Genomic DNA, 57,671 nt, shown 5'->3' with positions numbered 1-57,671 from the left:
ACTTTTTTTTATCAGCTTCAAAATTGTGGCTTAATATCCGGTATTCTATGGTGTCGCCCTGCAAAATACGCCGCTCGTTTTTTATAGTGTCGATAAAGCCAGGCAGCGAATCAACGTCGAGGCTAACATAGTCCTCTTTTAGCGGCGTATAATAGCTGGCTTCGCTTTCACCGGTTTGAATGTAGCTTTGGATACCCTGCGTTTGTATTATTCCGAGCAGCTTTTCCTTTTGCTTACGCAGCTTACTGTCTGTGTAAACCCGGTTAACCTTTTTCAAAAGACCAGGCAACAACAGTACAAAGATGGTTACAATAACCAGCTTCGATATGGTGTTGAACAGCGTTAGTTTTGTTTTAAGCTTCATGTTTTGAAAAAGAGTCAAGAGACAAAATCAAGATAAAAGAAGCAATGTTTTCTGTCCCGGCTCTTGATTCCTGGTCTGCCCCTATCCGGCCATCCTGATCTTATACCCCAAACCGCGTACCGTTTCCAGCCAGTCGGGGGGAGCAAAGGCATTCAATTTCTTTCGTATGTTTTTAATGTGTGCGTCGATGTAGTTCGAGTCATAGTCGTCATTAACTATACTACCCCATATATGCTCACTCAGTTGCGACCTGGTGAGCGTACGGTTTTTGTGTAAAATCAGGTAAGCTATCAGGTCGAACTCCTTTTTGGTTATTGTATTGACCTCCGCGTTCTGATAGGTTATTACGCGCTCGGTAAGATTTATCGCGAAGCCACCCAATTCAACCAGGTTTTGATTAAGGCCGAAGCGCCTGCGGGTAATAGCCTGCATACGGCTTTGCAGCTCGAGTAGCGAAAAAGGTTTGGGCAGATAGTCATCTGCACCCAGATCGAGGCCCTTAATCCGGTCAAAAACTTCGGCTCGGGCAGTCAGTATGATGCATATCGCCTCGGGATTATTTTTCTTGGCTTCCTTAAGCAGGTCGAGCCCGTCATAATCGGGCAGACCGAGATCTATCAAAATAAAATCATACAGATTAACCGCAATTTTTTCAGACCCGCTGGTTCCGTCATAGCAAACTTCGCAGATGTAGTTATAATTGGTTAAAAAAATCTCCAGTTCTTCCGCCAGGGCCTTTTCGTCTTCAATTATCAATACATTCATGCGTCTAGAAAAATAAGTAGTAAAACGTTAAATTAAAAAACACCTCGTGCCTGTTTTTCAGCTCACCTTCAACATTTACCGGTATAGAGTATTTCCAAGCCGCCTCTATGGTGTAATGGGGCCTGTTATATGCTATGGGCAGTTTAACACTATAATTCAGCGCATTAAACCGGCCATTGTTGTAGGGGCGCAGCGGCGACCCCTCTGGCGGCAGCGCCCCTATCTCGGCCAGTTCGAAACGATTAGGATGGTCGCGCGAGTATTTCCCCACGAAATTCTGCGTACCGAATATGGCGCTTATGCCGGGGTTAAATGAAAGGTAGTCATCATCGGTAAATATCGTCCATTTAGGTTCGATATATTTGGAGGTGCTGAACGTCAGGAAAAAATCACTGGACTTGCCGAAAAGATAATCGGCGGTAACACTCGTCTTGGCGATTTTATAATCGAAGCTGTTTTTGAAATTGATATCATTTGACGAGGCGGACTTTATCACATCAGCTGCGGTTTTAGTAAAAAGGAAACGCGTATAGCTGATGGTACCCGAAACCATTTTGCCGTATTTGTAAAAATAGCCTCCCCCCAGGTCTACCTCATCTACCAGCGGGTCATAACCCAACACCTTTACCGCCGAACCATAAATAAAGAATCCAGTTTTTGTATTGTAAATCACATCGGTGCTCATAAACGGATACTTTACCGGCCCCGTACGCCCGAAGAACTGAACATCGCTACCATAGTTTATGCCCACAGATACCGACCGTTTTCTGAAGACCGTATCTGTATCGGGGTGGGCCTGCCGTACTCCGCCAATAAGCGGCAAGGGCGTAGCCACAGCGGCATTTGCAGCTATCCCGGTTGTAAAAAGTAGCAATACTAAATAGTATCTCATGTGTATGTATCAGCAATATATCGGTAATTTGTCAGTTTCCATTGTGCCTCGGTATTTCCGGTGGCCGCTCTACGCCCTCCGGCCGCCGCTGTCGTTTTGGCTTCGTCTTAGCCTGGGGTTCTGCAGGCTCTACTTTTTCGGGCTTGGGTTGCTTTTTTGCTTTGGCTACTTCCTTAATTTTCTTTTTGTCTTCCTGCTCCTGCTTCTTAATTTTTGTTGTATCAGACAATACCTTATCTACAGACAAACTTATCGTCAAATTATTACAAACAAAACTGAAATGGGTGCTTTTTATTTTGGCAGATGATAAAACAGGCGTAATTAATAATAAGACGACAATATACGCAAACCACTTTATCATTACAGGATAGAAAATATTAAAATTCTTTCAATAGCACGCAATTAAAATTACCAACCGGTTGGTTCAAAAGTCGGTCGTCCTAAATCAACTGTCGGCTATTAAGCTTATACTTATCAGGAAGTATATTAATTGAGGTTTATATAAAGCGCTAAAGTGTGTTTTATACACCAGCACGGCCTAAAAATACTTTTTATTCGCCCATTACAAAATGGAAAAATAAAAATTAATTGATACTAATACTTTTTGAAGTGTAAACCCGGTCGTGATCATCCACTATAACTGCGGCTACCTGGTTTAACTGATTTACCAGGTATAAGCCTGCATTGATACCCATAGACAGCACCGGGGAGGCCATTGCGTCAGCCATTTCGGCAGTCGTGCTTATAATACTCACACTCTTAATTTTGCTTACCGGGAAACCTTTTTTTGGCACAAATGTACCAAGCAGCTTTTTGTCAATCACAGTAGCATTATTTTCCGTGTTAACAGAGGTGGCCACGGCCATATTGCTGATAATCACATCTGCAAAGGGCTGGTCTTGTTGCGATTGGTCGGCCGCAGCTACAGTCCATGGCTCATCGCCGGGCTGTAAACCCCAGGTAAGCAAATCGCCTCCTGCATTTATTACACCGCTGTTTACACCTGCCAGCTGTAAAACATATTTTGCACGGTCGGCAGCATAGCCTTTGCCATTAGCCGCAAAGCTGATACGCATGCCGGCTTCTCTTAAAAATACAGTCTGCGCCCTGGCATCAACAACAATGTTTTCATAATTGGTATTGATAACCGTCTTCACTGCCGCGCCCGAAGTTTCAGCATAGTCGTTTCCTTCTGCGTAATAGGTAATATCGAAGGCGCCATGCGTAAGCGCTGATATTTGCAGTGAACGGTCAATAAGCCTGAAAATTTCGGGGTTCACCTTTACCGGCGCTATACCTGCGCTGCCGTTTATCTGGTTTATGCAGCTATCATCGCCAAAAGCACTTAAAAGTTTTTCAACGCGGCTTATTTCGGCTATCGCAGTTGCAAAGCAATCTTCGGCCCACAAATGGCTCTCACCAACAACGCTTATTTCGAACTGCGAACCCATCAAACGTACTGCACGCCTGAACACAATTGACTTAGGGGAAATGGTCTTTATAGCTAACATACGTTCTTCAAATTTAGATGACCTTTAAAGTCTTCCTTTTTTCGGCGACAGGGCTGAATTACAACCAAACGAGGCAGGGTATCGCCAAACTTATGCTGCTAAATTAGCCCGGCTTTATGAAAATGAGATGAAAAGGGGACTTAAGCCAGGAAAATAGCTTTTAAGACCAGGCTTTTACTATTCAACATTCCGCAGTTTTTGCGCCAGCCCGTCCTTGTAGGTCAGCCCTACCGGCAGATCGACGTCATTAATCCTAACAAAATTCCCTTCAAGATATTGAACATGAGACAGGTTAATGATGTATGAACGATGGATGCGCACAAAACTATTAGCAGGCAGCAGCGTCTCCAGCTTCGTCATGGTAAGGTAAGTAATATAAGTTTGATCAGCCGTGTAAACCTTAATGTAGTCTCCCAAGCCTTCCGCATAAACAATATTCCTATGGTTTATCTTTACCAGCCGCTTATCAACTTTTAAAAAAACATAATCATTTTCGTTTACCCTGGGGGGTGCTTCCTGCGGTTCTTCTTTTTTTGGCAGCACCTTTTGCACAGCTTTTATAAATCTTTCAAAAGTGATGGGCTTCAGCAAATAATCAACGGCCTCCAGCTCAAACGCCTCCACAGCGTGCTCCATGTAAGCGGTTGTAAAAATAACCTTAGGCGCATTTCTTACCGACTTTAAAAAATTGAGCCCGGTGATGCCTGGCATCTGTATATCCAGGAACATCAGATCGACATGCTGCTCATGCAGTACGCTGAAAGCCTGCACTGCGCCCGTGCAAACAGCAACGCAGGTTATGTTCGGAAGCTGGTCGATGTAGCCAACAAGCAGTTCGCGCGCCAGGGGCTCATCGTCAACAATTATGCAGCGTATCATGGCTTTGTTTGTATGATTAAAATTACGTTAAATGTATCGCCGGTATCGTCAATCTCTAAACTGTGACGCCCGGGATAAAGCAGTTCCAGCCGTTTACTTACATTTTTAAGCCCTATACCGCCGTCTTCGGATTTCGTTTTTCCGGCTGCAGGCTTAGGGTTCGACGTCTGGAACACCAGTTCATCCTCATCAATTACCATCGCCATTTTTACATACTTTCCGGGCAGGTCTTTTTGCAGCGCGTGTTTAAAGGTATTCTCAATAAGTGGCAAAAAAAGCAATGGCTCAATATTAATTAAAGATGGGTCGCCCTGCACTGCAAAATCTATCAGCTCCTGTTCATCGTGCCTGATCCGTTCGAGCTGCAAATAGCTTTTGATGAAGTTTATTTCCTTTTCAAGCGGCACCTTGTCACGTTCGCTTTCATAGAGCACATAGCGCATGATCGAGGACAGATCAGCGATCATTGCAGATGTTTTCTTTGATCCCCGCACGCTTAGCGCGTACAGGTTATTAAGTGTATTGAAAAAAAAATGCGGCTGCACCTGCGATTTCAGATGGTCCAGTTCGAGCTTTAGCTTGTCATTTTCAAGCTCATACAGGTCACGCTGGTTTTTTAGCAGGCGCAAAACTACATACAGAGAGGAATTAGCCAGCAACATTAAACAGGTATAGCCAACAGTTTGATAAAGCCTGAATGTGCTGAAGTCTTCGGGATGGGCCGACTGCAGGTTGGCCCGGTACTCAGCAGGGATAAATTGCAGATGGATTACTGCGATGGCCGATAGCCTTGAGTTAAATTCATAAATTAAGATGTATACCGGGAACAGCACCAGGAACAGCCAGTATCGCTTTTTGCCGAAAGTAACCGGCAGCAACCAGCGGTAAAATAGAATAACCGATGGAAAACTCAAGGCGGTAACGCAAATGAGCGACATTGTCCAGCTGAAATGCGAGAATATCTGCAGGCCGATGAACAGCGGGATAAGCACGCACACTATAAACAGGAATACCAATTCGGTAAGCCGTGCCTTTTGCTTGTAAGTGAGCGTGTTTAAACTGAATCCCATGACCCAAAGTACCTTAATCTTTTTGTGAAAGCACAAAATTTTTCGTCCAACTGGTGTATTTACGCGGTGAATGTTGAACCCCTCAATTTAGCCACAATAAAATACAGTCCGCCTAATAAATTATCGCCGGTTTACAGTGTACTGCAATTTTGCTGAATGAAAAAAATGCTGGTTTTAACCTTGACTGTTTTGGGCCTGTTAATGAACATCACTGCCCTGAAGGCTCAGAACAATAAACAAACGCAACATTTGGCCACCTTTGCCAAAATATGGGGGTTCCTGAAATACTACCATCCCGCAGCGGCCAACGGAACTACTGACTGGGATAAGGAGTTTTTCAGGATGGTTCCTTTAGTTAAATCGGCCGGCGGCGATAAGGGCTTTGACAAACTGCTGACCGATTGGTACAGTTCCCTGCCAAAAGCCGGGTTGTCGCCAGCTATTACCCAAATGCAAAGCGATACCATTTTGCGGATTTTTACCGAAAAAGATATCGCCAGGTTTGGCGTGTCTGCGCCGCTTAAAACCGAGCTGACTAAATTATACCTGCATCACATCCCCGACTCAAACAAGTTTATCGATAACCGCTATAACGGGCACAAGCTGGATTATATTTATCACAAAGAAAACCCATACGCCTTGCCGGCTTATCCTGACGAAGTTCACAGGCTGCTTGCGCTTGCCCGCTACTGGAATATCATCAACTACTTTTATCCGGACAAATACATCAATGCAAAAAATTGGGAAAGCGTACTGCCCGTGTTCATTCCTCAGTTTATTGCAGCAAGCGATAGCAATGAATACCGCAAAACTTTCCTGCGGTTGACCGCTCAAATAAATGACAGTCATTCATTTTTTACCCAAAAAGAATGGAACAATGCCCATCAAACATTAAACCTGCCCTTTACTACTGTTTATATAAACGGCAAATTCGTTATCGGCCGCAGCCGGTATGATTCGCTGATGAAAGAAATGGATTTCCGGATCGGCGATGAGATCGTCAGTATAAATAATAAACCGGTTGCCGAACGGGTGAAGGAGTTAAAACCGTACACTACGGGGACTAATGAACTTTCAATGTACCGAAATATAGCCAACACCCTGTTTAAAATTGATACTGTGCGCATACTGCGGTTAGGCATAAAACGGCACGGAAAAAACATCAACAAAACAGTAAAACTATTTACTGAAGGCGAGCTATGGAACTATCGCAAAAATCACCCTTTAAATCTTTGGGAAAATTTTGGCAACGGCGTATGGTACGTAAGGATCTGCGAGATCACCAAACCTGATACATTGAAAAGATTATTTACTGATCTGCAAAAAGCTAAAGTGGTGATATGGGAGATGCGCGCTTACCCGAACTTCAAGGTAATGCAACAGGTTAGCGCCGGTTTGTTCCCGGCTGTTAATCGCACCAATATTGACTATAACGGTATCCTGGAATTTCCCGGTTCATTTGCCAAACATACCTCCAATGGTTTCGACAAGACAAACAGCCTTAAATTGCCGCTTTATACGGGTAAAATGATTGTATTGGTAAATGAAGAAACACAAAGCCTGGCCGAAAGCGTCGCTGCCGAACTGCGTTCCAGGCCCAACACAATTGTTATGGGGAGGCAAACGGCCGGTACAACCGGGAATATTCTTTGGGTGGATTATCCCGGCGGCATAGAAGCGTCATTCACCGGCGTTGGCGTTGAAGGCGTAAACGACAGCTTTAGGGAGGGCCGCGGCGTTAAAATCGACAAAGAAATTAAATTGAAAGCGAAAGATCTGGACAAATACCCGGATTATATGCTGGAGATGGCCTACCGGGAGGCTGTTGGTTTGTTGTAATAGTTGCAGATGCTGTAGTAGTTATGTTGGTTAACATTTTTACAGCAAAAAGGTCCCGGCAACCGGGACCTTTTTTGTTAGCGTGCGAGGATAGCTTCGTATTCAACTCATCCAATCCTTACAACCTCTCCAACCAATACAACTAAATTAAAATATTTTAAAGCCTACGCTTAAAGCCCAAAGGTTCTGGCGCTGGCCAAAGTCGGAGTTAATTTTGGTTAAACCTCCTTCGTAGCGCAGGTCGGCAGTAATTGCCCCAATGTCCACACCCGCACCAGCCTGGAAGCCCAGGGTACTGCTTTTGTAATGACCGAAATCATTATAGGCATTCTCCAGGCTTTGCGAGAAATTTTTGCTGAGTACCGCTGTGTAAACGGGTCCGGCCATTATCCTGAAATTCAGGTTTTTTTCGCCGAAAGAATGGCCAACCAGTAACGGAACATTCAAATTAGTAAACTTCACATTGCCACTTACCGATACGTTATTATTGTTATTGCTCGAATGGAATTCGCCGCCGGTACTGCTTACATACAACTCCGGCTGCAAATAAAGTGCACTGCCGAAACGGGCAAACAAGCCGGCCTGGTAGCCTGTGCGTGTAGACGAGTTTAAATTATCGGTGTTAATTTTCGAAAAGTTAACACCACCCTTAATACCTAATGATGCTTGTGCGTTGGCGCCGATGCAGGCTGCTATCACTATCGCCGCACTTAATAAAATCTTTTTCATAAGTAATGTAAATTTAGTTTCTGTTTGCGGCCGCCCTGAGGGGTAACCGGCCACGTTGTTTATAATTAAGTTACCAAACGCTTAATCTGGTAATTAATTACATTGCCCTAACAATTGCCTTGCCAAAAAATTAATGGCGGGCACGTTGTATTTTTATATTTTTGTTGAAAATAAAATTTGAAATGGCCGAAATCAGTATCTCTAACAAAGAGTGGGAACGTGTAAAAATCAAAATACAGCGTAAATACAACCGCCTTACCGACGAGCAATTGCAATACAGCGAAGGACAAGAGGAAGCCCTGATAACAAAATTAATGGAATTGGTTAACCGCGACAGGAACTACGTACTATTTACCCTGAAAAAAGCGTTAGTGAATATCGACAATAACCGTTTGTAAAACAGCGGGATAATTAAAACTATCAGGCTTTTTTGTAGTTTTATATTTTTAACATTTTTAGGATGAACAAGGGTATTGTGAACAGGTATAAAAAACAGTTGCTTATTGGCGGGATACTGATAATAGCAGCGGGCGCATTTAGCTTTAAAGACGACCTTTTCCAGCTGTCGAAAAACCTGGATGTATTTGCATCTGTTTACAAAGAGGTTAACATCAATTATGTTGATGATATTAATTCAACAAAGATGATAAAGACCGGTGTCGACGCCATGCTCGACGGGCTGGACCCTTATACCGAATTCGTCCCGGAATCTGAAATTGAAGATTATAAGCTACACTACGTAAGTACGCAGTACGGCGGAATTGGCGCGGGCATATTTGTGCGCAATAATAAAGTTTATGTGTCGGATGTATTCCAGGGCTTTCCGGCCCAAAAAGCAGACATCAGGCCAGGCGACCAGATGTTGAAAATTAACGATGTTCCCCTCGACGGGAAAAATAACGACCAGGTAAGCCTGCTTCTTAAAGGCGCTAAAGGGGCCAACATTAAGCTGACCATGCAGCGTGAAGGCGATGCAAAACCCGCTGAAAAGACCCTTGTGCGCGACGAAATAAGACAGCCCAATGTATCTTATTCAGGCATGGTGGGTGGCAATATGGGCTATATTAAGCTTGATAAATTTCTTGAAAACTCTGCCGAAGAGGTAACTAATGCCCTTACAGCCATCGAAAAAAATAAGCCCAATGGTATCATCCTTGATTTGCGCTCAAACGGCGGGGGTATATTACAGGAAGCTGTAAAGATTGTTAACCTTTTTGTACCGAAAGATGTTGAGGTAGTTTCGCAAAAAGGAAAGATAAAGGAAAAGAATTTTACTTATAACACAGTAAGCGCACCGGTTGAACCCAATTTGCCGCTGGTAGTTTTGGTAAACAGCCACTCGGCGTCTGCATCTGAAATAGTTGCCGGCTCACTGCAGGACTTAGACCGTGCTATTATCATCGGTCAGCGCAGTTACGGTAAAGGCCTGGTTCAGCAAACGTTTAACCTGCCTTACAACAGCCTGGTGAAAATCACAATCGCCAAATATTTTGTTCCATCAGGCCGTTGCATACAGGAAATAGACTATACTCACCGAAAGGACGATGGCAGCGTAGTAAAGGTTGCCGATTCGCTGATCCACGAGTTTAAAACCAAAAATGGCCGCTCTGTTTATGACGGCAGCGGCATTTATCCCGATATATTTGTGAAGCAGGAGCGCTTTGCCAACGTTACCCAGGCTCTGGTAGGTAAATTGTTTATTTTTGATTACGCTAACCATTACCGCGATACTCACCCAACTATAGCTGCAAGCGGAAAATTTGCATTGACGGATGCTGATTATGCTGATTTTGTGAAGTTTTTGGATGGAAAGAACTATAGCTACACCACCACAACAGAGAAAGTGCTTGCCAGCCTGAAAAACGAAGCGACTAAAGAAAAACAGTTTAGCGAGATACAAACAGAATACGATGCGCTGAAAGCTAAAATGATGGCCAGCAAAAAGAACGATCTTCAATTACACAAGGACGAGATTAAGCAGGTTCTTGAAAATGAAATAGCTTCCCGCTATTACTTTGAAAAAGGCCGTTATGAAACTAATTTTAAATACGATAAAGAACTTGCCGAGGCTGTAAAGGTTATGCAGGACAAGGATAAGATTGCCCAGATACTTAAAGGCGAGGGGAACTATAAAACGATAGGTAAACCTGTACTCGCAATGGCTGCCAAAAAAGCCGCCGATACCGACAGCGACGATCAGTAATAAAATATTGTTTTAACCTTAATGGGGTTTACAGTGTAACCCCTGTGTAAACCCATACAGAAAACACTGATTACCAGCACATTGAAAATATTAAAATCAACAATAAGCTGATAATCAGTACTTTAAAATACGTTCGCGTGCGTTCGTGCGTGCGAAAACTGTGCCGTCCTGAAAAAAGTTTACACTTTTTAATGAATAATCCTGTGTTAGGTTTACAGTTTATCTTAGTCCTGTATAGGGTTTACACTATGAGTAAAGATAAAGAATAACTGTTATTGTTTGCTTGTCGTGTTGGAATGTGGGAAACTCGGTAGAGTTTTCCATATTTCAACACGTTTTTCTTTTTTTGCTTCTTTTTTTCTTTTTCTGGTCTCCTTTCTTTTTGTTAATAAACCGGGACAGCCCGCCTGTCTTTCTGCCCAGCTTTTCCAGCGGCGTTTGATTGGCCCGGCATGTGTATGCGCCATTTCCGGTGTCATCATGTCCAGGCTGGAATGTAGCCTGAAACGGTTATAAATGTCAATGGCTGTTACTACCGATTGATGCGCCCGGTTAAGGGTTGCATATGATGCTGTCAGCAGTTCCTGTTTAAGAATACCGTTTACCCTTTCTGCAATAGCGTTGTCCCTGGGGTCTCCGCTCTGGGTCATGCTAACACTAATGTTATTATCCTTTAACAGGGATATATAAGCGTCACAGCAGTATTGAGAACCACGGTCTGAATGATGGATAAGGGGCGCATTCCCTGCTCTGCTATCGAGTGCCATTTCCAATGCCCTCACCGGGCCTTCTGCCGATAAGTTATCACTTAAATGAAAGCCGACTATCTTGCGGCTGTAAGCATCGGTAATCAGGCTTAGATAGCAGAAATGGCCATTCTTGAGCCGGATATAGGTAATATCACTTACCCATAAGCTGTTTGCACGGCTTATTTTGACGTCTTTTACCAGGTCCGGGTAACGCCTCATCCAGTGATTCGAATCGGTGGTTCGCGGCCGGTTACACCTTCGCATTTTAACCAGCAGGTTGTTCTTCCGCAGCAAATTAAACAGCTGGTCCCGGCCTATGTAAAGCTCATGTTCCTGCATAAAAGGCAAGAGCATTTCATGTAGCTTACGCCCGCCTGAACGAGGCTGAAGCTTACGGTGAATAAGCACCTGGCTCAATAACAGGTCCTCTGCCAGGCCCTGTTTAAGCGATACACTTTGGTTTTTATAATACGCCTGTGGCGAATAACCAAGCAGTCTGCAAAGCCCGCGAAGACCTCGCCGGCTGCTTTGCATCTTCATTTGGACTGCCTGGTGCCAGACTTTTTTCTGATATCGACACCAAATTCTTTGCTGGCGATATCCAGCATCAACTCCTGTAATTCAATCTTTAAGCGGGCATCGCGCAGGGCTTTTTTTAGCTCATTAATGTCGTCCGGCAACGGCAATTCTTCTTTTACCGCCTGGGATGTTAACTGCGGCTTTTGTACATCTTTCTTTGTTTTTGACATCACAATACGGTGAATCTCGGTACGGTCCATTCCATACTTCTCCGCTAAATTACGATAACTTAGCCCCTCCAGTTCATGATCTTGTTTGATCAGCATTTTTAAATTTTCGTCCATCTCGTGTTTACTTAATGTGTAAACCTATTTCAGGACGAGACACGGAACACCTAATATTTTCAGCTCAAAGACTTTATATACTCATGAAATAAATGCAGTGCTTTCTTTTTATCTCCCGTTAAGTTAAAGTCCAGCTTGCGCATCAGGTAGTCTTCCAAATCAAAGTCGGGCCGGGCGGATAGGTCTTTTAATAAGTCGGCACGGTGTTCGAGACCATATTTTATTGCCTGATTAAACTCGTCCATAAAATCAGCAGGGACGGACTTATTGGCTACCCATGCGGCAAACACAAACGGCAAGCCGGTAAACTTGTTCCATTCTTCGGCCAGGTCATACACATACTTATATTGTTGTTTTTTACCGAAGGTACGGTCGCCTATCTGTACAAAAGCGGTAGTTGGCTCTGCTGTGACAGCGTAATCTGGTGCATTGAGTATGGGCTGGTAATCTGCCTTCCAGTAATTCTTCAATAAAACGCGGGCCAGGTTATTAGACGAACGCGACTCGGGATCAAGCTGCAATGTCCTGATATCCTCCGCGGCGCAGTTACTGAATATAAAAACAGAATTTACCGGTCCGGATGCGCCAATGCAATAATCAGACACAATTTCCCACTGCGGAAGGTCCAAAATTGCAGCAACCGGAATAAGACCGATATCCACTTTGTCATCGATTAATTTCTGTGCGCAATCTGCTGGCATATCCAGGCTCAAATCAATTTTATTGATGATATCACTGTGTTCTATGCCATACAAAAAAGGTTTGGTATTGGTGTAGCTTACTGCTGAGATCCTAATTTTGTTGTTCAAGGTAGTTCAAATATTTTTCAGGTGCCCGGCGTTGTTAAAGTCGATGATTTCAAACTTTTCGCCGTTGTAATAAACTTTATATAAAACCAGGTTTTGGTGGGGAAAGTTGTCCATTTCGGTCAGCGGGCGTTCCGTCAAAAGGCATAAGATCAAACGCAGGGCCCGGCCGTGCATACAAATCAGCACAGTCTCCTCTTCCGGACGGCTCATAATAATATTTAACGCTTCCTGCTGCCGCGCTTTTACCTCATTCGGACTTTCGCCGCCTTCAAATTTGGCATCCAGGTTACCATCCATCCAGTCGCGCATCAGGTGCAAAAAAGCCGCCTTGTTTTCTTCGGTGGCTTCCTGTCCCTCATGTATACCCCAGGCCAATTCATCCAGCCCTGACAATTTCTCGTAGGGTATGCCTAAATCGATGAATTGCTGAATGCTTTGCCGGGTACGTTTTAGTGACGAGATATAAATCTTATCGAACTTTACATTTTTATATGCTTCAAAAAACTGGCCGGCCTGTTTGCGGCCTTCGTCATTAAGATCAGTGTCCATGCCACGCCCCTGTACAATGCCCCGTTTATTTAACTCGGTCTGTCCATGGCGGACGATGTATAGCGTTTTATTCATTTCTTCTTTTTGTTCCCGGACGCTAGTGATTGCATCAATATAAGAATGACCAATAACTAATTTATCACCGGGAGCTTATAAAATTGCGGCTTGGGTTCTTCCGGGAATTCATGATTTGTATAATCAGTCACAATGTTATACAAAGTATCCCTCTCTATCGGCTCACGGCCAACATGCTTTATCAGCTCAACCAGCTCTTTAGTGCTCATACCTGGTTTTTGTTCCTCGGCGCCGGCCATCGAGTAAATCCTGGTGGTATCATCCAGTGTACCATCTATATCGTCCACGCCAAAATTCAGTGATAATTGTGCCGTTGTACGGCTGATCATTGCCCAATAAGCTTTTATGTGGTCGAAATTATCAAGATAAATACGGGCTATAGCATAATTTCGCAGATCCTCAACGACCGATGATTCCGGGATGTTAGACATCTGGTTATCCTTATTTCTAAACTTTAACGGAATAAAGGTCTGGAAGCCGCCGGTCCGATCCTGCAATTGCCGCAAGCGTTCCATGTGATCGACCCGGTGCCAGTATTTTTCAATATGACCGTATAACATGGTCGCATTTGAACGTGCGCCCAACTTATGCCATTCCTCGTGAATAGCGAGCCATTGGTCGGCCGTGCATTTATCTTTGGCAATCTGGTCGCGTATTTCAGGATGAAATATTTCCGCTCCGCCACCCGGGATTGATTCAAGGCCGGCATCCAGCATCATCTTCATGCCGGTAGCATAGTCAATTTTCGCTTTTTTAAATATATAATGATATTCGACCGGTGTTAATGCTTTTACGTGCAATTCAGGGCGATGCGCTTTTATCCTGCTGAACAATTCTGTATAAAACGGAACATCATACTGTGGCAATACGCCACCGACAATATGCACTTCTGTTACGGGCTCGTTATCATATTTTTTTACGATGTCCATCATCTCGTCCATCGTATACTCCCACCCCTCTGATCGCTGCTTAATTAAACGAGAGTAGGAACAAAATTTACAATCGTAAACGCAAAGGTTGGTAGGCTCAATATGGAAATTACGGTTAAAGTATGTTTTATTTCCGTGGCGCTTTTCCCGGATATAGTTGGCCAGCATACCCACGTAACCTAACTCCCCCTCTTCGTAAAGCAGAACGCCTTCCTCAAAAGTTATACGCTTGTTATCAAGTACCTTTTCTCCTATTTGCTTTAATCCGGCAGAGAGATGCGGATTCTGCAATAATGCACGCACATTAGCTTCAGCTTCCATTCAGTAACTTTTGAGCAAATGTAGAAAATGTTCGTGTAATCGGGGTGTAAATATAAATGAAGGCATAATTTTGCTCCTGTTGTTACTTTGCCTGCCTTGGTCTGTCATGACTACTCAAACAAACTTCCAAACTTATAAATTCATAAAGGGAGACAGCGGTAAATGGTATATAGATTTGCCTGATTGGACCGGTCAAAAGGCTGACCTTGAAATGGTTGGCGGCGCCGACACCATGCTTGATCATGTAGGCTCCGGAGCGCCTGAAGCAGAACTTATTTTATCAGAATTCCCGTTTGCAAATGCTGATGTACTAGAGTTAATACATGATTATTCACGGCAACCCGGAGGCGGCGGAATATATTTTTTAGGCAACTATAACGGTGAAATCTTAAATCAGGAGATTTGGTTGTGTGAAGTAACTGAATTTGTCTTCGGTAAACTTCCGCCGCAGATATATTTAAAAAAGGTGTAGTTGTTCAATGTTTAAACCGTTAAGTTTGCGCAAAACACTTCTCCATGAAACCCGAAACTATCGCCATACACGCCGGTAACCACGTTGATAATACATCAAAAGCGGTAATTCAGCCTATAGTATTATCAACCACTTTCGAGCGCGCTGAAGACGGCAGTTTTCCTGGCGGGCATATTTACAGCCGGTCCAGCAACCCCAACCGCGCCCTGCTGGAGAACGTTCTGGCAAAACTGGAAGGCGGTGCAGATGCAGCAGCTTTTTCTTCGGGCAATGCCGCGGGCATGTCCGTTTTTCAGTCATTGGCCCCTGGCACTCATATTATTGCACCTGATGACATGTACCATGGCCTGCGCAATCAGTTAAAAAAGTTATTTAATGGTATCTTAAAGTTCGATTTCATCGATGTGAATAACATCGACGAAGTGAATAAACACCTGATGCCGTCAACCGGTCTTATTTGGCTGGAAACACCCTCGAATCCGTTGCTTAAGGTCACTGATATCAAAAATGTTGTAGCATTAGCTCACAAGCGCAGCATCCGCGTGGCTGTTGATAACACCTTCGCTACTCCTATGTGTCAGCAGCCTTTGGCTTTGGGTGCTGATTTGGTGATGCATTCATCCACCAAGTATTTTGGCGGGCACAGCGACCTGATGGGCGGTGCACTTATAACTGCTAAGAAAGACGAATGGTGGGAAAAAATACGCGACGTGCAAGGCTATGGCGGGGCCATCCCATCACCTATGGATTGCTACATGCTGGTTCGCAGTATAAAAACATTGCCTTACCGTATGCGCGGCCATGTACACAACGCGCAATTACTGGCTCAATATCTCGAAAAGCATCCTAAGGTTGAAGCGGTTATGTACCCTGGCCTAACGTCACATCCGCAGCATAATATTGCCAAACAGCAGATGATTAAATTCGGGGCCATGCTGTCGTTTACTCTTAAAGGCGGCGAAGATGAAGCCCGGCGTGTTATTAATGGCTTTAAGCTATTCACCCGTGCGACCAGCCTTGGCGGTGTGGAAAGCCTTGTTGAGCACCGTGCAACTGTTGAAGGCCCGGATACCAACACTCCTTTTAATTTATTAAGGGTTTCTGTTGGATTAGAGCACATTGACGACCTGATTGCTGATCTGGAAGAAGCGCTGGGTTAAAGATCTGCAAACAAGTGTTAAAAATCAGGCTAAACGAGGTGTGGTGTAAGCTTTTTGCTTTGCATTTTCCTATTTCACCACCATAAAGAAAATAAAATTTGGAAAAAACATTTCCATCACCCTATATTTGCAACAATATTTGGTAGCGATACCATAATCATTACCTTCTAAAAGGTTATGATTTATAAAGAAGCGGCGAGAGATTAGGCTCAACGACCCGCTGGCAACCCTCCAGGGTGGAGAAGGTGCCAATTCCTTACCCGGTAAATATCCCGGGAAATATAAATTAACAACCATGAAAAGTTTAATTTACATCATTCTCCCAAACATCTTTAAGGCGCAAAAATCAGTACCGGCTAATTGCTACCGCAATGTTAGCAGCGGTATTATGGCCATGTGTTGCTGTTGATAGCCCTTACACGTTTTACTTTTCTTTTCCCGAAATGTGCGTGTATCACAAAGTGATTTTACACCGTCATGCCCGGTTAGTCAACAAATTTCTTTAAACATCAAATCTTAAAACATATGTCATCCGCAAACTTAAAATTCGAAACACTACAGCTTCATGCAGGTCAGGAAGTCGATCCTACAACAGGCTCTCGCGCTGTACCTTTATATCAAACCACGTCTTACGTATTTAAAAATGCCGAGCATGGCGCAAATTTGTTCGCATTGAAGGAGTTTGGCAATATCTACACAAGGATAATGAACCCGACCACTGACGTTTTCGAAAAGCGTATTGCTGCACTCGAAGGCGGTGTTGCGGCTTTAGCAACAGCATCAGGCCAGGCTGCCCAATTTTTGGCACTCAATAATATCCTGCAAGCCGGTGATAACTTTGTTACCTCGCCATTTTTATACGGCGGAACTTATAACCAGTTTAAAGTAGCTTTTAAAAGATTGGGCATAGAAGCCCGTTTTGCAAAAGATGATACCGCCGAAAACCTCGAAGCTTTAATCGACGATAAAACAAAGGCCATTTATCTTGAAACAATTGGCAATCCCGGCTTCAATATTGCAGATTTTGACAAGGTATCTGCACTGGCAAAAAAACACGATTTGCCGTTGATAGTAGATAATACCTTCGGTGCGGCAGGTTATTTATTCCGTCCGCTTGAACACGGCGCACACGTGGTGGTTGAATCAACTACCAAATGGATCGGCGGACATGGCACCAGCATTGGCGGCGTTATAATAGATGGCGGTAACTATAACTGGGGAAATGGCAAATTCCCTCAATTTACGGAACCGTCTGAAGGCTATCATGGATTGATATTTTCTGACGTATTCGGCATAGGCGGGCCATTTGGCAATATCCAGTTTATCATCCGCGCCCGTGTTGAAGGCCTTCGGGATTTCGGGCCTTCTCAATCCCCATTTAATTCCTGGCTTAACATACAGGGCTTAGAAACACTATCGCTTCGTGTACAACGCCATATCGACAATGCGCTTGAGCTGGCCAAATGGCTGGAACAACATCCGCAGGTTGAAAAGGTAAATTATCCGGGCCTGGCATCTTCACCGCATCACCAACTCGCAAAAAAATATTTAAAAAATGGATTTGGCGCTGTGCTGACCTTTGATATTAAGGGCAGTAAAGAAAAAGCGAGCCAGTTTATTGACAACCTGCAATTGATCAGTCATCTGGCGAATATGGGTGATGCAAAGACGCTGATTATCCAGCCATCGGCAACTACCCACCAGCAATTGAGCGATGAAGAGCAAATCTCGGCAGGGGTTTATCCAAATTCGTTAAGATTGTCTGCAGGGATAGAACATATTGACGACATTAAAGCAGACCTGCAGCAGGCATTTGAAAAAATAAAATAATCGTTAGTTGTCCGCTCATCAACCCGAGGGCAAAATTGTTGATGAATAAGGTGAATGACTGAAGATTACAAAAGAACCTAAGAATAGTTAATGACGAAAATTTTTAAATACAACAAGCCATTTACACTTGAGTCTGGTCAGCAATTGCAGGAACTCGAAATAGGCTATCATACCTACGGCAAGCTGAATAAAAACGCAGACAATGTAGTTTGGGTGTGCCATGCCCTCACTGCAAATTCAGATGTTTTCGACTGGTGGAAAGGTTTTGTTGGAGAGAACGATTATTTTAATCCCGGCGAACATTTCATTGTGTGCGCTAACATTATCGGCTCACATTATGGCAGTAGTAGTCCGTTAAGTGTTAACCCGGCAACCGGGGAACCTTATTACCTGTCATTTCCGCAGTTTACTGTTAGAGACATGGTGAAAGCACATGGAATTTTGGCTGATCACCTCGGTATAGAAAATATCGAAATTTTAATTGGCGGTTCACTGGGCGGTCAGCAGGCGCTTGAATGGTCGATTATAGAACCTGACCGGATAAAAAATCTTGTGCTTATTGCTACGAACGCAAAGCACTCTCCATGGGGCATCGCATTTAATGAATCGCAGCGCATGGCTATCAGCGCTGATCAGACATTTTATTCGAATACCCCCAATGGCGGCCAAAAAGGGTTAAGTGCAGCCCGCAGTATTGCGCTTCTGTCCTATCGTAATTATAAAACTTACGGAGTAACCCAGCAGGAAGAAGGGGATTCCCACACTGATAATTACAAGGCATCTTCTTATCAAAATTACCAGGGGCAAAAACTCGTAAACCGCTATAATGCATACAGCTATTGGTACCTGTCCAAAAGTATGGACTCACATAATGTTGGCCGCGGAAGAAACGGTGTTGAAAAAGCCCTGAGCCTGGTTAAGGCCCGTACATTGGTTATTGGAATAAAATCAGATGTACTGTTCCCTATCGAAGAGCAGCAATATCTTTTTCAGCATATCCCCAAAGCCGCATTTGCCGAACTGGACTCGTTTTACGGGCACGACGGATTCCTAATAGAAACAGAACCATTAACTAATATCATTAAATCCTTTTTCAAAACTGACGTAAGAGGAAAAATAATCGAATTGCAACAAACTGCATAATGAGTAAAAAATTAAACATAGGATTATTCGGTTTTGGCGTGGTAGGCCAGGGCCTGTATGACATCATCAGAACTAAAAATCTGAATTTGGAGATCGTAAAAATTGCGATAAAAGACGCGACAAAAAAACGTTCGCTTCCATCGCATTTGTTCACTACCGACAGGGACGAGCTACTTAATAACCCGGAGATCAACACTATCGTAGAGCTGATTAACGATACGGAAGCCGCGTTCGAGATTGTATCCCGCGCTTTAAGTTCCGGCAAAAACGTGGTATCGGCCAGTAAAAAAATGATCGCCCTGCACCTGGAGGAACTTATCGAATTACAGCATAAATACGGTACGTCTTTATTATATGAAGGTTCGGTATGCGGGAGTATTCCTATCATCCGAAACCTGGAAGAGTACTATGATAACGAACTGCTGCATTCAGTGAGCGGCATTTTTAACGGCTCATCCAACTATATACTGTCAAAAGGCTTTAACGAAGGACTAAGCTATGAGATGGCCTTGCAGCAGGCGCAGGACCTTGGCTTCGCCGAAACCGATCCAACCAGCGATGTAGGCGGTTTTGATGCAAAGTACAAACTGGTTATTGCTGCCGCACACGCTTACGGCGTAATCGTTAAGCCTGACGATGTGTTCAATATTGGGATCCAGAATCTGGGCTCGCATGATTTACAATATGCCCGCGAAAAGAACCTGAAAATTAAACTGGTTCCGGTCGCCAAAGAACTTGATAACGAACATGTGGCACTTTTCGTACTGCCAAAATTTGTTAATGAGAAAGAGTTCTTATATAACGTTGAGTACGAATACAATGGTGTTATAGTGCAGGCAGCTTTTGCCGATCAGCAATTCTTTTTCGGTAAAGGAGCCGGGGGCCACCCTACAGGTTCAGCGGTTTTATCAGACATTGCCGCACTTCGGTACGGTTATCAATACGAATATAAAAAAGCAAAGGCGCGCGGTGGCCTGAACTTTACGAATAATATCGAACTGAATATTTATCTGCGCTACGATAACGAAAGCCTGGTAGAAGCCCTCGATTTTATTAGCATACATGAGCGCTATTATTCTGGTGACTATAAATTTATTATTGGCCGGATCAACTTGCAGAGTCTTGTCGGCAACCAGGAACTAATTGCCAGATGCGGCGCATTTGTCGCCTTCGCCGACCAGCTTGCGGGCATAGATTTGGCTACTATTGCGGTTACGGAAGAAGCCGCGGCGTTATAATTTCTTTTTGGTTTTATAGTTTTCAAAGTGGCCCCGCCGGGGCCCTTTTGCTTTATTCTTATAGCAAATTATTTATGTTGAGCCGTAGGAAAGAAATGTTTCACATAATACAGCGATCTTCTGTCCGCGCTGATCACAATCAGGTAGCTACAAATTTGTCGCCGATAGCGGGTTGTTTGCTATATTTGCGCCCCAAACCATGGAAACCGCCGCGATGCAAAATATTACCCAACTTTTTACAAATAAAAAATTTGTTATCTGGGCGTGGTTTGTTTTAAGCTTACTTCCCGTGTTAAAAGGGGTACTTATACCCAATGTTATTGACAGCCACATCGCCAATGGAAACATCAACAACTATATAATCTATAAGCACAACTTTTTAAACCTTATTCATCAGCATAGCTTGTTCGGGCCGCAGCCTGAATATTATTTTGATCTCAATCATTATGGGCCGGTGTTTGCCCTTATTATAGCGCCATTTACCATATTTCCAGACGGACTTGGGGCAATTGTATGGGTGATGTTCAACTCCTGGGTGTTGTACCTGGCAATAATGAAACTGCCGCTGAACGACAATCAGCGAATGATGATACTGCTCATTAATATTTTCAGCATCGTCGGTTCGGCGGGCAATACCCAGGTCAACCCGCTAATCACCGCACTGATTTTATTCAGTCTGATATTTATCAGGAACAAGCAGGACTTTTGGGCTGCACTAATGATTATTATAGGCACCGCTATAAAGCTATACGGTATTGTAGGACTTGCTTTCTTTTTCTTTTCAGACAATAAGATAAAGCTGATTTTGAGCATGGCGTTTTGGGCCATCCTACTATTCGCACTGCCAATGCTTATTTCTTCTCCTGCATTTATTATCAAAACCTATCATGACTGGTATCCCGACCTGGTTGCCAAAAATGCGGCCAACGTAGTGTCCTCGCGGGGATATGTCTGCGTTATGGGGATGATCAGCAAGATCTTCCATTATTCTGGTTTGCCGAACAAAGTTGTGCTGATACCCGCCCTGCTAATCTTTGCTACGTCAATGGCACGTGTAAAATACTGGCGCAACGTCCAATATCAGCTTTCGCTGGCAGCATCGGTGTTAATTTTTACTACAATTTTCAGCAGTGGGTCTGAACCACCTACCTATATCATAGCGATGATCGGTGTCGGTATCTGGTATACAGCTCTGGACCGGCCTGTATCAGCCTATGAGCGTTTTTTGTTAATATTTGCATTGGTGTTAACAAACGCCAATTCAGATCTGTTTCCAAGACCGTTACGACTTGCCTATGTAACACCGTACGCATTAATCGCATTCCCGTCATTCTTAATCTGGCTAAAAATTGTTTACGAAATGCTTACCCGGAAATACGGTGCAGAAATCAAGAAAGATTCTTTAATTGCAGGATAAATGCCAAAAAAAACCGGCTATAATGAGCCGGCTTTTAGTTTCTAACATCATGCGCCCTACCATGAGAGCCACGGGTTATATCTCCCGGTCAGTTTCCCAATTTTCCAGGTAATCAGCAACCCTTCTTACAAATGAACCACCCAACGCGCCGTCCACAACGCGATGATCGTACGACAATGACAGGAACATCATATGGCGTATACCGATCATGTCGCCTTGCAATGTCTCGATTACAGCTGGCTTCTTGCGTATCGCCCCTACCGCCAGAATAGCTACCTGTGGCTGATTGATTATAGGGGTACCCATAACGTTTCCGAACGAACCTACATTGGTTAGTGTAAAGGTGCCGCCCTGTACGTCATCAGGCTTCAGTTTATTTTCGCGCGCACGGCTGGCCAGGTCATTTACCGCTTTGGTTAATCCTAAAAGGTTAAGCTCGTCTGCTTTTTTAATGACCGGCACGATCAGGTTACCACTTGGCAAAGCGGTAGCCATGCTGATATTGATATCTTTCTTTTTGATGATTTGCGTGCCGTTAACCTGGATATTTATCATGGGATAATCCTTAATTGCACGCGCTACTGCTTCTATAAAAATAGGCGTAAAAGTTATTTTTTGCCCTTCACGTTTCTCAAATCCCGATTTTATTTTATCGCGCCACAATACCAGGTTGGTAACGTCAGCTTCAACAAAAGAAGTTACATGTGGCGAAGTTTGCTTGCTCATCACCATGTGGTCAGCAATTAAACGGCGCATCCTGTCCATCTCAACAATTTCATCCCCTCCTGAAAGCGAAACGCTTTTTGGTTCTTCTTTGGCAGGCGCCGGTGACACCTCCGCTTTGGCAGCTTCTTGCTTTGGAGCTTCGTATGCAGGCTGCGGCATTGACGTTTCTGTTACCGGCGGTTGTTTTGAGCCCTGGTAAGCCGGCTCATTTTTTGGAGCTTGTTCAGCGGCGGGCATCGCCACTTGACCATTGGCCGACTGTTTCGGTCTGTGCTGTACATAAGCCAATAAGTCGTCTTTTGTTAAGCGGCCTTCAGCTCCTGTACCAGGTATTTTATCTAATTCGGCATTGCTGATGCCTTCCTGCGCAGCAATATTTTTAACCAAAGGCGAATAAAAGCGGCCTTCGCTCTTATTGGTCTCTGTCGTCTTATCATCTGATCTTTGTGTTATTTGCTCCACGTAAGGCACTGATACAGGCTCTGCGAAAACGGGTTTGGTTTCGTCCTGCTGTTTTGGCGCCGGATTAGACCAAGGCGTGTTAGCAACAGGCTGCGGTGATTGTACCGGAGTTTTGTAAGGCTCGGCCGGAACCTGCGGAGGTGTTTGTTCAGCAGTAGGTTTTAAATTTTCAGCAGACACAGGGGGCGTTAAATGCTCCTCTTGCTGTTGGGGCGTTTCAGACGCAGTAGGAGCATTAGCAACCTCTGCTTCGCCGGTTTCAATAATAGCTATTGTCGCACCAACCTTAACAACATCGTTATCTTTACATAACTGTTCAACTAATGTACCGGAGACGGGAGATGGAACGTCGGAGTCCACTTTATCGGTGGCAATTTCCATAACTGTTTCATCAGCCTCTATATAATCTCCCGGTTTTTTAGTCCACTTGATTATAGTTGCTTCTTCAACACTTTCGCCCATTTTCGGCAGCAACAGTTTATATTTAGCCATAGACAGTAAATAGATTGACGGTCAAAATTACTGGATTTTCCGGTTATTTATCAGTATCCCGGAGTAAAGTATTCAACATATTGAGGGCCGAAATTGCTGTTCTTTCGATGTTTTGGAGCCGTTTATTACCAAATGTTAATTTCTTTACTACAGTATTATTAGCATTTGCAGCGGCTACCCATATTGTACCGACGGGCTTATTAGGGGTACCGCCGTCTGGCCCGGCAATGCCAGTAACAGCAATCGCATAATCTGACTTAAAATTACGCAAAGCCCCTTCAACCATTTCAACGGCGGTTTCTTCGCTAACCGCACCAAAGGCACTTAGTGTTTCGTGTCTAACTCCAAGTACGCTTTCCTTCAAATCATTGGCGTAAGAAACCGCCCCGCCAAGAAAGACTCGTGACGAACCCGCATGACGGGTAATTAAATGAGATATATAGCCACCGGTACAGCTTTCAGCGACAGATAAGGTAAGACTCCTTTCCGCCATGTAATTCAATATTGCTTCTTCAATGGTGATGTCTTCTTCGGCAGCCACAACATTAGCAACCCGGTCAGTTATCCTGGCCGCGAAACCATGTATTTCAGTTTCCAGCTGCGCTTTGTTTTCACTATAGCCGCTTAGCCGCAGTCTTACCTGTCCAAGTTTAGGCAGATAAGCTAATTTAATATGCGAGGGTAACGCATCTTCAATATCGGCTATTCGCTCCGCCAGATAGGATTCGCCCTCACCCACCGTTAAAATAGTTTTATGAATGATGAAAGGCAGTTTCAATTCCGACTTTAATTTAGGTAAAACCGACTCCTCCATCATATACATCATCTCGTGCGGAACCCCCGGCATCGATACATAAATTTTGCCTCCCTCATTAAACCACATCCCCGGGGCAGTGCCGTTATGGTTTAATATCACGTCGCAGTTTTCCGGAACTGATGCCTGTGCACGATTCACATCAAGCATCGGCCGGTTATACTTTGCAAAAATGCTGTATACATTTTCCAGCGCCTGTTTATTTTCAATCATGCCAACATTAAAATATTCGGCGATTGTTTTTTTGGTGATGTCATCTTTAGTTGGTCCCAGGCCTCCCGTTATTAAGATTACGTCAGCTCGTTCGGCAGCTTCGGCAAGGGCCCTTAAAATATGTTGACGGTCATCCGATACCGAAGATATTTGTTTTATCCGTATGCCGATATCGTTTAATTTACCAGCCATCCAGGCAGAATTGGTATCAACAATTTGCCCGATGAGTATTTCATCGCCTATAGTAATAATTTCTGCAAGCATTATCAGTTGCCGTTAAAGTATGAATTGCTGTTGTAATCGCTTCTTTTGCTAAGCTTCAAATCCTGCAGTACCGCCGCCTTAACTTTTAAAGTTACATTGTACGATTTGTAAATTCCAAAAGGCACCCACTGCACGTTCAGATCCCAGCAATGCAAATCCCTGTATATGCCGAAGGAGCTTACTGCAAGTTTCCCCTGCCGAATGTCGATATTTGTGTTGTACTGAACTTTCCACTTAGATGTAATATTAACATCACCGCTTAGCATAAGCGTATTTGTTGAGTTGGTGTTAATAACATTATTGTTAAAGCTGAAATTATAATTAAAAGAAAGGTTCCAGGGCACATTAAAATCAACGTAGGCGCTTGGGTCACTGTTTATAAACGCAAGCCTTTGCGCCTGCTGGGGCGTTATGGTTTGCAGCGTATTCATGGCTTGGACCGGGGGCTTCGGCTTAAACGATGTAGAGTTCAGGCTACCGCTTAAGGACAGGCTTATATTAGTAAGCCGCGGGAACATGCCATCCTGAAAGGTGTAGCGGTTGATGTCATGGGCATATCTTGTAATTTGTCCGTTTTGTATGGTGTCTATTACTTGAGTTACGTAAGGATTTAATGAACCATATATACTTACGTTAACTTTTTGGTTCAGTATAGCGGTATGGGCTGAAAAAGAAATTGGTGAAAGTTTTAAAGAGTCTTGCGCAAAGTTGTAGAATGTCGAAATCGAGAATCCGTCAATCAGGTGCACTTTCCTTGCCTTCCCGGACGTATCCGTCGTTTTAGGCTTGAGCTTCATTTCGATAGTATTGTCGAGATTGAAGCTTATGCCGGCCTGCTTACCTGCCGAGGGAAAATTGTCCGGAAATATAGAATAAGTATTGGTGGTAACGGGCAGCGGCACATTAGCATTGCTTACTATCGTTTTATAATAGCCAAAACTTGGATCGGCAAAATTAGGGCTATAATTAAAGCTGATACTTGGCGTCATTACATGCCTGATCGCTATAATGTTGCCCTTTTTAAAATTCACGGTGCTGTAAAGCTTGGTTGATAAACCTGTGCTTAATGTGTATGAATCACCTCTTTTAAATCCGCTAACCGTGTCAACAAAAGGTATATTAGGGCTTTCATTAGGTAAACCATTGGGCAAGGTATTGCCGCGTATAAAGCGTTTGTTGACGGTCTGCAGATACCAATGCTCAGTATAAGTTGCAGAGGAACTAAACTGAAAATATTTCAATATGTTCAAGCTTAGCCCTACAGGAATCTGGTGTACCGCCCGGGTTTGCATCTTTTTTGCCAGCGTACTGCCCTTAAAAAGCTGTGCCTCCGGTATATTATCAAGGTCGTTAGTGGCCGATAGACTATAGCTCACATTTATTTTCTGATACCATTTTTGCTCGCCGACCCTGTCTTTTGAATCAAAAGGATTGATAGATGCCATGGTAAAACTCAATGTCGGTAATTGCAGGGTAACCGTCTTATTAGTAAGGTCCTGGCTGTGCGAAAGGCCTACGCTTAAGTTAAAGGGAGTTCCGGTAAAGGTCTTGCTGTAGTTAATTGACGATCTTAAATTATTTTGTGTAAGAGAATTAATATTATAGTTGTTTTGAGCCGGGTTATTACGATAATAGGTTGACGTACCCGCATTGACCGAAGCGCTAAAAGTGCTGCCGGGATGGGCGTTCGCGTCCTGACTGTGCGACCAGGTAATATTAAAATCTTTCTGTGCCGGGTCACCTTCGAGCCCGTAATTATGAGAACCGTAGCTTAATGAAACGGTACCGCCGTATTTATACCGTTTTAAATAATGTGCGGTTGTATTCAATTCGTACGAGCCCTTTGAGTAAATGGTACCGGTGTTTGTCAGATCCAGATAATCGCTTATACCTATATAATAGCCAAAGTTCCGGAGATAAAAGCCCAGCTTCTGGTCTTCACCGAAAGTAGGTATGATAACGCCGGACGCCCGCGTATCCGGCTTTGGAAAAAAACCGAAAGGTATAGCCAGTGGCAATGGGATACCTTCTATTTCGAGATAGGCCGGCCCGGATATGATCCTGTTTTTCTCGCCTATACCTTTTGTTATCACAATCCCAAAATGCGTATCAGGCTGCGGCAGATCACAGGTACTGAATGTTGTATTCCGGTAGGCTACTTCATTATCATTTAGTTTTTTCAGCTCGCCACCTGAAAGGAAGTTACCGTCTTGCTCAGATGCCGGGTTAAACACCCTGCCCTTTTTGGTTTTATAGTTGAATAAAAGAGAGTCGGATTCTACCGGCTTATCATTCTTCTGCTTCGAGATCGGCCTGCCCACATAGCGTTTGGTCAAGGGGTCGATACTGCCCTTGGCAAATAAGAGGTTGTTGTTCTTATCAAGCCTTATATAATCTGCATCCAGCTCAAAATCTTCATAAGTAACGCGTGCCTGTCCATACAGGTAAACAATGTTATGAACATTATCGGTAACGGTTGAGTCTTCGGCATGCCATTTCACTTCAGATTTTACATCACCAAGCGATTCTTTTGTGGTATCATTCTTTGAGGGAGCGCCTTTAGCGGCGGGTTTTGACTTACTTTTTTTACTTTTAGGCGGTTTATTAGTCTTAGCTGTATCAGATTTCTTGGTTTTATCCGTTTGTAATGTAAAATAAACGGCGCTGCTGATTCGTGATGACGCCATCACATGTGCCGTTAAGATGAATGCAATAAGAAAAAAAAGGCTTACGAATTTCAAAATTGATTATGAATAGTATTTTTGCAGATATAGTTAACAGCGTTCAAAAATAATGAAAAATAAGGCATTGAAAAGATTGATTTACGGTTTACCGGTTTTGTTAGCATCTCTACCTTTTTTTTCATCAGCTAAGAATCTCACCCCACGACGGGACACTGTCACCGCAGCATACAAGCTAAAAACGGTTGTTATTGATGCAGGTCATGGTACCAGGCCCAACGGAACGCATTCCGGTGCGTCGGGATCATATTCTCAGGAAAGTAATGTAACGCTTGCTATAGCCCTTAAATTACAAAAGGCGATAGAAAAAGATATACCCGATTTAAATGTGGTAATGACGCGTAAGACCGAGGCTGATGTCGGTCTTAAAGCGCGCTCCGAAATAGCAAACTCCAGCAAGGGCGATCTTTTTATATCTATCCACTGCAATTCGTTAGCCGACAGGCGCGTACGTGAAGTTGTCGGCCATAAGCATGGCAGGGCTGTTTATCGCACGGTATCCGTTCCGGACCGTTCCGGCAAAGGCGTACTGTTCCTGGTTTATGGTTTTCACCGTTCAGAAGAAGAGCAGGAGGCTTTACGTGAGAACTTATTTGAAGAAAAAGACAATAGCGACCAACAAGACATCCTCGATAACCCGGCAGCTGTTATCGCCATTAACGCTTTTAAAGCAAAGTACCGCAAACAAAGCATTCACTTTGCAAATATGCTGAACAGCGAGTTTACCGAAGGCGATGGCCGCCGCAGTGATGGTGTAAAAGAACAGGGTGTATTGGTGTTATGCCATAGTGCTATGCCGGCAGTACTTATCGAAACAGGTTTTATAAATAACCGTGAAGAGGAAGATTACCTTAATTCCGAAGCCGGTCAAAACGAAATAGTAGCATCGATTGTAAGGGCCTTAAGCAGTTATAAGGCAGAACTAGAACAAGTATCGCAATAACGTGTTATAGAGTAGTCCGAAAACTGAGTAAAGTCTGGCAAACAAATCGCAACTTTATTGTTTTTCAACGTTACACATTCAACCACCTATGAAAATATCAAACGAAACCAAAATTGGCGCGCTAACGGCCATCGGCATTACTATACTTATATTAGGTTATAGCTTTTTAAAGGGAAACGATGTATTCTCAGGATCCAACAAATACTATGCTATTTACAAAAGTGTAGACGGGCTTTCGGTATCCAAACCTGTTCTTGTAAATGGTTTTCCGATTGGCAATGTGTCAAAAATGACCTTAAGGCAAGATGGGCACACCGTCGTGCAGTTTAAGGTAGACCGTAAATACAATGTTCCTTCTAATACACTGGCCAAACTGGTGAGCACAGATTTACTGGGAGGCAAAGCCATTGTATTTGAATACGGCAACAGCAATACCTTTGCTGACGACAATGATACACTGCGTGCTGATATACAGGGTAGTTTGGCCGAGAGCCTTCAACCGATTCAAACCAAAGCAGAAAACCTGATTACGAAGCTGGATTCTTCACTGGAAGCCATTAATAAAATATTAAATCCCAATTTTCAAAAAAATGTTGACAGGAGCTTTACCAGTATAGCGAACTCCCTGCAGACCCTGGAGGGAACCACAAAAAAAATAGATGCGTTGGTTGGGGGACAAACTTCGCATATCAATAACATACTGGCCAACGCCGAAACTGTATCGGGAAACCTCAAAAACAGCACGGCAAACTTAACCGGCATTACCAATAATTTTCAGAAAGTAAGCAGCGACATAGCCGCTGCAAATTTGAAACAAACATTAGACAACGCCAATAAAGCGATGGCTGATCTGCAGGCTACTATTAGCAGATTAAATACCAACCAGGGTACCCTGGGCTTACTGCTGAACGACGACAAAATGTACAATAACCTGAAAGACGCTACAGCCAACCTTAACTCATTGTTTATCGATTTAAAAGCACACCCTAAGCGTTATGTAAGCTTCTCGGTATTTGGCGGCAAAAAGGACTAATTGAGGAGTTGGCAGCTTACAGTCTACAGTTTGCAACATTTTACCGGCTTTATTTGTAAACTGGTAACCGCCAACTTAGGCGCCGATAATAAAAGTTCTTCCTTCGATTGCTAATTCTGCATCCGGGAAAACACTTTGCGCTTCTTCTAAAAGTTCATTCAGCGTTTTGTACCGGGCCGAGAAATGGCCTATAAGCAATTTTTTCGCACCGGTTAAGCTGGCTATTTCGCCGGCCTGCAGTGCTGTGGTGTGATGCGTTTCAAGGGCCCTGTCAAGCATATTATGCATGAAAGTTGCTTCGTGATACAACATCGTAACATTATTTATCTGTTCAAAATACGACTCATCATACATCGTATCGGAGCAATAGGCGTAACTCTTAGGTTCGGCTGAGTCAATCGTTAGCGTATCGTTTTTGTACACTTTTCCGTTAGGGTCAATATAGTCATCTCCCCGTTTTAAGCCTGAAAAGTATGGTACTGGGATACCTATCTCCTCTACTTTTTCCTTTATCAGCTTACGAAGTCGCTTTTTCTCCCTGAATAAAAAGCCGGTACAGGCGATGCGGTGGTTTAACGGAATAGATGTAACTGTTATATCCTGGTTATCCAGCAAAACTTCACATTTCCCGGCATCAGTAAATTTATATTCCAAAGGATACTGAATTTCGGTCTCAGAGTATTTAAGCTGTACATCTATAATTTCCTTTAGCGGCTCAGGGCAATAGATAAATAGAGGTTTTGACCGCCCGTTTAAATGTAAGGACGATAACAATCCCACCAGGCCGAGATAATGGTCGCCGTGCAGGTGGCTGATAAAAATGTGGTCTATACGGCTGGCTTTTACATCAAAACGCAACATTTGCTGCTGCGTGCCTTCGCCGCAATCAATCAGATATAGGCGCTCGTTGATGTTGAGCGCCTGAGATGTAGGATTTCGGTTAAAAATGGGGGTTGCAGAACTGCTGCCAAGTATTGTTACCTCGAATTTCATACCTGGTAAACAGCCGGAAAGCCTATTTTGCTTCTTTCTTTAATTCTTTTTCTATTTCCTCCATAAAAATCAAATCGATAGCTTCTTCGCACGTTGGAACAATAGCGAGTACGCTGTCAAGCTGCGAAATATTTATGAGGCGGGAAACTGCATCATTAAGGCCGGTGAGTACAAACGATCCTGATGCATTTTTGCATAAACGGTGCCCTACGAGCAGGCTGCTTAATCCCGATGAATCTGCAAATTTTACTTGTGAAAGGTCGAAAATGATATTTCGCTGACCCTCGGTGTTGATTAAAATCAATTCAGATTTAAGCTGCGGAGTTATTAATGAATTCAATTTTGACTCATTCAGCTTTAACAGAATATATTTTTCGTGTTTGTCAACCGTAAATTTCATTTTTTGTTTTATAATTAAAAGCTAAAGATATAATTATTTGTGTAATAAATAAAAATTACAACTTCGTAAGTTCATTATTTATGGCTTTTTCTACGCGGCTCAAGATGTTTTCTCCATCAGATTTTATGAACTTTTCACCGGTTATTTGCTCATACAATTCAATATAGCGTTCAGATATAGATTGCACTTTCTCCGGCGTCATTTCCGGCACTATCTGTCCATCTTTACCCTGGAAACCGTTTTCAATCAGCCATTTCCTAACAAATTCCTTCGAAAGCTGCTTTTGCGGCTCCCCGGCATCCTGGCGTTCCTGGTAGCCCTCACTATAAAAATATCTTGACGAGTCCGGTGTATGTATTTCATCTATCAGGTAAATGGCGCCGTCTGCCTTACCGAACTCGTATTTGGTATCAACCAGTATCAACCCTTGCTTAGCTGCTATTTCAGTACCGCGCTCAAATAGTGCACGGGTATACTTTTCAAGCTTTTCATAATCTTCTGCCGATACTATGCCTCGCTTTAATATTTCCTCTTTTGAGATATCTTCATCGTGACCTATCGATGCCTTTGTTGTCGGTGTAATAATAGGTTCCGGCAATTTATCGTTTTCTTTCAAACCCTCAGGCAGGCTTACCCCGCAAACCTGGCGCCGGCCCGCACTATATTCGCGCCAGGCATGACCAGCCAAGTATCCGCGTATAACCATCTCTACCTTAAACGGCTCACAAATCCGGCCTATAGTTACGCTCGGGTCAGGCACACTTACTACCCAGTTAGATACGATATCCGACGTGGCCTGCAAAAACTTGGCCGCAATTTGGTTGAGCACTTGTCCCTTATATGGGATAGGCTCCGGCAATACCACGTCAAATGCCGAAATACGGTCACTGACCACCATCACCAGGTACTTATTATTAACGGTATATACATCGCGGACCTTGCCTTTATAAAAATTGGTCTGCCCGGGAAAGTTAAAATGTGTTTCTTTTATCGCATTCATGTTATTAGTTCATGGTTCATAACTAATAGCTCATAGTAAACTATCAGTCAGTTTTCCTCATATCAATAATTAATCAAATCCATAATTCACAGAAATGGCCATGAACCACTAACCATGAACTATGAACCCTTCCCTACTGTATATCCCCGTAGGCAGCAAGTATTTTACGCACTAATTTATGCCGTACCACATCTTCGCCGCTAAGATAAACAATTTCAATTCCATTGATATCTGTTAGTATGCGCAAAGCCGTATGCAGACCGGATTGTTGTTTTTTGGGTAAGTCTATCTGAGTCACGTCGCCGGTAACAATAAACTTGGCCGAAGGACCCATACGAGTCAGGAACATCTTTAATTGCATGTCTGTAGCGTTCTGGGCTTCATCAAGTATCACAAAACAATTATCCAAAGTACGCCCGCGCATAAAGGCCAGGGGTGCAATCTCTATCGTGCGGTTTTCCAGGTAAACCTTCAGCTTTTCTGCCGGTATCATATCGTCCAGCGCGTCATAAAGAGGACGGAGATATGGATCGATCTTCTCTTTCAAATCGCCGGGTAAAAAGCCGAGGTTCTCCCCCGCCTCAACCGCCGGGCGGGTTAATATGATACGTTTGATATCTTTATTTTTCAGCGCTCTCACTGCCAGTGCAACCGCTGTATAGGTTTTACCTGTGCCGGCAGGGCCTATTGCAAAAAGAATATCGCTGCGGCCAATTCCCTCTACCATTTTTCGCTGGTTGGCAGTCCTGGCCTTTACCATCACACCATTCGGGCCAAAAACAATAACCTCCCCGCTGGCAAATTTATCACCTGCCAGGTCAGTTTTAGGCATATCTATTTTAGAACCAAGAATACGTTCGAGGTCGGTAATATTCAAATTCTCGTATTTTTCAACATGCTGAAGCAGGTGCTGAAATTTTTCCTGGAATGTGTTTAGCTCTGTATCGTCGCCCAGCACTTTCACCTCGCTGCCGCGGGCTACAATCTTTAACTTAGGATATTGTTTTTTAATGATTTCGAAATGATCATTATTCGGCCCCCACAATACAGCCGGATTGATTTGGTCAATCGATAATTTAAGTTCGTTCAATACAAATTGATTTTTAGTTGCCGGTTTTTATGAATTAAAATTGAATATTTGTAGCGATTTAGATCTGAGAAATGAGACGTTAGGTAAGAGATATTTTCTCTTAAAATCCAACTTTTCTGCTGTCAAATCCGTTCACATTTGCAAGTACAAGATTAGCGATAAATATTTAAAAAATTAATGGCAATAATAACTTTAACTACCGATTTGGGCGACAAAGACATCTACCAGGCGGCCCTTAAAGGAAGTATATTAAAGTTGTTGCCGACAGTAAACATTGTTGATATCACTAACAGTGTCGCAGCCTACAATATACAGCAGGCTGCCTTTATCCTAAAAAACAGTTTTCATTATTTTCCTGAAGCCACAGTGCACCTTATCGGTATCGATACTGTATTTAATACCGAGACGCGTTACCTCGCCATAAAATACCGGAACCACTATTTTGTAGGAGCCGATAACGGCATTTTCTCATTGATGTTTGATAAAGAGCCCGATGAGATTGTTGAAATCAATATCATGCAGGATTTAAAGTTCCTCCACTTTCCGTTGGCCGACATATTTGTTAAAGCAGCCTGTCACCTGGCGCAAGGGGGTACGCTTGCAGAAATCGGGTTGCCGGTTACTGATATCGATAAAAAGATGACCCTGCAACCTGTGTTGGAAAAGAATCTTATAAAGGGTGTAGTAATATATATCGACTCGTTTCAGAATGTAATCACCAATATCACCAAAGAGTTTTTCAACAAGGTGCAGCAAAACCGCCGTTTTACACTCTCGTTCAAACGTAACGAAACCATAAACCAGCTAAGCTGGCATTATAATGAAGTACCGGAAGGCGAGAAACTATGCCTGTTTGGTATAAGCGACCATCTCGAAATTGCCATTAATAAAGGCAACGCTGCAGGGCTGCTCGGCCTGAACCTGGGAGATAGCGTAATTATTGATTTTGAAGACTGATGAAAAGGCTTATTGTATTTATTATTACAACAGGCTTAACATTTAATGTATCAGCTCAATTTAAGTCTGATTCTATCGCTTACCAGCAGCAACGCAAAAAAATAAATGCCATGCTGGCAGAACGTACCAAAAAGTTCGGTTTGTATGACGAAAGCCTTTCCAAACATACAGGTATCTTCGGATTTCAAACCAAAAAGGATATCCGCCGCTCCAATGATATATTGATGGATATTGTTAAAACAGATAACAACATCTACAAAGAATTAAAAATTCTGCTCGAATTCCGCACCTTTCAGCAAAAGCAGGTTCAAACTAAATCGAAAGAAGCTGAAAGCAGCAACCTCGGCTACATGACCACCATTAACACTCTGCGTGCCCAAATGGATGCCCTGCGCCGACGTGCTGATAAAGAAGAAATGGAGCATGAGAAAACCAGAAATACATTGATGCTGGTCATTATCGGCATTTGCGTAGTCATTATTGGTTGGATGCTCTTCAGGCCCCGAAAACGCTTGACGGCTACGGGTAAAAAAGGGACTACGGCCAGCAGGCGCAGGAAATAACCATTCGCGCGCTAAAATTAATCATCAGGTCTTTAAATAAATTGTGCCCTTTAAAATCTTTTCCCGTATCAATCGTCGTATAGATGTAACAGGTAAATTAAATGGCAAGACGACGATTAAACAGCAGTAACGCCCCTGAAGCGGAACTTCCTAAAGCTAAACTCAACAAACAAACACTTCATAAGGTAACCCGGCTGCTGGCCTATATCAGACCCTACCGCGGCAAATTTATAGCGGCCTTATTTTTTCTCTTTTTATCAAGCCTTGTTGGTCTGGCATTTCCATCATTTATCGGCGGGCTTATAGACACTGCGCAGGGAAAACAAGGCAAAGGATGGTTGCCCGACTCAATATCCGGTATTCTTACATTGGCTGGTATCGTTTTATTTGTCCAGGCGTTCGTATCATTTTTCAGGATATTATGGTTTGTTAACGTTGCTGAACGTTCATTAGCAGATATCCGGCGGGACACCTATTTTAAGCTGATTACACTGCCGATGAACTTTTTCGGCAACCGTCGCGTGGGTGAGTTAAACAGCCGCATTTCTGCCGACCTATCCCAAATACAGGATACTATCACTACCACCATTGCAGAGCTTATCCGGCAGACGGTGCTAATGATTGGCGGTGTTACTTTTATGGCCATTATATCTGTAAAGCTGGCTATTGCATTGCTCCTGATGCTGCCGCCGCTTATTGTGTTCGGTATATTTTTTGGCAGGTTTATTCGTAAGCTGTCACGCGAGGCGCAAGACAAACTGGCTGAATCAAACACTGTTATCGAAGAAACCTTGCAAGGCATTGCTAATGTAAAGGCATTTGTAAACGAAGCCTTTGAGGCAGGCCGATACGGAAAGAACATCCGGGAAGTAGCAAATATTGCGATCAGGGGCGCTAAGTACCGAGGCATATTTGTTTCCTTTATTGTATTTTGTCTATTCGGGTCAATAGTGGCAATTGTAGGCTACGGCTGTATTCTGGTGAGCCACGGTGAATTAAAAGTAGGCGAATTGTTTCAATTTGCCCTTTATGCCACATTTGTAGGCAGCGCTATGGGCAGTTTTCCCGATCTTTTCGCCAATGTTCAAAAGGCCGTGGGCGCCAGTGAGCGTGTCCTCGAAATTCTTGACGAGCAGGGCGAAGATATTTCCTTAAATCCGCTTAACAACATCCAGCAAAAAATAAACGGCAATCTGGCTTTCAGTAATATTGAGTTCGCCTATCCTTCCCGTCCGGAAGTTACCGTGCTGAACAACATTTCCTTTAATGCCGAGGCCGGACAACGGATTGCCATTGTAGGCCCGAGCGGTTCGGGTAAATCTACAATGGCCGCGGTCATTTTACAGTTCTATCATCCTCAGGCAGGCGAAATATTTTTTGATGGTAAGCCGGCATCCGCGTATACATTAACTGATATTCGCAATCAGGTGGCTATTGTTCCACAGGATGTGATTCTGTTTGGGGGAACTATTCGTGAGAACATTGCCTATGGCAAACTCACCGCTTCTGAAGATGAAATCATCAAAGCAGCACAGCGGGCCAATGCCCACCAGTTTGTCATGTCGTTCCCCGAAGGCTATGATACAGTAGTCGGCGAGCGTGGCGTAAAGCTTTCCGGCGGTCAGCGGCAGCGGATCGCCATTGCGAGAGCCCTGCTTAAAAATCCTGCGATATTGATATTGGACGAGGCTACCTCATCCCTGGATTCCGGATCAGAGCGTTTGGTACAGGAAGCTTTAGAAGAGCTGATGGAAGGCCGGACATCCATCATTATAGCGCACCGCTTGTCCACTGTCCGCGAGGCAGATAATATCATCGTATTAGAAAAAGGCAAAATCATCGAATCGGGAAACCACCTGGAACTGATCAATAATCAGAATGGATTGTACAGGTATTTAAGTACTTTGCAATACGAGGCGAATTAAATATTGGCAAAGGTTTGCCAGTATCATAGGCATTATCTAACCACCTCCAGTTTACCGGTTAAATTGAAATAATTCCGCATTTTTATTCTTCCGCCCTTGAATTAAATCACACAGTATTTCCGCGGCTATAACACTAAAAGTGATGCCGTTACCCCCAAATCCAAGTGCGAAATAAGTGTGAGGCCGCTCGGGAATTTTGCCAATATAAGGCAGGCCATCTTTAGTAATTGCAAATGCCCCTTCCCAGCTAAAGTCGGCCTTTAGCGGTATATGAGTCATCTTCTTTCTGAAAGCATTTACCAACTGTTTTGTTTTCCTGTTAATGACAGAGGGCCTTATATGCGGGTGATGGTATGGATCGTCACGTCCGCCGACTAGGATCCGGTTATCACTTACCACGCGGAAATAGATATACGGCATTGCCGTTTCCCAGATCAGGCTATTTTTATGCCAGAAATACTTTTCTTCCAGGGGTTCAGATACTAATGCATACGTGGAATGTATATCGGCAATTTTTTTCGGCACATATTTTAAACTTTCATATCCGCATGCAATTACCAGTTTTTTTGATCGTACTTTATACTGATTTTGAGTGTATAGCCCAACGCCCCGTTTGCCATATTCTATTTGGGTAATATGTGTATTATTATAAACCTGATTATGTTCGGCAAAGTCTTTCAGCAATGTATGTGTAAGCAAATAAGCATCCACTTCTCCCCCGTCGGCGCTAAGTATTGCTCCCGGCGCCATAAAACCAAAAGTCTTGTTAATATCATTAGCTTCAAGCCATTCCACATTAAATTTATTTCTTTTGCGCAGCAAGTATTCTTGCCGCAGGTTGGCCAGGTGTGTGTTAAAGCTTGCATATTGCAGGCTGGGCACTACGTGAAAGTCAAACTTAGGCTGTAAAGCCCCGCAAATTTTACCGATATCGTAAATGGCCTTGCGGCATAGTTCATAGCTTTCAACAGCAGCTTTATCACCAACCAACCTGCAAAGCTCCGTTAAGGGCGTATCTATTTCATATTGTAAAAATGCTGTACTGGCCGCAGTGCTGCCCATGCCAACATGCCGCCGATCAAACACGGCGACTTTCAAACCGCTGTTACGCAGGTTCCAGGCTATCAATGCGGCGCTTATGCCCGCTCCTATAATGGCAATGTCGATATTTAAATCCCGGTCGAGCGACGGATATGACGACACAATGCCGTTCTTCATCAGCCAGTACGGGGTTTGCTCATAAAGGTTCATAGCTTTACATAAAGCTGTCAAGACCGTCAATTGTTTTTGACAAGCCTTAAAGATTGACGGCGGACAGATTAAACTATGAGCGGGGATGAAACTGTATAATCGTACCCTTCAGGTATTCCCTGTCCAGGTGTGTATAAATTTCGGTAGTGGTAATGCTTTCGTGCCCAAGCATTTCCTGTACGGCACGCAGGTCGGCGCCGCCTTCTACAAGATGGGTGGCAAAAGAATGGCGTAAAGTATGCGGACTGATCGTTTTATTTATCCCTGCAATTTCCGCAAGTTGTTTTATCAGCATAAAAATATAAACGCGGCTAAGCCGTGCGCCACGCCGGTTTAAAAACACTATATCTTCCTCCCCTTTCTTTACCGCAATATGTACACGAACGTGTTCCATCCAGATTTTTAAAGCCTTAACAGCTGAGGCTCCGATGGGTACCAGCCGCTCTTTGCTGCCTTTGCCGGTAACCTTTATAAATTCAATATCAAGGTATAAATTGGATATCTTCAGTTCCGTAAGCTCAGATACGCGCAGGCCGCAGCCGTAAAGTACTTCAAGTATAGCTTTGTTGCGTGAGCCTTCAACCTTTGAAAGATCAATAGCGTCAATTAATTTGTTTATGTCCCTTACGCTCAAAGTATCAGGCAGCTTCCTGGTTATCTTAGGCGATTCCAATAATTCTGATGGATCGCTTTTAATAATGTCCTCCATCAATAGATATTTATAGAAAGCCTTAATACCGGAGAGTATTCGTGCCTGCGAGGAAGGGATCATTCCAAGGCTGGCTGACCAAACTATAAAATCACGCAAGTCGGCCAAAACAATATTTTCAGGATTGCGCTTAAAGCCTTCCCTGTCGGCAAATTGATAAAGCTTTTCAATATCCCGGCTATATGCCTCGATTGAGTTTGGAGAAAGCGATCTCTCCAGCTTTAAATACGATTGAAACCCTTTTATCGCCGAACGCCAATCCAATTGATTTTATTTAATGTTTTTATTTAAGTTTGGTGTGATGAAGATACAAATTATAAACGGCCCTAACTTGAACCTCCTCGGTGTCCGCGAAAAATCTATTTATGGTAATACAGATTTTGAAAGCTACTTAAGCGATCTTCGCAAACGTTATCCGGGGATAGAGATCGGTTACTACCAAAGCAATGTTGAGGGCGAAATTATAAATAAAATTCATGAAGTGGGCTTTAGCAGCGACGGCATAGTTATTAACGCCGGCGCATATACCCATACCTCTATTGCTATTGCCGACGCCATTGCGGCTGTTAAGTCGCCTGTTATCGAGGTCCATATATCCAACGTATACAAGCGCGAAGAATTCAGGCACCATTCTATGCTGGCCGCCAGTTGCCGGGGCGTTATCGCGGGCTTCGGAATGGACTCGTACCGGCTGGCCGTTGAAAACCTGCTCGATGCCTGAACCCTGGCGGCATCAATAGGGATTAATAAAAACGCTTCCCTTCCAGGTCAGTAAAATGGTGTTTCTTCTTTACGAAGAATGCCCAAACCAGGCTTCCCCTGTACAGTCCTTTTTTGTTCGGGCTGGCATGGTGAGTTATTTCGGGGCGTTTGGTTTTATTTCTTTTAAACAAACCGATAAAAAAATTCTGGTGCGCCTTGCTTACTGCCCAGGCATCTTTGCGCTTGCCCTCGCCTAAAAAACGGAACAATGCAAGTAAATCCATCCAAAAGCGAATAATTACAACGATAGTAGCGCGCCAGAACGGCAAGTTATTGGCCAGCAACAGCAGGTTATTGCGAAAATTCAGGTAAGTTTTAAATGGATTCTCGGTATTTAGCGTACCGCCACCCAGGTGATAGACTTCTGATTCGGCGCAATACATTACCTTGTAACCCATGTTTTTCAACCGCCAGCATAAGTCTATTTCTTCCATGTGGGCAAAAAAGCGTTCGTCAAAACCGCCGGCTTCCTGCCAGCATTTTTTCTTAATGAACATGGCGGCGCCTGTCGCCCAAAACACCTCTTTCGATTGCTGGTATTGGCCGTGATCTTCTTCTATTTCATAAAACATGCGTCCCTGGCAAAACGGATAGCCATAGCTGTCAATAAAGCCTCCCGCGGCGCCGGCGTGCTCAAAGTGCGTACGTTGGTTAAACGCCCGTATTTTTGGCGCTGCTGCGCCAATAAGAGGATCGCCCTCCATCATCTCTATGACCGGATGAATCCATCCGGGCGATACTTCGACATCTGAATTAAGCAATATAAAATAATCTGCTTCTACCTGGGCAAGCACGCGATTGTAGCCACCGGTAAAGCCATAATTTTCATCATTTTGGATGATTTTTACAGAAGGGTACTCTTTTTTGATAAATTCAACAGAGCCGTCAGATGAAGCGTTATCTCCCAAAACAATATCAAGGTTGGGATAAATAGACGACATAACCGACGGCAAAAACTGGCGGAGATGCTTTACTCCATTCCAATTAAGTATAACTATCGCTACCTTAGGTATATTTTGTGTCATTAATATTCGTTCAGTTGTTCACTAGTACAATAGTCATTAGCGGATAGTCTCATTTCCTGCCATGTAAATATAGATTAATCCATTAAAACAGAGCGCTGAACTAATGGACTTTCATTCCTTCGGGAGGCTTAACTTTCCATCGCCGGTGCGACCATAGCCAATACTCCGGCTTTTCGCGTATTAATCCCTCAAGATATTTTACGTGCATTTCGGTTATTTCATAAGGTTGGGTCTTCTCCGGCTCTTCGGCCAATGGAACAAATGTATAGGTATAATATCCTCTTTTTACCAGGTCAATCCTGTAAAATATTACAACACTGTTAACCACCTTCGTTAATTTTTCAATACCCAGGAATACAGCCGTGGGCTGATTCAAAAAAGTGGTGAAATATTGCGCCTCGTGTGCGGTTGGCGTTTGGTCTGATGCAAGAACTGTGAAAGTGAGCACGTTTTTAAACTCGATCATTTTACGCAGCGTCTGTTTCATAGATATCATGGTAGCACCGAAACGCGCCCGGGTGCGATTAAAAAAATCGGTAAATATCTCATTACTTTGTGGCTTATAAACTATCATGCGCTTCTCGTTGGTAAGGAAGCCGAAGCTTAAGCACGCCATTTCCCAGTTGCAATAGTGCCCGGCTGCGGCAAGTATGCTTTTACCCTGGCTAAAGTAATGCTGCACCATTTCGGGGTTAGTACAAACCATGCGTTTTTCAACGGATCTTCTCGACATACTTACCGACTTGATGGTCTCCATCATCAAATCAGCCATATATTTAAAATACTTCTTTTCAATCGAGGCTCGCTCTTGCGCGGATTTTTCGGGAAATGAATTGCGAAGATTTTCCTGCACCACCCTGCGACGATAACCGGTTATATAATAAAGTATCACGAATACGATATCGGCTATGATATATAAAAACCAAAAGGGGAGTAACGAAAGCAGGTATAAAAAGAATGTACCCAGTCTTGACAGCCCTTTTTTTATCATTATTTTCGTCGGATTTTTGCTACAAACATAAAAGATATGATTGAAAAAGGCGCTGTGTTCCCCATGTTTTATCTTGCTCCGATAGAGTACTTTACGAAACTTGTTGCCTGTAAAGAGGGTGTCTTGATAGAAAAGGAGGAGCATTTCCCCAAACAAACTTACCGCAACCGCGCTCATATATATACGCCTGATGGCCTGCTGGCCATAACCGTCCCGGTAATGAAGGGCTCAAAAAATCATACGAAAATTAAAGATGTGAAGATCAGCTATGATTTTAGGTGGCAGCAAATACAGTGGTCAACTTTGCAAACCTGTTATCGCCGCTCGGCTTATTTTGAGTTTTATGAAGATGAGATAATTAAATTCTACGAAAATCGCTTCGATTATCTATTCGACTACAACGAACAATATCTACATTTCCTGCTGAAGGCGATGAAGCTGAAGATTGACTACGAATATACACAAAGCTATCAGCCCGATTATCCCGGCGTAGCCGATTACCGGCATAATATTAACCCCAAATTGGAATCATCATTTAAAAACAAACCGTACTTCCAGGTTTTTGAAGACAGGCATGGTTTTATTAATAATTTAAGCATTATCGATTTGCTGTTCAACCAGGGGCCGCACTCTGTTAATTATTTGTAATTCTCTTGATGACAATGGACGGCAGTATAACGTGCCCTGGTGATAACATTATGCAACATTAATGTTACCTTAACATAGTATAACAAAAAGCATACAATATTGTGCATACTTTTGCAGTTAACAATCCGTGGTTACAAAAATGCAACTCATAAAAACAGTGCTTTTACTTTTCGGCTTTGCGGTGCTGATGTTTGTTGCCAAACCATTTATTGGTTTCCGCTTATTCAAGCAAATCAACCATATTAAGCACATAACTATTGGCGTAAAGGCATTTACTAAGCGCAAGCAGGAATATGTTGAAGAAAGCAGCCTGGACATCCAAACTGTCCTGAAAAAGCTAAAAAAGCCGCTGGGTTTTATAGTCCTAAGCTTTTCAGTATTGTTAGATATTGTGATGCCGTTATGTTGCCGTGCACAACAACTCTCCAACCGGATTTTACAGGAGCTGCGATGCAGCCTCTCACCCACCCGTCCGGCCTACCTTGTAAATGGCACTTTAATAATCTGATAACCGGGAGTCCACCACTTCTTGAAATTTCTTTTTGCTACGGGTGAAGCCGGTAGCAAACTCTCAATTCTCAGTTTGTTAATTTGTTAAGATAAAAAATGTTAAGTTTAAAAAGATGCTTCGGCATGTTGCTGCTGCTATTAACAGCAATAGCGGCACGTGCGCAGCAATCAACCCCAATAACTTTAAAAGAACTTCTTTCCAGGGTAAACCAAAAAGCACCTACACTACTCACCGATTCAGCCGCTATACTCATCAGGCAATCACAAGCAGCGGAAGTGCGTAATAACTGGCTCCCGAACCTGAAACTAAACTACCAGGCCGATATAGGCACCAGCAATAACACCACCGGGCCGTATTTCGGTTTTGGCATTGTTCCTTCAAGCTCCGGCGGTATACGCAATCAAAGCGTAACGACCGCGGTGGGTGATAACCTCGGTATTGCAGCACTCGACTGGGAAATATATAACTTCGGCAAATATGGCGCCGAAAACCGGGTGGCTAATTCCGATGTGGCTGTTGAGCAAAACCAGTTTGCTGAATCAAAATACCAGTTACAGGCATATACTATCGGCGGCTATCTCCACCTGCTCCGCCTGCAGGATTTTTTAAACATCCAGGCCCGCAACATACAACGAAATGAACAAATCCGGCGTTCGATACAATCTCTTGCCAAAAGCGGTGTTCGGGCGGGCGTCGACACAAGTATAGCAGAGGCTGAACTTTCCAAAGCCAGGCTGAATTACATTGAACTGCAAAACCAGTTAAAACAACTACAGCTACAAATGGCTGCGATCAGCGGAATGCCTTATCAGTCTATCCTCCCGGATACGACGGTCGAGGCTGGCTTAATAAATCAGACATCGGCCTATCTCTTCGCCGCCGATACCGCCAATCACCCTCTTATTAACTTTTACAAGTCTGTATATCAGAACAATCTTCAACGCGAGGATCTTGTAAAAAAATTATACAATCCTAAAATATCGCTTGAGGCGGCAGTTTGGGGGCGTGGTTCCAGTATTGATGGCAGCGGCAATTTTAATGGAGTTTCAACCGGGTACGGGTTCGATAGAGGAAACTACCTTGTCGGACTTGGAATTTCTTACAACCTTTTCGACCTGCGGCGTCGACAATTGAAATTGAATACCCAAAAAGCCAGCACCAGCTATGCTTTAAGGAAACTGGAGGAACAGCGCCAGTTGCTCGCAGCCAGCGCAAACCAGGCCGATGTGGAAATGCAGACTGCACTTGACAGGTTAAAAGAAATACCCCATCAGTTAAAAGCCGCCACCGACGGTTACCGTCAGAAACTATCGCTTTATAAGAGCGGGCTTACCGACATAATTGAGCTAAACGCAGCACTCAATATTCTTTATCGTGCCGAATCAGACATGGCAGAGGCCAAATATGAATATGCCAATGCGTTATTCCAGAAAGCCATAACCGAAAATCAGGTCGGCACAGTTTTAAACCTATTAAAATAACCAGCAATGTCAATAGTCACAACCGCATTAAAAAGGCCGATTACCGTTGTGGTAATCACCATGAGCCTTTTGATATTTGCAGTGCTCAGTGCAATAAATATCCCTATAGATATATTCCCGCAGTTAAATCTGCCTACTATATATGTAATCGAATCATACGGGGGCATGTCACCGCAGCAAATGGAGGGTTTTTTCTCCACCCGTATGCAGGATCAGTTTCTTTATGTTAACGGCTTAAAAAGCGTAACCGCAAAAAACATACAGGGCCTTTCGCTGCTTAAACTCAGCTTTTACGAGTCAGCCGATATGGCCGAGGCCGAGGCGCAGGTGGCCCTGCAGGTAAACCGTGCCATGAAATTTTTCCCGCCGGGCGCCTTACCGCCCCAGGTTTTGAGGTTCGATGCTTCATCGCTGCCCGTAGGTGAATTAGTGATGGCCTCAAAGGGGCGCAGCCTGAAAGAAATATATGACCTTGCTGCCACACGTATTCGCCCGTTATTTTCAACAGTGCCGGGCCTATCGGCGCCGCCGCCATTTGGCGCCAACTCACGTTCCATTACGGTCAATGTCGATCCTAATAAGTTACGTAGCTACAACTTGACCCCGGACGAGGTAGTTGAAGCCCTTGCTAAATTCAACGCTATGTCGCCGTCAGGCAACTTGCGACTTGACAATACCATGTTTACTACAACAGTAAATACGCTGGTTAAGAAGCCCGAGGAATTTGGCGACATCCCGATCAAAACAAAAAACGGCGTGCCCGTCCTGGTAAAGGATGTTGCCCGTGTGGCTGACGCGTCTGACGTAACCGTGGACTATGCGCTTATAAACGGTAAACGCTCTGTTTATATCCCGGTGATCAAAACCGCCGACGCTTCCACATGGTCGGTAGTACAAGCGCTGAAAAAGAAAGTACCCGAAATGCAAAGCCTCTTGCCCGACGATGTAAAAATATCCTACGAATTTGACCAGTCTATATTCGTGGTAAATGCTGTGAAGAGCCTGATGACCGAGGGCGGATTGGGTGCTTTGCTTACCGGACTTATGGTGTTGCTCTTCCTCCGCGACTTACGAAGCAGTCTTATTGTGGTGATCACTATCCCGGTATCGATCCTGATAGGTGTGTTGCTTTTAAAAATGTTTGGGCAGACCATTAATATTATGACATTGAGCGGTCTTGCACTTGCGATAGGAATCCTCGTCGATCAGGCAACGGTGACCATAGAAAATATTCACCAGCACCTGGAAATGGGAAAAAGCAAGCGGCAAGCTATTTATGATGCTTGTGAGGAAATTTCTTTCCCGCTGCTGCTCATTCTTCTTTGTATCCTGGCGGTATTTGCACCATCGTTTATGATGAACGGCGTGCCTAAGGCGATGTTCCTGCCATTATCGCTGTCTATCGGTCTTACCATGATTGTATCCTATGTATTGGCGCAAACACTGGTTCCGATATTAAGTAACTGGATGATAAAGGCTGAACGTTACCAGCATTACCATCATGGTCAGATCCATGCCCATGCAGGGGAAGCCCTTAACCGGCCGGAGGAAGACCAGGTAAATGAGCACCTGCGCCACGAAGAGGAAGAACCCGAAAATAATGACTTTTTCGAGCGTGTAAAAATGCGGTTTATGCGCATACTAAAGCGTTGGATGCCAAATAAAAAAGTGATCATCCCGGTTTATCTGGCAGGTGTTATTCTTTTAGCAGGCGTTTGCTTCGTGATCATTGGTAAAGACATGATGCCAAAATTAAACAACGGCCAATTCCAGATAAGGATAAAGGAGCCCGACGGCACACGTTTAGAGCGTACGGAAGATGCCATGAAAAAAGTGCTTAATATCATTGACAAAACCGTAAACCATAAGGTTGAAATTACTTCTGCTTATGTAGGACTCATACCGAGCAGCTACGGTAGCAGTAACCTTTATATTTTTAATACCGGTACTCACGAGGCAGTTCTGCAAGTACAATTAGATGAAAGCTATAAGGTGAATATGGACGAGCTAAAAGACGCTCTACGTAAGAATATAGCTTACGCGATGCCCGAACTGCGCGTCACTTTTGAGCCTATCGACATGACGGAAAAGATCATGAGCCAGGGCGCCCAGACACCTATCGAGGTGCGTGTGGCCGGTAAGAATATGGGCAATATTGAAAACTATGCCAACCGCCTGGTTGATAAGCTGAAGAAGATAGATTACCTGCGTGATGTACAGATAGCCCAGCCATTACAAGTACCTGTAATACAAATAACGCTTGACAGATTGAAGGTGGCACAATTCGGTTTAAATGTTACAGAGATTGGCCGCTCCGTTACTGCAAGTACTACATCAAGCCGTTTTACGGAGAAAAACCAATGGCTGGACGAAGACAAAGCTTACACCTACCAGGTGCAGGTGCAGATCCCTGAATATGTGATGAATACAATGGACGAGTTGAAAGAGATACCGCTATTAAAGGGAAAAAGCAGCCCTACCCTTGCCGATGTAGCCAACTTCAAGATCGTTAACAGGCCCGGTGAATACGACCGCACAGGCCCGCGCCGCTTTCTAACAGTAAGCGCTAACATTTACAAAAAAGACCTTGGCACGGCCACCGATGCCGTACAGGAAGCCGTTAAGTCGATGGGCACGCCGCCAAAGGGCCTGGTTACAGAGGTGCGTGGCTTGTCAAACCTTCTTAGTGATACATTGGGCAGTTTGCAAAGTGGTTTAGCCTTCGCCGTTTTGGTGATTTTCCTGCTGCTGGCAGCGAACTATCAATCATTCAAGCTGTCTCTTACGGTGCTGTCTACTATTCCCGCGGTAATCTTAGGCTCCCTTTTAGCCTTGCTCGCCACTGGCTCTACACTCAACCTGCAATCGTATATGGGGATGATCATGAGTACCGGGGTATCTGTTGCCAACGCGATATTAATTGTGACCAATGGTGAAAAGCTCCGCCTTGAGTTTCGTGATTCGAACCGGGCTGCTATTACCAGTGCATCAATCAGGTTAAGACCAATCTTAATGACGAGTCTGGCAATGATTGCCGGTATGATACCAATGGCATCAGGCATGGGCGAAGCCGGTGAACAGAGCGCTCCGCTGGGCCGCGCCGTTATCGGCGGACTGGCAGCCTCCACCCTTGCCGCGCTGTTTATATTGCCGATGGTATTTGCCTGGGTTCAAAATAAAACCACTTACGAATCGCCATCACTATTACCACAGGAAGCATCAGAAGAAAGCAAAGAAGTAATCCCCTCAATCCTTTAAACAACCATGAAACTAAAATCAATCATATTCATTGCAGGTGCAGCCATGTTTGCATCATGCTCCGGCAATCAAAAACCAGTCGACCTTACTAACTCGTCGGCTAAAGCAAACAACAAATATCAATTTGGTACAGTGGCTGAAAAAGCTTTATCAAGCTCCGCCCGTCTTCCGGGGCAGCTCAACCCTTTTAACGAGGTAAACCTGTTCCCGAAGGTTAACGGTTTTGTAAAAAACATCTATGTAGACAGAGGCTCCGTAGTAAAGAAGGGGCAATTGCTGGTCACGCTTGAAGCTCCGGAAATGGAATCGCAATTGCAAGCCGCCAATTCACGATATATGCAAGCGCAGGAAAACGCACAGGCCAGCCGCGAAAAATACGAACGTCTTAAACAGGCCGCCGCAGAACCCGGCTCCGTATCACCATTGGACCTTGACAATGCCATAGCTAAAATGAAAGCCGATGCCGCTATGGCCAAATCTGAACAATCTAACGTAGCATCTGTAAAAACTATGCAGGGCTATCTCAATATCTACGCACCGTTTGACGGAATGATCATCCAGCGTAACGTATCGCCCGGTGCATTGGTAGCTCCCGGGAAATCGACTGACCAGCCTATGCTGATCTTACAGGACATAAACAAACTCAGGCTTGAGGTCTTCATTCCTGAGGATTATGTAGACAAGGTCGATTTGAAAAAACCCGTGTCATTTACTTTTAATGCAATGCCCGCGCAGGTGCATACCGGCAAAATCAGCCGCTCAGCTAATGCGCTTAGCAGTATGCGTTCCGAGGCTATCGAAATAGATGTGTTAAACAAGAACGGCGAGCTTAAGCCGGGGATGTATGCTGAAGTAAAAATACCTATGCTTTCGGGTGCAAAATCGCTGCTTGTGCCCAACAGTGCCGTTGTCCGGTCCACAGAGCGTGAATACGTAGTCCGCAGTAACAGCGGAAAAGCCGACATTGTGGAAATCAAGGAAGGCCTTGCAAGCAAGGATTCTACGGAGGTATTCGGTAACCTGAAGCCCGGCGATAAAATTGTACTTAAAGCCTCTGATGATATAAAACAGGGCGACGATATAAATTAAGATGGTATGATTGCAGGTAACGAAACTATCTCAAAAAAGCTAAGGCGCATAGCGAAGTTATATACCGATTCATTGTCCCTCCAATTAAGAGAGTTGGATATCAACCGGTATTTCGATGTATTATTGACGCTATCGGCACAATCAGAACCGGTCACTCAAAAAAAGCTGGCGGCGCTGATGCATATTGATAAAACAAGAATGGTGAGCATAGTTAATTATCTTAACCAAAAAGGGTATACTTTCATTCAGAAGAATCCCAAAGATCGCCGGGAACATTTTATCTCGTTATCCGCTAAAGGCTTGGGTAGTATTCCGGCCATTAAAAATGGGATACGGATAACCGATAACATGATGGTAGCTGATATCCGCGAAGAAGAATTTTGCGGCTGTCTGAATACCCTGAAAGCCATAGAAACAAATCTAGGGAAAGCAATCTAAACTGTAGACTGGCGAAACAAAAAAGCAGCGAAGATATTTAATTTGCTGCTTTTTTGTTTTTTCTGCTGCTACAGCACATAGCGAAACGTTATCCCAAAAGTCCTTTGGTCCCCAAGTACTGCTGCATATTGGCCGGCATTCCCGCCCGCCGGTAATAATTGTTCGTAATAGTTTTGATTGAGCAGGTTGCGGGCCCAAATATAGGTTGAAAGCCCCTTAACGGCCTTGAAACCTAAACGACCATTCAACAAACCATAACCGTGAATATTTAAATAAGCCGACGGTGTGGGGCTTGACGAAAATGAAGAGCGGAACGAGCCATCTGCAGCAATGAAAAATTTAGATTTTTCGCTCACAAATTTTGCATCCGTATCGAATTCGCCGCCTAATGAGCCGGCCCATTTAGAAATTCCGGGAAGCTTTGCACCCGAAATATCTTTGAACGCCACCTGCTGGCCATTCACGGTTAAACCTGTCTCCTCGAGCGGCAGCGGAGCGTTAGTGAACTTTACATATTTTCCATCAGTATAGGCGGCCGAAGCGTAAAACGAGAAACTTTTGTTTGCCTGTATACTGCCATCAAACTCTACTCCTTTTACATTTACCTTTTCAGCATTGGCCAAATACCCCCGGTTTACCCCTAGTTCTGGTGATTGGACATTAGTTTGATAATCTTTAATATTGGAGTTGTGGAATGTGATGTTCAACATCAGGTTGTCAGTTGGGTTAGTTTTAACACCGAGTTCTATGTGCTTTGTTTTTTCTGGCTTTATCACCGCCAGGTTTAGTGCAGGCGCATTGTTAATTGTTGGCAAACCAGCCACATTTACTCCTGATGGCTTATAGCTGGTTGAAAACGTGGCGAAAGCGTTAATACGCTTATTGGGGCGGTAGGAACCTGTTATCTGGTAGGTGAAATTTTTCTCGTCGAAATCAGTGGTGTAAAATTGACTGCTGTAAACGCCTTTTCTTAAGGCTATCAGCGAAGGGTCTGTAATAGATGTGCCGCCATCAGCTACCCTGTTATAGTAAACTGATTTTTTATCGTAGTTGATACGAACACCGGGCTGCAAATGAAATCCTTCAGCCAATTGCCAATCCACATTAGCAAAGGCCGCTGCACTCTCAGATTTGATCCATGAGTCAGTACTTATCCCGTAACCTTCAAAAAGCCCCGGAGTTTGCCATTGGGCAGTATTTGTAGTGTTTTGGGCAAAACGCCACTCAGCAGCCCCAGCTTCCTCACGGCCGGTTGTCGTCACTTTCTGGTCGAGGTAAAATAAGCCAATCACACCTGTCAGATTTTTAGCGAAATCGCCGGCATAACGTACTTCCTGCGACCAGTTATGATGCTTTGATGGATTTTGAGATTTGGTTAACACAGGCAGCCCGGTAAAATCCCTGTCGCTTGAAGGGTCCCAGTTCCAGTAACGCCAGGCTGTGGTGGAAGTAAGTGTACCTGAACCGACTCTCGTATCTACGTTTAACGAAATACCACCGAGCTGATTATTAGACTTCCATTGTGTATCATCATCTATTTTACGGTCGTAAGCATTCAGGCTGGGCAGTTTATAGCCTAAATCTGTTATAATGTTGTTAAACTGCCTGTAACTTGCCCGAAGGGTGGGCGCCACACCTGCATAAACCTGCGCATAACCATTAGGCTTTTGATCAGAAACATCGCCGGCGAGCGTAATGGATGTACTTTCCGAAGGTTTATACAATAATTGCCCTTTTACGCCGATATTATTTATATCGTTGACAGGTATTCCTGTTTTTACATTATCGATCAGCCCGTTTCGTTGCGTGCCCGAGAATGAGAAACGAGCTGCCAACTGCTTGCTTAACGGCCCGGTAACAGAAGCCTTTGCCTGAATAAAGCCATAGTTCCCAAAGCTGGTTTCGAAAGCGGCATGTGGTGTGAAGCCAGGTTGGCGGGTGGTTATGTTTATAGCGCCGGCGGCTGTATTTTTACCAAATAAAGTCCCTTGAGGCCCGCGCAATACCTCAATGCTTTCAACATCAATAAAATCGAGCGTGGCGGCGGCCGGACGCGCATAGTACACACCATCCACATAAAAACCAACGCCCGGATCGAGCGCATCATTAGTAAGACCGAACGGTGAACCGATACCACGAATATTGATACCAGTATTTCGAGGGTTGGAGGTATAGAGTTGCAATGACGGTATCTGCTCCTTAACGCGGTTAATGTTAAAAGCCCCGGTCTGATCTACCTGGGTTCCGCCAATTACAGAAACTGCGATGGGTACGTCCTGCAATACTTCTTTACGCCTCCTGGAAGTTACGACTATCTCGGTTAACTGGTTATCTTCCACCATTATTAATTCCAAAGGTGCATCTTGAAATTTAAGCACCTGGAAGTCCTGGGGCTTAAACCCAACCGAAGTAACCTGCAGGTAAAACGGCGGTTCTTGTTTGGCAACGATTATAAATTTCCCGCTGTCGTCCGCAGCGACAGCTGTACCCGCGCCGCGGATAGTAACTGTCGCCCTCGGTACCGAAGTTCCGTCAGTACGTTTGATTATACCTTTTACCGCAGTTTGGGCAAAGCCCAGGTCGGCAGACAATATTAAAAGAAATAGAATGAGTAAACGTTTATTCATGGTTTTAAAAATGGCTGGGTTATTTATTTGTGATGAGTGCATGTCCTTATTCGGTTGTGTTAATTATAATTTTTGAAAATTACCCTCGGCGAAGGCAAAAAGAATCCCATAGGTGTGCTTTGCACCTTTATGTCTTGTAGAAAAATGAATTGGCTAATGGCCGTTTACGGCAGGATAAATCAGCAACAACAGCTTATTAAAGTTAGTAGCCCCCGCCTAACTTTGATCGTTTTGTTTCGATTAATAAAGTACAAATTTGATTCCATTTTCAATAATGCTGTATTGTAATTCCGGGGCAAATATAAAATTAAATTTCATATTAACTATAAAATCTACAGAAATAGTAGTAATTATTTAAATACAAAAAACAGACATATTAAATACGGAAATTCTGATTTTTAATAGATTTAACCCAAATATTACAGGCCATAAACTAAAATAAGTACATAAAAGTCAAATAAATAACAGAATTTGTTAATTACAACTCTAATTCATACAAATTACCATTATATTGCAATGGTTTAGCAGAAAATGAGTTATAATTATCAAAGAATCATATTAAAAATTGGGTCTAACGTATTAACCAAAAAGGATGGCCTGCCTGACCTCGATCGTATCGCGCATATAGTTGAACAGATCGCCGTACTAAAAAAACAAGATACTGAGGTAGTACTGGTCTCATCAGGAGCTGTTGCTTCCGGCAGGAGCCTGATATCAATTTCCGACAAATCCGATTCTATCGCCACAAGGCAACTTTTCGCCTCTATCGGCCAGGTAAAACTCATTAATACTTATTCACATGAATTTGAAAAGTATAATATGTTATGCTCCCAGGTACTGGTAACAAAAGAAGATTTTCGCGACAGGCTGCACTATCTCAACATGAAGAGCTGTCTGAAAATATTGCTGCAACACCATGTTGTCCCGGTAGTTAACGAAAATGATGTAGTATCAGTTACCGAATTAATGTTTACTGATAATGATGAGCTCGCAGGACTTATCGCATCCATGCTTAATGCACAAGCCCTTATCGTGCTTACAAACGTCGACGGCATTTACGACAATCACCCAACTGCTGAAGGCGCCAAGGTGATTGAGAAAGTAAGCGGGAAGCATATTGACTTTTCAGCAATTGTAAGCACCAGTCGCTCACAATTTGGTCGTGGCGGTATGATAACCAAATCGACCATGGCACAGAAAATTGCGCAGCTGGGTATTGCTGTTCATATTGCCAACGGCACCCGCGAAAACATTTTACCCGATTTAATGGCCGGCAAGGTTGCACATACGTTTTTCGTCCCCACTAAATCCGCCTCGGGCAAAAAGAAATGGATCGCCCACTCAGGCGCCTATGCAAAAGGCGTTGTACAAATTAATGCCGGGGCACGGTTGGCACTAACTTCAGCTAAGGCATCAAGCTTGTTGCCGGTTGGTATAATAAATATCTTGTCAGATTTTAAAAAAGGAGAAATTATTAAGCTGGTTGATGAAAATAATAAGCCGATTGGCCTGGGCATTGCCGAATATGGCTCAGAAAAGGCAGCCGAAATGATGGGCCAAAAAAATCAGAAGGCATTGATACATTATGATTATCTTTATTTAGAATGTTAGCTCCGGCCCGTCATGAACAATACATACACCGCACTTTTTGAAAACGCCCGGTCTGCTGCCCGGAAAGTCATTGATAAAGCGACTATCAACAAAGTTTTAAACGATCTTGCTTTAACAGCGATAGCTCAAACAGAATATCTGCTTCGCGAAAATCAACGTGACCTGGACAGAATGGATAATACAGACCCGAAATACGACCGTCTGAAGCTAACAGCGGACCGGATTGAGGGGATAGCGGCAGAGATAAAAAATGTGGCTTTGCTTGATAGTCCGCTTGGAAATGTTTTTTCGGATAAAACCATGCCAAATGGCTTGCAGATCAGTAAAGTGCGCGTTCCTCTTGGTGTGGTCGGTGTTATTTATGAGGCGAGGCCGAATGTTACGTTTGATGTGTTTTCCCTGTGTTTTAAAACCGGAAACGTTTGTGTTCTAAAGGGCGGCAGTGATGCACATTATTCAAATAAAGCTATTATCTGCTTGATTCACGAGGTATTAAACGACAATGATATAAATACAGATGTTGTTACTCTTTTACCTGCGGAACGCGACGCAGGCGATGCCCTTTTAAATGCAACAGGATATGTGGACGTATTGATTCCGCGCGGCAGCCAGGGTTTAATTGATCACGTTCGCCTGAACAGCAAGGTTCCTGTAATTGAAACCGGCGCCGGTATTGTTCACACTTATTTTGATGAGTTTGGGGATGTTAAAAAAGGTGCTGATATTGTCTTAAATGCCAAAACGCGGCGGGTGAGCGTTTGCAATGCGCTGGATTGTTTGATAGTGTATTATAGCCGCCTGCGCGATTTGCCTGAACTGCTTAAGCCATTAGGCGAAATGAAGGTTTTATTATATGCTGATAAAACGGCCTTCATGATCCTGAAGGGGCATTACCCGGCTGGCTGCCTGGCACATGCTAAACCTGAACATTTTGGCACTGAATTTTTGGCAATGCGAATGGCGGTTAAGATTGTAAACAGCTTTGAAGACGCGCTTGACCATATTGCGCGTTACAGTTCGAAACACAGTGAAGCAATTATATCTGAAGACACCGGCAGGATCGAAACATTTTTGAATAGCGTTGACGCAGCTGCAGTTTATGCAAATGCGTCCACCGCATTTACCGATGGCGCTCAATTTGGCCTTGGCGCAGAAATAGGCATAAGTACTCAAAAGCTCCACGCCCGGGGCCCAATGGGGCTGGAAGAGTTGACCAGCTACAAATGGGTGGTACGGGGAGACGGACAAATAAGGGCGTGAAAGTGGTTTAAACACTTACTCTTAATACAATATAATGCTTTGCACTTCTACTTTACATAAAATAAGTATACCATTGATTTTCAACAAAATTTAACTTTAGATTAAACGACATTCTTTATCGCAAGGTGCTGCTTATATTGTTATTATCGTATCAGTCAACTTTGCCCGGGGCTTAAAGTAATACAAATATAAGCCAACGGTCAAATTCTGACCCATCCCAAATTTCAGGCGGATAAATGGTATCTTTGCAAAATTATGAGTAAGCATGGCAGGATATTAGTGGCAATGAGCGGCGGGGTTGATAGTTCGGTTGCGGCAGTGATGCTTCACGAGCAGGGCTATGAAGTGATTGGCCTGACCATGAAGACCTGGGACTATGCCTCTTCCGGTGGAAGCTCAAAAGAAACCGGCTGTTGTAGTCTTGACAGTATTAACGATGCACGCGCATTGGCGGTGGGCTACGGCTTTCCGCATTATATTCTGGATATAAGGAGTGAATTCGGCGACTTCGTAATTGATAATTTTGTGGATGAGTACCTGGCTGGGCGCACCCCTAACCCATGCGTTTTGTGCAACACGCATATTAAATGGGAAGCTTTACTTAAACGGGCAGACAAGCTTGACTGTGAATTTATTGCAACCGGCCACTATGCAAATATCCGCTTGCAGGATAATAGCCGCTACGTAATATCAAAAGGCAAAGACGAAAACAAGGATCAATCGTACGTTCTCTGGGGCGTTTCTCAGAAAAACCTGGCGCGTACTAAATTTCCATTAGGCAGTTTCTCAAAGCCTGAAATCAGGCAAATGGCCCTGGACATGGGCCAGGTTGAACTGGCAGGCAAAAGCGAAAGTTATGAAATCTGCTTTGTACCGGACAATGATTACCGCGCCTTCCTGCGGCATAAAGTGGAAGACCTGGACACACGCGTAGGACCAGGTAACTTTGTGTTAGCTGACGGCAAGGTTGTCGGGCAGCACCAGGGATATCCTTTTTATACTATCGGCCAGCGCAAAGGTTTAGGGATTGCTTTAGGCCAGCCAATGTTTGTAACAAGTATTCAACCGGATACAAACACTGTTGTACTGGGTACTGCCGATGAATTAGAACGCAAAGAAGCATGGGTGAGAAATCTTAATCTCATCAAATACGAAAATATTAATCAGTCTTTGGAAGCCGTTACCAAAATACGTTATAAAGATGCGGGTACACAAAGTACCATCCAGCAAATGGGAGAGCATATGAAGGTCGATTTCCACCATGCCGTATCTGGCATTGCGCCCGGGCAGTCGGCCGTTTTCTATGAAGGAAATGATTTACTGGGTGGTGGATTTTTGATTTAAGCTGGTTGTAAAAAATTTGTAGATATAGCATTGCTTATACTGATAAAAGCTCTCATATATCATCAATAAATCCAAACTTTTAAAACTTCCGCAACACTTTCAACCACTCCAACTGCTCCAATAATTCCCAAAAACAAATTTGCGTTTCGCATACTTTATGTTTTATTTGCAGAAAAAACAGGATAGATGGCTAAAAATTTACTTATAGTTGAATCTCCGGCGAAAGCCAAAACCATTGAAGGATACCTCGGCAAAGACTTTACTGTGAAGTCAAGCTATGGGCATATCCGCGATTTGGTAAAGTCTGACGATGCCATTGACATTGACAATAATTTCAAGCAAAACTATGAGGTGCCTGCTGATAAAAAGCAGGTAGTAAGTGAATTAAAGAAACTATCTAAAGAGGCCGATACGGTTTGGCTTGCTTCCGATGAGGACCGTGAAGGAGAAGCTATATCATGGCACCTTTTTGAAACGCTGGGGCTTAAGGAAGACACAACCAGGCGCATCGTGTTCCACGAGATAACCAAACCGGCAATTTTAAAGGCTATTGAAACCCCGCGCAGAATAGATTATAACCTTGTGAATGCGCAACAGGCGCGCCGCGTGCTCGACAGGCTGGTTGGTTTTGAACTTTCCCCTGTTTTGTGGAAAAAAGTAAAACCCTCGCTCTCTGCTGGTCGTGTGCAGTCAGTTGCAGTAAGGCTGATAGTCGACCGTGAGCGCGAGATAAATAAATTTAAATCGGAGGCCGCTTATAAAATAGTAGCTATTTTCGGCAAAGGCCGTGAGGCTTTTAAGGCCGAACTGGCTGAACGTTACAGTAAGCAGGAGGACGCCGAAAAGTTTTTGCGTGATTGTATCGGAGCCGACTTTGATGTTAAATCATTAGAGACCCGCCCAACCAAACGTTCTCCTGCCGCCCCATTTACTACATCTACCCTGCAGCAGGAAGCCAGCCGTAAGTTAGGCTTTTCGGTATCACGCACCATGTCAGTTGCACAAAAGCTGTATGAGGCGGGACATATCACCTATATGCGTACCGACTCGGTAAACCTGTCGGATCTAGCGTTAAATTCTGCCGCTGCTGAAATCACATCAGCATATGGAGATAAATATCATCAGCAAAGAAGGTATAAAACCAAAAGTGCCAGCGCACAGGAAGCACACGAAGCCATCAGGCCAACTTATTTTAATAAGCATAGCATCCAGGGCGACGCCGGCGAAATGCGTTTATATGACCTGATCTGGAAGCGTGCTATCGCGTCACAGATGAGTGAAGCACAATTCGAAAAGACAACTGCAAAAATCAGTATATCAACCCGCCCTGAAGAACTTGTGGCCAATGGTGAGGTAATGAAGTTCGACGGTTTCTTAAAGGTGTACCTGGAATCGAGCGATGAAGAAGACGATAATTTGCAGGATGGCGAAAATGCCATGCTTCCGCCGTTAACGAAAGGACAACGTTTAGTATTGCAGGAGATGACCGCAACAGAACGTTTTTCGCGTCCGCCGGCAAGATATACAGAGGCCAGCCTGGTAAAAAAGCTGGAGGAGCTTGGGATTGGCAGGCCGTCTACCTACGCTCCTACTATCTCAACAGTACAGAACCGCGGATATGTTGTGAAGGAAGACCGAGAGGGTAAATCCCGTATATTCCGGGTGCTTACGCTTAAGGGTGGTAACGTAACCAAAGAAGAAAAAACTGAAAACACAGGCGCCGAACGTGGCAAGCTGTTCCCGACAGATATCGGCGCAGTAGTAAATGATTTTTTGGTACAGTATTTTAACGATATTGTCGATTTCAACTTCACAGCTACGGTTGAGAAAGAGTTTGACGAGATAGCCCAGGGCATGAAAAACTGGACTGAGATGCTGCATAGCTTCTACAAGCCGTTTCATAAGGAGGTGGAGAGTACCTTGCAAACCGCTAATAAAGCAACGGGTGAGCGCGATTTAGGGACTCATCCTGAAACCGGCAAAAAAGTATCGGTGCGTATTGGACGATATGGTCCTTTTGTTCAGATTGGCGAAAGTAATCCGGATGCCGGCGAAGACGAAAAGTTACAGTATGCCAGCTTGCGCAACGGGCAAAGTATAGAAACAATAACGCTTGAGGACGCGCTTAATTTATTTAAGCTACCGAAAAAGGTTGGGATATTTGAAGAGAAGGATATGACTGTCGGTGTTGGTAAGTTCGGGCCATATATAAGACATAATAACATCTTTGTATCTCTGCCTAA

Annotated in this window: 50 protein-coding genes and 1 riboswitch (2 of these 51 cut by a window edge); of the genes, 25 read left to right on the top strand and 25 right to left on the bottom strand. The window is 43.9% G+C overall.

The window, feature by feature from the left end; all coding sequences use genetic code 11:
* The 7 genes from Q3W13_RS14030 to Q3W13_RS14000 form a co-directional block, all read right to left on the bottom strand.
* Positions 1-364, bottom strand: the beginning of a protein-coding gene (locus Q3W13_RS14030; protein WP_302864791.1) for a cell wall metabolism sensor histidine kinase WalK. Its footprint begins 977 nt before the window's first position; the window shows 364 of its 1,341 coding nt (coding positions 1-364); it begins with the start codon at positions 362-364; its stop codon lies off the left edge, out of view.
* 81 nt (positions 365-445) lie between these two features.
* Positions 446-1,129, bottom strand: coding sequence for a response regulator transcription factor (locus Q3W13_RS14025; protein ID WP_302864789.1), 684 nt, complete (start codon positions 1,127-1,129; stop codon positions 446-448).
* A 4-nt stretch (positions 1,130-1,133) separates the two neighbouring features.
* Positions 1,134-2,021, bottom strand: a complete 888-nt coding sequence (locus Q3W13_RS14020; protein WP_302864788.1) for a hypothetical protein — start codon at positions 2,019-2,021, stop codon at positions 1,134-1,136.
* Positions 2,022-2,052: 31 nt separating this feature from the next.
* The gene (locus Q3W13_RS14015; protein ID WP_302864787.1) at positions 2,053-2,382 is read right to left on the bottom strand and encodes a hypothetical protein; all 330 of its coding nucleotides are present in this window, start codon (positions 2,380-2,382) and stop codon (positions 2,053-2,055) included.
* A 223-nt stretch (positions 2,383-2,605) separates the two neighbouring features.
* Positions 2,606-3,532, bottom strand: coding sequence for an FAD:protein FMN transferase (locus Q3W13_RS14010; RefSeq protein WP_302864786.1), 927 nt, complete (start codon positions 3,530-3,532; stop codon positions 2,606-2,608).
* A gap of 177 nt (positions 3,533-3,709) precedes the next feature.
* Positions 3,710-4,411, bottom strand: a complete 702-nt coding sequence (locus tag Q3W13_RS14005; RefSeq protein ID WP_302864784.1) for a LytTR family DNA-binding domain-containing protein — start codon at positions 4,409-4,411, stop codon at positions 3,710-3,712.
* Positions 4,408-5,481, bottom strand: coding sequence for a sensor histidine kinase (locus Q3W13_RS14000; RefSeq protein ID WP_302864782.1), 1,074 nt, complete (start codon positions 5,479-5,481; stop codon positions 4,408-4,410). The genes Q3W13_RS14005 and Q3W13_RS14000 overlap by 4 nt, the downstream gene beginning before the upstream one ends.
* Positions 5,482-5,646: 165 nt before the next feature.
* On the opposite strand from Q3W13_RS14000, the gene Q3W13_RS13995 reads away from it, so the two are divergent.
* Positions 5,647-7,320: a S41 family peptidase gene (locus Q3W13_RS13995; RefSeq protein WP_302864781.1), complete on the top strand. Its 1,674-nt coding sequence runs from the start codon at positions 5,647-5,649 to the stop codon at positions 7,318-7,320.
* Positions 7,321-7,467: 147 nt separating this feature from the next.
* Here Q3W13_RS13995 and Q3W13_RS13990 read toward each other — a convergent pair whose 3' ends face one another.
* Entirely contained in the window at positions 7,468-8,049 is a 582-nt protein-coding gene (locus Q3W13_RS13990; protein ID WP_302864780.1) for a porin family protein, read from the bottom strand.
* Between the two features lie 182 nt (positions 8,050-8,231).
* Here Q3W13_RS13990 and Q3W13_RS13985 point away from each other — a divergent pair, with 182 nt between their 5' ends.
* On the top strand, positions 8,232-8,447 hold the full coding sequence (locus tag Q3W13_RS13985; RefSeq protein WP_302864779.1) for a hypothetical protein: 216 nt from the start codon (positions 8,232-8,234) through the stop codon (positions 8,445-8,447).
* 62 nt (positions 8,448-8,509) lie between these two features.
* The gene (locus tag Q3W13_RS13980) at positions 8,510-10,252 is read left to right on the top strand and encodes a S41 family peptidase (RefSeq protein ID WP_302864778.1); all 1,743 of its coding nucleotides are present in this window, start codon (positions 8,510-8,512) and stop codon (positions 10,250-10,252) included.
* Positions 10,253-10,524: 272 nt separating this feature from the next.
* Here the strand turns inward: Q3W13_RS13980 and Q3W13_RS13975 are convergent, their stop codons facing one another.
* The 5 genes from Q3W13_RS13975 to mqnE are packed head-to-tail and all read right to left on the bottom strand — an operon-like array spanning position 10,525 to position 14,547.
* The gene (locus tag Q3W13_RS13975) at positions 10,525-11,541 is read right to left on the bottom strand and encodes an IS3 family transposase (protein ID WP_302864776.1); all 1,017 of its coding nucleotides are present in this window, start codon (positions 11,539-11,541) and stop codon (positions 10,525-10,527) included.
* Positions 11,538-11,864, bottom strand: a complete 327-nt coding sequence (locus Q3W13_RS13970) for a hypothetical protein (RefSeq protein WP_302864775.1) — start codon at positions 11,862-11,864, stop codon at positions 11,538-11,540. Before Q3W13_RS13970 ends, Q3W13_RS13975 begins: the two co-directional genes overlap by 4 nt.
* Before the next feature lie 59 nt (positions 11,865-11,923).
* Positions 11,924-12,673 (bottom strand): menaquinone biosynthetic enzyme MqnA/MqnD family protein, encoded by a 750-nt coding sequence (locus Q3W13_RS13965; protein ID WP_302864774.1) that lies wholly within the window; start codon positions 12,671-12,673, stop codon positions 11,924-11,926.
* Positions 12,674-12,679: 6 nt separating this feature from the next.
* Entirely contained in the window at positions 12,680-13,297 is a 618-nt protein-coding gene (locus tag Q3W13_RS13960) for a histidine phosphatase family protein (protein ID WP_302864773.1), read from the bottom strand.
* A gap of 56 nt (positions 13,298-13,353) precedes the next feature.
* On the bottom strand, positions 13,354-14,547 hold the full coding sequence (gene mqnE / locus Q3W13_RS13955) for an aminofutalosine synthase MqnE (RefSeq protein WP_302864771.1): 1,194 nt from the start codon (positions 14,545-14,547) through the stop codon (positions 13,354-13,356).
* Positions 14,548-14,653: 106 nt separating this feature from the next.
* Here mqnE and Q3W13_RS13950 point away from each other — a divergent pair, with 106 nt between their 5' ends.
* The 6 genes from Q3W13_RS13950 to Q3W13_RS13925 all read left to right on the top strand — a co-directional run bounded on the left by Q3W13_RS13950 (position 14,654) and on the right by Q3W13_RS13925 (position 21,807).
* Positions 14,654-15,019, top strand: coding sequence for a DUF6717 family protein (locus Q3W13_RS13950; protein WP_302864769.1), 366 nt, complete (start codon positions 14,654-14,656; stop codon positions 15,017-15,019).
* A 44-nt stretch (positions 15,020-15,063) separates the two neighbouring features.
* Positions 15,064-16,179, top strand: coding sequence for a PLP-dependent aspartate aminotransferase family protein (locus Q3W13_RS13945; RefSeq protein WP_302864768.1), 1,116 nt, complete (start codon positions 15,064-15,066; stop codon positions 16,177-16,179).
* Positions 16,180-16,358: 179 nt separating this feature from the next.
* Positions 16,359-16,467, top strand: a riboswitch (SAM riboswitch).
* Positions 16,468-16,704: 237 nt separating this feature from the next.
* Positions 16,705-18,009, top strand: coding sequence for an O-acetylhomoserine aminocarboxypropyltransferase/cysteine synthase family protein (locus Q3W13_RS13940; protein ID WP_302864767.1), 1,305 nt, complete (start codon positions 16,705-16,707; stop codon positions 18,007-18,009).
* A 90-nt stretch (positions 18,010-18,099) separates the two neighbouring features.
* Positions 18,100-19,152 (top strand): homoserine O-acetyltransferase, encoded by a 1,053-nt coding sequence (gene metX / locus Q3W13_RS13935; protein ID WP_302864766.1) that lies wholly within the window; start codon positions 18,100-18,102, stop codon positions 19,150-19,152.
* On the top strand, positions 19,152-20,390 hold the full coding sequence (locus Q3W13_RS13930) for a homoserine dehydrogenase (protein WP_302864765.1): 1,239 nt from the start codon (positions 19,152-19,154) through the stop codon (positions 20,388-20,390). Before metX ends, Q3W13_RS13930 begins: the two co-directional genes overlap by 1 nt.
* Before the next feature lie 199 nt (positions 20,391-20,589).
* Complete coding sequence (locus Q3W13_RS13925; protein ID WP_302864764.1) at positions 20,590-21,807, top strand: glycosyltransferase family 87 protein; 1,218 nt, start codon at positions 20,590-20,592, stop codon at positions 21,805-21,807.
* A gap of 75 nt (positions 21,808-21,882) precedes the next feature.
* On the opposite strand, the gene Q3W13_RS13920 is transcribed toward Q3W13_RS13925, so the two are convergent.
* The 3 genes from Q3W13_RS13920 to Q3W13_RS13910 are packed head-to-tail and all read right to left on the bottom strand — an operon-like array spanning position 21,883 to position 27,465.
* Entirely contained in the window at positions 21,883-23,487 is a 1,605-nt protein-coding gene (locus tag Q3W13_RS13920) for a dihydrolipoamide acetyltransferase family protein (RefSeq protein ID WP_302864763.1), read from the bottom strand.
* Positions 23,488-23,530: 43 nt separating this feature from the next.
* On the bottom strand, positions 23,531-24,778 hold the full coding sequence (locus Q3W13_RS13915; RefSeq protein WP_302864762.1) for a competence/damage-inducible protein A: 1,248 nt from the start codon (positions 24,776-24,778) through the stop codon (positions 23,531-23,533).
* Positions 24,779-24,780: 2 nt separating this feature from the next.
* Positions 24,781-27,465: a putative LPS assembly protein LptD gene (locus Q3W13_RS13910; RefSeq protein ID WP_302864760.1), complete on the bottom strand. Its 2,685-nt coding sequence runs from the start codon at positions 27,463-27,465 to the stop codon at positions 24,781-24,783.
* A gap of 106 nt (positions 27,466-27,571) precedes the next feature.
* Between Q3W13_RS13910 and Q3W13_RS13905 the strand changes: the two genes are divergently transcribed.
* Positions 27,572-28,462 (top strand): N-acetylmuramoyl-L-alanine amidase, encoded by an 891-nt coding sequence (locus Q3W13_RS13905; RefSeq protein ID WP_302864758.1) that lies wholly within the window; start codon positions 27,572-27,574, stop codon positions 28,460-28,462.
* An 88-nt stretch (positions 28,463-28,550) separates the two neighbouring features.
* Entirely contained in the window at positions 28,551-29,495 is a 945-nt protein-coding gene (locus tag Q3W13_RS13900; protein ID WP_302864757.1) for an MlaD family protein, read from the top strand.
* A 75-nt stretch (positions 29,496-29,570) separates the two neighbouring features.
* On the opposite strand, the gene Q3W13_RS13895 is transcribed toward Q3W13_RS13900, so the two are convergent.
* The 4 genes from Q3W13_RS13895 to Q3W13_RS13880 form a co-directional block, all read right to left on the bottom strand.
* Positions 29,571-30,488, bottom strand: coding sequence for a ribonuclease Z (locus Q3W13_RS13895; RefSeq protein WP_302864756.1), 918 nt, complete (start codon positions 30,486-30,488; stop codon positions 29,571-29,573).
* 22 nt (positions 30,489-30,510) lie between these two features.
* Positions 30,511-30,888 carry an STAS domain-containing protein gene (locus Q3W13_RS13890; RefSeq protein WP_302864755.1) on the bottom strand — a complete coding sequence of 126 codons (378 nt, stop codon included), beginning with the start codon at positions 30,886-30,888 and terminating at the stop codon, positions 30,511-30,513.
* Between the two features lie 55 nt (positions 30,889-30,943).
* Positions 30,944-31,888 (bottom strand): phosphoribosylaminoimidazolesuccinocarboxamide synthase, encoded by a 945-nt coding sequence (locus tag Q3W13_RS13885; RefSeq protein ID WP_302864754.1) that lies wholly within the window; start codon positions 31,886-31,888, stop codon positions 30,944-30,946.
* 133 nt (positions 31,889-32,021) lie between these two features.
* Complete coding sequence (locus tag Q3W13_RS13880; protein WP_302864753.1) at positions 32,022-32,978, bottom strand: PhoH family protein; 957 nt, start codon at positions 32,976-32,978, stop codon at positions 32,022-32,024.
* 177 nt (positions 32,979-33,155) lie between these two features.
* Between Q3W13_RS13880 and Q3W13_RS13875 the strand changes: the two genes are divergently transcribed.
* From Q3W13_RS13875 to Q3W13_RS13865, 3 genes are all read left to right on the top strand, one after another.
* The gene (locus Q3W13_RS13875) at positions 33,156-33,935 is read left to right on the top strand and encodes an S-adenosyl-l-methionine hydroxide adenosyltransferase family protein (protein WP_302864752.1); all 780 of its coding nucleotides are present in this window, start codon (positions 33,156-33,158) and stop codon (positions 33,933-33,935) included.
* Entirely contained in the window at positions 33,935-34,498 is a 564-nt protein-coding gene (locus Q3W13_RS13870) for a hypothetical protein (protein ID WP_302864751.1), read from the top strand. The genes Q3W13_RS13875 and Q3W13_RS13870 overlap by 1 nt, the downstream gene beginning before the upstream one ends.
* Before the next feature lie 101 nt (positions 34,499-34,599).
* Positions 34,600-36,423 (top strand): ABC transporter ATP-binding protein, encoded by a 1,824-nt coding sequence (locus tag Q3W13_RS13865; protein ID WP_302864750.1) that lies wholly within the window; start codon positions 34,600-34,602, stop codon positions 36,421-36,423.
* Between the two features lie 51 nt (positions 36,424-36,474).
* Here Q3W13_RS13865 and Q3W13_RS13860 read toward each other — a convergent pair whose 3' ends face one another.
* Together Q3W13_RS13860 and xerD are read right to left on the bottom strand one after the other, a co-directional pair.
* A complete protein-coding gene (locus tag Q3W13_RS13860) occupies positions 36,475-37,674 on the bottom strand; it encodes an FAD-binding oxidoreductase (protein ID WP_302864748.1) in 1,200 nt (399 codons plus the stop codon).
* A 73-nt stretch (positions 37,675-37,747) separates the two neighbouring features.
* Complete coding sequence (xerD, locus tag Q3W13_RS13855; RefSeq protein WP_302864747.1) at positions 37,748-38,647, bottom strand: site-specific tyrosine recombinase XerD; 900 nt, start codon at positions 38,645-38,647, stop codon at positions 37,748-37,750.
* Positions 38,648-38,684: 37 nt separating this feature from the next.
* On the opposite strand from xerD, the gene aroQ reads away from it, so the two are divergent.
* Positions 38,685-39,104: a type II 3-dehydroquinate dehydratase gene (gene aroQ, locus Q3W13_RS13850; protein WP_302864746.1), complete on the top strand. Its 420-nt coding sequence runs from the start codon at positions 38,685-38,687 to the stop codon at positions 39,102-39,104.
* 22 nt (positions 39,105-39,126) lie between these two features.
* Here the strand turns inward: aroQ and Q3W13_RS13845 are convergent, their stop codons facing one another.
* Complete coding sequence (locus Q3W13_RS13845) at positions 39,127-40,170, bottom strand: glycosyltransferase family 2 protein (protein WP_302864745.1); 1,044 nt, start codon at positions 40,168-40,170, stop codon at positions 39,127-39,129.
* A 100-nt stretch (positions 40,171-40,270) separates the two neighbouring features.
* Positions 40,271-41,161, bottom strand: a complete 891-nt coding sequence (locus tag Q3W13_RS13840) for a lysophospholipid acyltransferase family protein (RefSeq protein WP_302864743.1) — start codon at positions 41,159-41,161, stop codon at positions 40,271-40,273.
* Positions 41,162-41,197: 36 nt separating this feature from the next.
* Between Q3W13_RS13840 and Q3W13_RS13835 the strand changes: the two genes are divergently transcribed.
* From Q3W13_RS13835 to Q3W13_RS13810, 6 genes are all read left to right on the top strand, one after another.
* Entirely contained in the window at positions 41,198-41,809 is a 612-nt protein-coding gene (locus Q3W13_RS13835) for a WbqC family protein (protein WP_302864741.1), read from the top strand.
* A gap of 139 nt (positions 41,810-41,948) precedes the next feature.
* On the top strand, positions 41,949-42,317 hold the full coding sequence (locus Q3W13_RS13830) for a hypothetical protein (RefSeq protein ID WP_302864739.1): 369 nt from the start codon (positions 41,949-41,951) through the stop codon (positions 42,315-42,317).
* Between the two features lie 98 nt (positions 42,318-42,415).
* Positions 42,416-43,801 carry a TolC family protein gene (locus Q3W13_RS13825; protein WP_302864737.1) on the top strand — a complete coding sequence of 462 codons (1,386 nt, stop codon included), beginning with the start codon at positions 42,416-42,418 and terminating at the stop codon, positions 43,799-43,801.
* A gap of 6 nt (positions 43,802-43,807) precedes the next feature.
* Positions 43,808-47,059 carry an efflux RND transporter permease subunit gene (locus Q3W13_RS13820; RefSeq protein WP_302864735.1) on the top strand — a complete coding sequence of 1,084 codons (3,252 nt, stop codon included), beginning with the start codon at positions 43,808-43,810 and terminating at the stop codon, positions 47,057-47,059.
* Positions 47,060-47,065: 6 nt separating this feature from the next.
* Entirely contained in the window at positions 47,066-48,148 is a 1,083-nt protein-coding gene (locus Q3W13_RS13815) for an efflux RND transporter periplasmic adaptor subunit (protein WP_302864731.1), read from the top strand.
* A gap of 6 nt (positions 48,149-48,154) precedes the next feature.
* Positions 48,155-48,586, top strand: a complete 432-nt coding sequence (locus Q3W13_RS13810) for a MarR family winged helix-turn-helix transcriptional regulator (protein ID WP_302864729.1) — start codon at positions 48,155-48,157, stop codon at positions 48,584-48,586.
* Positions 48,587-48,654: 68 nt separating this feature from the next.
* Here Q3W13_RS13810 and Q3W13_RS13805 read toward each other — a convergent pair whose 3' ends face one another.
* Positions 48,655-51,213: a TonB-dependent receptor gene (locus tag Q3W13_RS13805; RefSeq protein ID WP_302864727.1), complete on the bottom strand. Its 2,559-nt coding sequence runs from the start codon at positions 51,211-51,213 to the stop codon at positions 48,655-48,657.
* Positions 51,214-51,744: 531 nt separating this feature from the next.
* Between Q3W13_RS13805 and proB the strand changes: the two genes are divergently transcribed.
* From proB to topA, 4 genes are all read left to right on the top strand, one after another.
* The gene (proB, locus tag Q3W13_RS13800; RefSeq protein WP_302864724.1) at positions 51,745-52,824 is read left to right on the top strand and encodes a glutamate 5-kinase; all 1,080 of its coding nucleotides are present in this window, start codon (positions 51,745-51,747) and stop codon (positions 52,822-52,824) included.
* A 12-nt stretch (positions 52,825-52,836) separates the two neighbouring features.
* Complete coding sequence (locus Q3W13_RS13795) at positions 52,837-54,084, top strand: glutamate-5-semialdehyde dehydrogenase (protein WP_302864723.1); 1,248 nt, start codon at positions 52,837-52,839, stop codon at positions 54,082-54,084.
* A gap of 255 nt (positions 54,085-54,339) precedes the next feature.
* Positions 54,340-55,428 (top strand): tRNA 2-thiouridine(34) synthase MnmA, encoded by a 1,089-nt coding sequence (gene mnmA, locus Q3W13_RS13790; protein WP_302864720.1) that lies wholly within the window; start codon positions 54,340-54,342, stop codon positions 55,426-55,428.
* Positions 55,429-55,614: 186 nt separating this feature from the next.
* Positions 55,615-57,671: the 5' portion of a type I DNA topoisomerase gene (topA, locus tag Q3W13_RS13785; RefSeq protein ID WP_302864717.1), read on the top strand. 343 nt of this gene lie beyond the right edge of the window; 2,057 of the gene's 2,400 nt are visible here — the first part of the coding sequence; its start codon is at positions 55,615-55,617; its stop codon lies off the right edge, out of view.

Source organism: Mucilaginibacter sp. L3T2-6 (assembly GCF_030519355.1).
GTDB lineage: Bacteria > Bacteroidota > Bacteroidia > Sphingobacteriales > Sphingobacteriaceae > Mucilaginibacter.
The sequence above is the reverse complement of the archived record's forward strand: the minus strand, read 5'-3'. Positions and strand labels throughout refer to the sequence as shown.

Bases quoted from the DNA above. Each gene is read 5' to 3' on its own strand.
- Q3W13_RS14025 (WP_302864789.1), bottom strand. From the start codon at position 1,129: ATGAATGTATTGATAATTGAAGACGAAAAGGCCCTGGCGGAAGAACTG.
- Q3W13_RS14020 (WP_302864788.1), bottom strand. From the start codon at position 2,021: ATGAGATACTATTTAGTATTGCTACTTTTTACAACCGGGATAGCTGCA.
- Q3W13_RS14015 (WP_302864787.1), bottom strand. From the start codon at position 2,382: ATGATAAAGTGGTTTGCGTATATTGTCGTCTTATTATTAATTACGCCT.
- Q3W13_RS14010 (WP_302864786.1), bottom strand. From the start codon at position 3,532: ATGTTAGCTATAAAGACCATTTCCCCTAAGTCAATTGTGTTCAGGCGT.
- Q3W13_RS14005 (WP_302864784.1), bottom strand. From the start codon at position 4,411: ATGATACGCTGCATAATTGTTGACGATGAGCCCCTGGCGCGCGAACTG.
- Q3W13_RS14000 (WP_302864782.1), bottom strand. From the start codon at position 5,481: ATGGGATTCAGTTTAAACACGCTCACTTACAAGCAAAAGGCACGGCTT.
- Q3W13_RS13995 (WP_302864781.1), top strand. From the start codon at position 5,647: ATGCTGGTTTTAACCTTGACTGTTTTGGGCCTGTTAATGAACATCACT.
- Q3W13_RS13990 (WP_302864780.1), bottom strand. From the start codon at position 8,049: ATGAAAAAGATTTTATTAAGTGCGGCGATAGTGATAGCAGCCTGCATC.
- Q3W13_RS13985 (WP_302864779.1), top strand. From the start codon at position 8,232: ATGGCCGAAATCAGTATCTCTAACAAAGAGTGGGAACGTGTAAAAATC.
- Q3W13_RS13980 (WP_302864778.1), top strand. From the start codon at position 8,510: ATGAACAAGGGTATTGTGAACAGGTATAAAAAACAGTTGCTTATTGGC.
- Q3W13_RS13975 (WP_302864776.1), bottom strand. From the start codon at position 11,541: ATGAAGATGCAAAGCAGCCGGCGAGGTCTTCGCGGGCTTTGCAGACTG.
- Q3W13_RS13970 (WP_302864775.1), bottom strand. From the start codon at position 11,864: ATGGACGAAAATTTAAAAATGCTGATCAAACAAGATCATGAACTGGAG.
- Q3W13_RS13960 (WP_302864773.1), bottom strand. From the start codon at position 13,297: ATGAATAAAACGCTATACATCGTCCGCCATGGACAGACCGAGTTAAAT.
- mqnE (WP_302864771.1), bottom strand. From the start codon at position 14,547: ATGGAAGCTGAAGCTAATGTGCGTGCATTATTGCAGAATCCGCATCTC.
- Q3W13_RS13950 (WP_302864769.1), top strand. From the start codon at position 14,654: ATGACTACTCAAACAAACTTCCAAACTTATAAATTCATAAAGGGAGAC.
- Q3W13_RS13945 (WP_302864768.1), top strand. From the start codon at position 15,064: ATGAAACCCGAAACTATCGCCATACACGCCGGTAACCACGTTGATAAT.
- Q3W13_RS13940 (WP_302864767.1), top strand. From the start codon at position 16,705: ATGTCATCCGCAAACTTAAAATTCGAAACACTACAGCTTCATGCAGGT.
- metX (WP_302864766.1), top strand. From the start codon at position 18,100: ATGACGAAAATTTTTAAATACAACAAGCCATTTACACTTGAGTCTGGT.
- Q3W13_RS13930 (WP_302864765.1), top strand. From the start codon at position 19,152: ATGAGTAAAAAATTAAACATAGGATTATTCGGTTTTGGCGTGGTAGGC.
- Q3W13_RS13925 (WP_302864764.1), top strand. From the start codon at position 20,590: ATGGAAACCGCCGCGATGCAAAATATTACCCAACTTTTTACAAATAAA.
- Q3W13_RS13920 (WP_302864763.1), bottom strand. From the start codon at position 23,487: ATGGCTAAATATAAACTGTTGCTGCCGAAAATGGGCGAAAGTGTTGAA.
- Q3W13_RS13915 (WP_302864762.1), bottom strand. From the start codon at position 24,778: ATGCTTGCAGAAATTATTACTATAGGCGATGAAATACTCATCGGGCAA.
- Q3W13_RS13910 (WP_302864760.1), bottom strand. From the start codon at position 27,465: ATGGCGTCATCACGAATCAGCAGCGCCGTTTATTTTACATTACAAACG.
- Q3W13_RS13905 (WP_302864758.1), top strand. From the start codon at position 27,572: ATGAAAAATAAGGCATTGAAAAGATTGATTTACGGTTTACCGGTTTTG.
- Q3W13_RS13900 (WP_302864757.1), top strand. From the start codon at position 28,551: ATGAAAATATCAAACGAAACCAAAATTGGCGCGCTAACGGCCATCGGC.
- Q3W13_RS13895 (WP_302864756.1), bottom strand. From the start codon at position 30,488: ATGAAATTCGAGGTAACAATACTTGGCAGCAGTTCTGCAACCCCCATT.
- Q3W13_RS13890 (WP_302864755.1), bottom strand. From the start codon at position 30,888: ATGAAATTTACGGTTGACAAACACGAAAAATATATTCTGTTAAAGCTG.
- Q3W13_RS13885 (WP_302864754.1), bottom strand. From the start codon at position 31,888: ATGAATGCGATAAAAGAAACACATTTTAACTTTCCCGGGCAGACCAAT.
- Q3W13_RS13875 (WP_302864752.1), top strand. From the start codon at position 33,156: ATGGCAATAATAACTTTAACTACCGATTTGGGCGACAAAGACATCTAC.
- Q3W13_RS13870 (WP_302864751.1), top strand. From the start codon at position 33,935: ATGAAAAGGCTTATTGTATTTATTATTACAACAGGCTTAACATTTAAT.
- Q3W13_RS13865 (WP_302864750.1), top strand. From the start codon at position 34,600: ATGGCAAGACGACGATTAAACAGCAGTAACGCCCCTGAAGCGGAACTT.
- Q3W13_RS13860 (WP_302864748.1), bottom strand. From the start codon at position 37,674: ATGAACCTTTATGAGCAAACCCCGTACTGGCTGATGAAGAACGGCATT.
- aroQ (WP_302864746.1), top strand. From the start codon at position 38,685: ATGAAGATACAAATTATAAACGGCCCTAACTTGAACCTCCTCGGTGTC.
- Q3W13_RS13845 (WP_302864745.1), bottom strand. From the start codon at position 40,170: ATGACACAAAATATACCTAAGGTAGCGATAGTTATACTTAATTGGAAT.
- Q3W13_RS13840 (WP_302864743.1), bottom strand. From the start codon at position 41,161: ATGATAAAAAAAGGGCTGTCAAGACTGGGTACATTCTTTTTATACCTG.
- Q3W13_RS13835 (WP_302864741.1), top strand. From the start codon at position 41,198: ATGATTGAAAAAGGCGCTGTGTTCCCCATGTTTTATCTTGCTCCGATA.
- Q3W13_RS13830 (WP_302864739.1), top strand. From the start codon at position 41,949: ATGCAACTCATAAAAACAGTGCTTTTACTTTTCGGCTTTGCGGTGCTG.
- Q3W13_RS13825 (WP_302864737.1), top strand. From the start codon at position 42,416: ATGTTAAGTTTAAAAAGATGCTTCGGCATGTTGCTGCTGCTATTAACA.
- Q3W13_RS13820 (WP_302864735.1), top strand. From the start codon at position 43,808: ATGTCAATAGTCACAACCGCATTAAAAAGGCCGATTACCGTTGTGGTA.
- Q3W13_RS13815 (WP_302864731.1), top strand. From the start codon at position 47,066: ATGAAACTAAAATCAATCATATTCATTGCAGGTGCAGCCATGTTTGCA.
- Q3W13_RS13810 (WP_302864729.1), top strand. From the start codon at position 48,155: ATGATTGCAGGTAACGAAACTATCTCAAAAAAGCTAAGGCGCATAGCG.
- Q3W13_RS13805 (WP_302864727.1), bottom strand. From the start codon at position 51,213: ATGAATAAACGTTTACTCATTCTATTTCTTTTAATATTGTCTGCCGAC.
- proB (WP_302864724.1), top strand. From the start codon at position 51,745: ATGAGTTATAATTATCAAAGAATCATATTAAAAATTGGGTCTAACGTA.
- Q3W13_RS13795 (WP_302864723.1), top strand. From the start codon at position 52,837: ATGAACAATACATACACCGCACTTTTTGAAAACGCCCGGTCTGCTGCC.
- mnmA (WP_302864720.1), top strand. From the start codon at position 54,340: ATGAGTAAGCATGGCAGGATATTAGTGGCAATGAGCGGCGGGGTTGAT.